The sequence below is a fragment of the Flavobacterium sp. CG_9.1 genome, from assembly GCF_015751645.1.
GTDB lineage: Bacteria > Bacteroidota > Bacteroidia > Flavobacteriales > Flavobacteriaceae > Flavobacterium > Flavobacterium xanthum.
This window is the reverse complement of record NZ_JADOVC010000009.1, coordinates 57,672-115,342: the sequence shown is the minus strand read 5'-3', so window position 1 is coordinate 115,342 and position 57,671 is coordinate 57,672. Positions and strand designations below refer to the sequence as shown.

Genomic DNA, 57,671 nt, shown 5'->3' with positions numbered 1-57,671 from the left:
AAAGGTCTGATGTACATCGCATTTCCTTTTCCTTTTTTTATCCAAGCCTCATCCAACTGTAGTAATTGATGTAGCCCATTCATGAATATTTCTTCAGGAACCTCTGGCATAGCCATTCTAACCGCTGATTTATTGAAACGATTGTAGTTTTCATCAGGTCTAAAAAGCCAAACAGCATCATCAGTATCCTTATAAGCTTTCATTCCTTCAAAAATCGCTTGTCCATAATGAAATACTCTGGTTGATGGGTCTAACAAAAAAGGAGCGTAGGGCTTAATGACTGGTTTTTGCCATTCCCCATTTGTAAAATCACATTCAAATAAATGATCCGTAAAAACGGAACCAAAGCTTAAGTTTTCAAAATTTACTTCCTTTATTTTTGAAGTAAGAGATTTTAAAATTTCAATTTTGTTAGTTTGAGTTGTACTCATAGTATTGTATTGTTTTTTGTTTTTTTATAAAGTTATAAGACAAAGCTTAAAAAGATAGAGTTTCCATCTCTTAGACTTTAATATTTGCAAAATTAAATAAAAATCAGCAAATTACTTATCAAAACTACATTAATTATAGCGTTTAACTAACATTTGTTTACGTTTTTGAAAATCAAAAAAAAACAAGCTTAATTCCAGTGATTATATAAAAAATTGCCGTTTTTAAGTGGTAAAGGCAATAGTTTTGATTAAATTTGAGCGGTTTTATATTATATAAAGCAGTATAACCTAGCATATAATTTTGAAAAGAGAAATAATTCAGACCCTTGACGGCTCTACAACGATCCATTTAACCGAATGGGACGAATGTTATCATTCAAAGCATGGCGCAATTCAAGAAGCGCAACATGTTTTTATTAAAAATGGCCTTTCCCTATTTCAAAATCAAAAAGTTGCTATACTCGAAATAGGATTTGGCACTGGTTTAAATGCTTTTATCACGCTTTTAGAAGCCAAAAAAATGCAGCAGACCATAGATTACGTAGGGGTAGAAGCCTATCCAATTTCTGCAGAAGAAGTCTTAAAGATGAATTACGTATCTGAGTTGAATGCAGATCAGGAAAGTACGCTTTTCGATACGATTCATGAAAGCAATTGGGGAGAAAAAGTACTTTTACATGATGGTTTTACACTAACCAAACGGAAGCAATTTTTTGAAGAAATTAATGATGACAATACGTACGATTTAATCTATTTTGATGCTTTTGGATATAGAGTCCAACCAGAATTGTGGAGTACAGAAATTTTTAGAAAAATGTTTAAAGCGCTTAAAAATAATGGAGTACTGGTTACTTATGCTGCAAGAGGTGTTGTTAAAAGAAGCATGATCGAAGTAGGATTTACTGTTGAAAAACTGGCGGGACCTCCTGGAAAAAGAGAAATGTTCCGTGCTCGCAAGGGCTAAGATACGTTTTAATTAGATTATTTTAATAGTTTGGTCTAGTTTTATAGCGTAAAATAAAAAACCAAAAACTACGTTAAATAATAATTATGTAATATCAAAAAATGTAATTTTACGTCAATATTAGAATCTTAATCTAACCAAATTCATCCTTGTCTTATGTCGAAAATAATGTACGATTATACAAAATCTGTTTTAGAAAGAGTAAGTTTTGATCCAATGCTTTTTTGCAAAGAGTTAGAAAAAGCCATCAAGATGTTATTGCCCTATGAAATGGAACAATTGCGTGAATGGTTATTAAATTTTACGATTGGAAAACCAGAATTAAAACAATGTTTATTAATAGTAAATTCATAAAAAAAAGGAACCGCTAACTAACGGTTCCTTTTTTTATTTTTTATGAATGGAACTGATGATTTGTACATTCTGGAAAACGATTGCTCCTTTTATGACGCCAGCAATTGTGCTGCGAAGCGCTTCAATAATCTGAATTTTTAATTCACTTTTAGGAAAAATTAAACTGACCTCTCGTGCCGGTTTAGGTTCTTTAAAATGGCGCAACTTAAGTTTGTCGCTATCTTTTAAGTCTAATGTATGCAGGTAGGGAAGTAATGTAGTTCCTAGTCCTTCATCGGCTAGTTTTATTAAGGTTTCAAAACTCCCACTTTCTATTTGAAAATGACCTGTTTCACTTCGAGGATTATTTTTGCATAAGTTTAGAATTCCATCACGAAAGCAATGTCCATCTTGCAGTAGTAAAATTTCGTCCAAGTTTAAGTCGGAAACTTCTATTTCTTCTTTTTGAAAATGGTGGTGGCTTTCTGGAATGTAAGCAACAAAAGGTTCGAAATAGAGTACAATTTCTTTAATTTTATCTTCCATCAAGGGCGTTGCAGCAATAGCCGCGTCAAGATGACCATTATTTAGTTTTGTTATAATTTCTTCCGTATTCAACTCTTCGATGATGAGTTTTACCTTAGGATATTTTTTGATGAAATTATTCAAAAACATAGGTAGCAGCGTGGGCATGATAGTGGGAATTATTCCTAGCCTGAATTCTCCACCAATAAAACCTTTCTGTTGCTCAACAATATCTTGTATGCGATCTGCTTCGTTGACTATATTTTTGGCTTGGTTTACAATTTTCTGACCAATATCAGTAAGTTGAATAGGTTTTTTTGTTCGATCAAATATCTGAATGCTTAATTCTTCTTCTATTTTTTGAATTTGCATGCTCAATGTAGGTTGAGTTACAAAACACTTTTCTGCAGCCAATGTAAAATTTTTATGTTCAGCCACGGCAAGAACATATTTTAGTTGAGTAATTGTCATAATTATAATAATTGCTGATGCAAATTTAGTAAAACTATAACTTTTTATTATGGTGTTTTTCATTAATCTTAGGCTAAATTTACAATTGTAAGAATTTAATATAAAAACTATGAAAATGAAAACAAACATTTTAGGATTACCAGTTAAAGAATCAGAATTGATAGTTAATGAATTGAATATTTTGTTATCTAATTTTCAGGTGTATTATCAAAATTTAAGAGGAATTCATTGGAATATAAGAGGGAAGCGTTTTTTTGATTTGCATGTGAAGTTTGAAGAATTATACACAGATTCTCAAATGAAAATTGATCTAATAGCAGAGAGAGTCTTAACTGTTGGAGGTACACCACTTCATACTTTTGAAGATTATATTAAAAATAATCAGTTGGTTGTTGGTAAAAATATTTCTAATGATGAAAAAGCGGTTCATTTGATTGTCGCCTCGTTATCTCATTTACTAAAAATTGAAAGAGAGATTCTTAATAAATCTGCAGCAATTAATGATGAAGGTACAAATGCCATGATGAGTGATTTTATCTCAGAGCAAGAGAAGACAATATGGATGATGCAGGCTTGGTTAGAAGAAAGCTTGTAAGTTAAATATTGATTTAAAAAAGGCAAAATGAACTATAAATTTTTCATTTTGCCTTTTTTTTTGTTAATTTATAGCAAAAATAGAATAACTGGCATCATTTTTACCAAACTAATTCTATTTTTGCGCCAATGAAGATACTATCTAAAATGTTTTTAATTCTGTTTATTGCTTTTTTAATCACGCCTGCAGTTATTACCGTGATTGAGAAAAGTGGGGATATATCTATTTTTTATACTGTTTCTGAAGAAGAGCATGTTCATAAAGAAATTAAGACTTTTTTTTATTTAGAAACCCCTGCTGAAATTAGTGCTTCATCCAAGATATCTTCTGGCGTTATCCTATCGGAGAATTTATCAAAACACGATAAAATTACCTCTTCCATATTTATTCCTCCTCCCAACGAAGTATAGTACAATTCTCGATTTTATTTTTTAAAATTAATTAGCACATTAGCATGTGGTTCATTTTGTATTCAATTTTTAGTTAGGTATTATGACAAAAAAAAATAATCTTTTTGCTAACCTTAAATCTGATTTTGCGTCTGGTTTAGTGGTTTTTTTAGTGGCGTTACCATTGTGTTTAGGTATTGCAATGGCTTCTGGAGCTCCGTTATTCTCTGGAATTATAGCTGGAGTTGTTGGTGGTATAGTGGTAGGGTATTTAAGTAAGTCGCACATAAGTGTTTCTGGACCTGCAGCGGGTCTTACCGCTATTGTACTTACTGCAATTACAGATTTAGGTGCTTTCGATATTTTTCTAACGGCTGTTTTTATAGCGGGCGCAATTCAACTAATATTGGGTTTTGTAAAGGCAGGAAGTATTTCTAATTATTTTCCAACTAATGTTATTGAAGGAATGTTAGCCGGTATTGGTATCATCATTGTTTTAAAGCAGCTGCCTCATGCTTTTGGATATGACAGTGATTTTGAAGGAGATTTGGCCTTTATGCAAAAGGATGGAAGTAATACATTTTCTTCGTTAGCTGGTATTGTTGATTATATTCAAATTGGTTCTATCGTTATTACATTAATTTCTCTGACAATATTGATTTCATGGGATAAAGTGCCATTTTTGAAAAAATTAAAGTTAGTACCAAGTGCTTTAATCGCAGTTACTATTGGTGTTATCTTAAATGAAATTTTTATAGGAACAGGAAGCACGTTAGCAATTGGAAAAGAACATTTGGTTTCTTTACCGGTTCCATCCTCTTTAGAAGAATTTAAATCGATCATCGTAACTCCTAATTTTTCTGGAATTGCAAATCCTAAGGTATGGGTGATTGCCTTAACGATTGCTATTGTTGCATCTATTGAAACTCTTTTAAGTATTGAGGCAGCAGACAGAATGGATGTGCAAAAGAGGTATACCGATACTAATGTAGAATTAAAAGCGCAAGGTATTGGAAACATGATCAGTTCACTTTTAGGCGGTTTGCCGTTAACTTCTGTAATTGTACGTACCTCTGCCAACAGTAATTCAGGCGCTAAGTCTAAAATGTCTGCCATTATTCATGGCTTATTATTACTAGTTAGTGTGCTTGCTATTCCAGTGATTCTTAATAAAATTCCGTTGGCCACCTTAGCAGCTATTTTGATCCTAGTTGGCTATAAATTAGCAAAACCGGCTACATTTAAACACTTTTGGGAAAAAGGGAAATACCAATTTGTGCCATTTATTGCCACTTTATTGGCGGTCGTATTTTTAGATTTGTTGAAAGGAGTTACCTTAGGAATTATCATTAGTATTATTTTTGTTTTAAAAGGAAATCTACAGCGAGCTTACTTATTTAGAAAAGAGGAATATGCTGATGGCGACGTTATTCATATTGATTTGGCACAAGAAGTTTCTTTTTTGAATAAAGCGGCTATCAAACAGACATTAAGTCAAATTCCAGAAAATTCTAAGGTGATCATTGATGCAAAAGATACGGTTTACATTGCTCATGACATTTTGGATTTAATCCATGAATTTAAAACGACGAGGGCAATGGATGATAATATAAAAGTGAAGCTAAGAGGGTTTAAAAAAGCATATCAGTTGGAAAATACGATTGACAGTCAAAATCATGTGACTATTGAACATTACTATGATGCTGCAAAAAGAGTAATGGTTACAAGAGAATTAGCAGATGATGAATTTCTTGAGGAAGAAAAAAACATTTAATTAAACAAAAAATGAGTTCCTTTACAATAGATTTGCAAGGAATAAACGGTTGTATAAATAAAATAATTTTTAAAAGTTATGGTTGATTTTTATAAAAAAATACTAGAGAATAATAAAAAATGGGTAGAAACCTCATTAATGAGCGACCCAAATTATTTCCAGGATTTAGCTAAAGGGCAGACACCACCTTTGTTATGGATCGGTTGCTCTGATAGTAGGGTTCCGGCAAATGAAATTATAGGAGCAAAACCCGGGGAAGTATTTGTACATAGAAACATTGCTAATATGGTTGTACATAGTGATATGAATATGTTGAGCGTTCTAGATTATGCAGTAAATGTATTGAAGGTGAAACATGTATTAGTATGTGGACATTATGGATGTGGTGGTGTGAAGGCTGCAATGGGAAATGATTCTATAGGAATTATTGACAACTGGATTCGTCATATTAAAGACGTATATCGATTACACAGTAATTATTTAGATTCTATTCAAGATGAAGCGACACGGTTTAATACTTTTGTAGAATTGAATGTAAAAGAGCAGGTTTTTGATTTAGCCAAGACCTCAATTGTTCAAGCGGCATGGAAAAATGGTCAAGAACTAACATTACACGGCTGGGCATACGGACTTAATTCTGGTTTCGTGACTGATTTAGAGGTTAATATCAGTTCGAATAAAGATTTAGATGCGGTGTACCAATTGAAATTTTAATAGTATCAAAGCCACTTTTAAGTGGCTTTTTTAGTATCAGAATTTGATTTTCCTTATTTTTTCATTTTACAACTCGAAATAGAAGGCAACCCGTTATTCTATGTGAATTGAACATTTAATTTTGACTCCACTATTTTGTGTGTTTAAAAAAAGTCTAGTGTCATACAATGATTTTTGAAGATTTTTAATTTTATTCTCACGACTTTTGATGTCTTCTTCTTGCTGTGAGTTGCAAACCTTACTTTCATGAAATTTAATTTTTACTTCAATCATTTTAACAATTAGCTCTAGGGCTTCATTTGTGCTAAATTCAACTTCAATAAGTGGGATTTCCATGTTTTTAAGCTTTAAAGATTATTGTCCTTGACCTAATGAATATCCGGCTTTTCCATCAAAGTCGTATAAATTTTCTGTTTTAATTACATCAATTTTAGCATCCAACGCAGTGGATAATAAAGTTATGATTTGGCTTTTCTCGATTAATTTTCCATGGGTTGGTTTAAATCTACAACGCCAGTGATCCGTGCAATAGGTTTCATTAAATCCGTCAGGCCAAACTTTAATTCCACGATTGGTAATCATAGTCAAATGTTTATCATCAGTACCAATAGTTTTAATTTTTTCGGCCAATTCGTTTGGATCTGTTCCATTCCAATGTATAAATAGGTCAACTCCAACTAATTCTTTGTTTTTAGCAGGTTTCTTTGCATATTTTGGTAGGTTTAAAACGGCATCTTTCGCATACGAAACGTGTTTTAATTTAGATGGATTTTTACCCAAATTGGCAATAACAGCTTGGGCAAATTCTTTTGTTCCTACTTTTTCTTTGCTTATTCCTTCTTTGTAAATATCATAAGTATGGATTCCGTCTTCTATGGTTTTTAACCAAGCATTTTGTATTTTTTCCGCAATTTCTGTTTGCCCAATGTGATTTAGCATCATTACAGCACCTTCTAATAATCCAGATGGATTTGCCAAGTTTTGATCAGCACGTCTTGGTGCTGAACCATGGATTGCTTCAAACATGGCACATTCTTCACCAATATTAGCCGAGCCAGCCAATCCAACAGAACCAGCAATTTGTGCAGCAATATCAGACAGAATATCACCATAAAGATTTAAGGTTACTATGACATCAAAGATCTCTGGCGTATCCGCCATTTTTGCAGCACCAATATCAACAATCCAATGTTCATTCTCAATTTCGGGATATTCTAAAGCAATTTCATCAAAGACCTGGTGAAACAGTCCGTCTGTTTGTTTCATGATGTTGTCTTTAGTAAAACAAGTTACCTTTTTTCGACCGTACACTTTAGCATACTCAAAAGCATAACGAACTATTTTTTCGCAACCAGGACGGCTTATAAGTTTTAAACATTGTACTACTTCATCGGTTTGTTGGTGCTCAATTCCAGCATATAAATCCTCTTCATTTTCGCGAATAATTACAATGTCCATTTTAGGATGTTTGGTCTCTACAAAGGGATGTAAACTCATACAGGGTCTCACGTTTGAATATAGTCCAAGAAACTTTCTAGTTGTTACATTTAAACTTTTGTAACCACCACCTTGTGGAGTGGTTATTGGAGCTTTTAAAAAAACTTTATTTCTACGAATAATATCCCAAGATTCACTCGCAATTCCAGAAGTATTTCCTGATAAATAAACTTTTTCTCCTACTTCTATTTCATCAATTTCTAATTCTGCTCCGGCTGCAATAATGATTTTAAGAGTTGCATCCATTATTTCTGGACCAATTCCATCTCCTTTAGCTACTGTAATTCGAGTCATTTGATTTATTTTAAGTGTTTTGATACTGCAAAGTTCGCACTATTTATACATAAATTTTTATTTATATTTGTAATGAAACACATAAAATATTTTTATATGTTGTATTCCTAGTTTGCTAGGTGTTTTTTTAAATTGAAGTTGCAGAAAACCAACACTAGTACTTCCTTTTATTCCTCCTCTTTTTGTCAATCCTTAAAATCTATTAGATAATTAGCTTAAAATTCTACTTGATGGGATTATTGAAGGAGATTTCTTTTACGAGAAATTGGAATAGAAACTTAAATGCGATTGTCAATACGCTTAAAGAAGATTTTAAAACCGCAGTGATTTTAGCCTAATTTGACTTGGTGAATTTGTCTTGAAGCTTCCGTAATAAATATGAAATTGGGAAGGTAGATCATTTTTTGAGCGGGACAATTTGTAAGTAGAAATAATTTAATTCCAAAATCTAAATGCATTTGACTTCCAATAAAGCGCTAAAATAATCGATTTTCACCGTTGTTGTGACTTTCAAGTTGATAAATGATTAGCTTTCAAGACGAACGATAAAGTGCCACTTATACAATCCTATTTTGTGTTAAAACGGGCTATTTTATCTAAAAAGCCACATGTGAAATAATAAATAAAAAACGTCAGCACAAGATTATTTGAAGTACACAAAAATGAATTCAATTCAATATATTTTTTGATGCGGGCTATTCATTATCCATATTCTCATTAAAGGCAGATGGTAATAAAGTAGGTATAAATTTAATTAGAATAGGCAGCAATAAACTCCCTCCCGGAAGTAAAAAAATAGCCAGTGATGGAACGGTTTTACAAATTTCTAATAATTGTTTTTTGACTTTTTTCTTTTCTTTCTCGTCTAAATCCCTGCGAGTGGAATAAGCTAGGAGCACCATTAATTCCTTACTTTGTAAAATTTCTTTAATCAATCTGTTTTTATTACGGCCAATAAGAGTAACTACACTTTGAGTGGTTTGGTCATAAAAATGCTTAACTGGATTTGAATAATTAAAATATGGAATTTCTTTTTTGTGCTTTGAAATGAATAGATGGGTACTGTTGACACTTTCGTTTACAAAATAATCGGGTATTTGCAAGATCTCAGCTAACGATTGCAAAAAATACAATTCATCATTTTCTATTTTACCATCACTCCACAAAGCCATTCCAGCAATATCTATTAAATAATATTTTTCCAATTCATTTGTGAAGTAATCTAATTGAAGTGTTTCTAAACTTTGAGCTGAAACTTTTGAGAATTTACTATAGCGAATAGAAGCTTCAAAGAGTTTGATTAATAAATCATCGTACTGTGATTTTTTGGATTTTATTTTTAAAGCCAATGTGACGATATTTACAATGGTCTCTTCAATTTTTTTTAGGTATTTTTCGGGAATCTCTCCATGGATTAAATATTGACGAAACGCAAGTGTGTCAATAAACAATAATGCATTAGTAACAAGATGAGAAAAATTTTTACTGATGATGCTGTCATTAGTTTGAACTCGAGCATCAATAATTTTTTCTAAAGTTAAAGCAGGTGAGTTTTTGGGTAATATTTTTTTAAATAAATTAGATCCTTGAGGATGCGTTTGATTGTAAAAAATAACAACATGTTTAATGAAATTAGCAGCAGTAATATCCTCATTGGTCAAACAAAAAACACCATATAAGGTATTCAAAAGTGCTACTTTTGAGATCTCATCTTTAAACCAGCCTTTGGTATCAATGGCTGTAATTGTTTCAAAGGAAATGATATGACCATAGATAAATCCCGTATCTCTAACTTTTTGATAAAAAGTGTCCGTAGTTTTTGAAACAGTATCTTTTGAAAATTTTTGTTCAATAAAAAATTTATCTATCCAACCTGATGCCGAAGGGTTAATCATTGCTCTAATTTGAAGATACAAAGCTATGTATTTTTATGGTCTTCTTGTTATAATAAAATTAAAAAACCGTCTCATAACTGTTATGAGACGGTTTCATTGATTTATTTCAAATATTATTTGATAATAGCAGAGCAGGCAACCCTTGCGCCAGCATTTCCAGCAGGTTGTGAAACATAATCATCAGCGCCTTGATGCACGATTAACCCTTTACCTATTATGTTTTTAGTTTCATCTGCAGATCCAATACCCCATTCACTAGTCCTAAAAGTGACGGTGCCATTTCCATTTTTATCAGCTGTAAAATTACCAATATCTCCTTTATGAGCTTCGCCTTCTCCTAATTTTCCGTGTTTTTTAAATGTTGGATTCCAGTGTCCACCGGCGGAACTTCCATCAGCAGCGGTACAATCTGATTTCTCATGAATGTGTATGGCATGAATGCCAGGAGTTAAGCCTGTTAATTTAGCAATCATCGTTACTGTTCCTTTATTTTCAACAAATGTGGCCGTTCCGGTTACATTGCTATTACTTTTTGGTTCGAAAGCAATCACCAATGTCTTATCATTATTTAAGGAAGTATTGGTTTTACAACCAATTAAAACTGCTAAACCAATTCCAAATAGTAAAACTAATTTTTTCATAATATGTTTTATTTCAAAGATAAGAAATTTTGGAGTGCAGAGTAGGAGATTCCCTTGTTAATAATGGAATGTTTTATTTTTTTTTAAAATGTACTTCTAATTGGTAAAGAATATCTTTATACTTTTGCAAGGAATGTATCATTCGAACAAAAGGCCTAGTTTTGTTACTGCATGTAGCGATAGAAACTTTGATATTGGAATTTATATTTTTAGGTAGTATTAAAAAAGAGTTAAAAAAATGAAGCACAAAGAAATAGCCATTATTAGCTGGAGTTTATTGAAAAGGACTTATAACGAATTTGATGATGATAATGGGATAAAGTTAAGCGCATCTTTGTCTTATTACACTATCTTTTCATTGCCTCCATTATTGATTATCATATTGTCTATTTTTAGTTTTTTGTTTGGAAGAGAAGCAGTTACTGGACGGTTTTTTGGCCAAATAAATGGTATGGTTGGCAATGAAGCGGCCATTCAAATTCAGGAAACGATCAAAAATATAGAGTTGTCAGACAGTGTTACATTTGCCACAATATTTGGAGGAATTATGTTGTTGATAGGAGCATCCGGTGTATTTGCCGAAATACAAAGTTCTATCAATTCTATTTGGGGGTTAAAGGCAAAACCCAATAAAGGCATTATGAAATTCATTAAAAACCGCTTAATGTCGTTTTCAATGATTGCGTCAGTTGGATTTTTGTTGCTCGTGAGTTTGATGGTCAATACTGTCATGGATGTTATAAACACACGTTTACTTGTTTATTTCCCTGACACCACGGTATATATCTTTTATGTTTTCAATATTGTAATCTTATTTGCAACAACCACGATCTTGTTTTCCATAATTTTCAAAACTTTACCAGATGGATATATCGTATGGAAGGATGCTTTAATAGGTGCCAGTTTTACTTCTTTTTTCTTTATGATAGGTAAATTTGCGATAGGCTTTTATCTAGGTAGCTCAACTGTAGCTACTGTTTATGGTGCTGCGGGATCGGTAATAATTATATTAATTTGGGTATATTATTCGGCTATAATTTTATATTTTGGAGCTGAATTCACTAAAGTGTATGCCAATGCACATGGCAATAAAATAGTACCAAATGCTTACGCTGTTGGAATTAAAGTGGAAGTGGTAGAAGTTGAAAAATAAAATAGGTAGTAATTTAGATGGGAATCTCTACTAAAATGGAGCCTTAATTGCGTATAAAATAATATAGAATTCTTTATACAGCCTCGCTTAAAGCAGTATTAATTTGATACTTTAAGTTTAATTTTTGGAAAGTAAGTCAGCTAAACTATTTCTTGATGTTTACATTAAAATCAGGAGTTTGAACTAATTGGAATGTTGCAGAAGCAAATTTAATTTCTCCATTTGTGGCATCAATTTCTTTTAGAATTTTAGAAAATAAAATGGTTTTTGTGGCTCTTCTTTTTTTATAACTGACAACATATCTTAACGTAAATTCAACCCAGTTATCATTGGCAATTAAAGAAACCATGGGCTCTGTTTGTGCATCTTCTAGGCTGTATTTATTTTGAAGAGTTTTCCATTTTTCGTGTGATTTTTCAGCTAAATCTCCTGCTACTTCAGTTCCTACTTTAAGGAAAATGGCTGTTGCTTTTTCATAATTACTACCATATTGAATGGGCAATTTAATTTCATCCCACAAAAAGGGGAAATCACCAGAATAATTAAATACGGGCTCTTTAAAAACAAAACTGTTGGCGATTAGTACAATTCGGCCGTTATATAGATCTCCATCAACCCATTGGCCAATTTCCATTATCGTAGTTCTTAGAACTCCAATATCCATAACATCCCCTTTGATACCTCCTAATTGAACGCGATCACCTGTAGTATAAAAATTACCAAAAAGAATAGCTAGCCAACCAGCAAATGATGCAATTACTTCCTGCAAGGCAAAGGCAATACCAGCTCCCGCAACTCCCAAAGCTACCGTAAGGTTACCAAGTTTTTCATTGAAAACGATCGTAATTAGCAGAATAGTTAAAAAATAACCAATGAAGCTGCTGAATTTTTTAGTACGGTATCGATTGTCTGCGTTTTTTATTTTCGAGAAAAAATTCCGCTGGAAGACTTTAATTATGGACCAAATAAATAGCACACCAATTAAAATTACTGCAATTTTTCCTATTGTAGGATTAAAAAGATAGCGCTGAATTTGCTCTTCCATTTATTCATTATTTAGATGTAGGACTCTCTGAGGAAATGGAATGGTGATATTATTTGAATTAAACATTTCAAATATTCTTATTCTGATTTCACTTTTAATGTTTTCTACTCTAAATACTTCGTCCGACCAGAAAATTACAGAGAAATTCAACGAAGAATCTCCAAATTCCGAAAAACGTACAAATGGGCTAGGGGTTTGGAGCACTCCCTCTTGTTTGTCAGTGGCTTCTTTTAGAATAGTCATAACCAGCTTTACATCCGATGAATAGTCGACGCCCACACTAATTTCAAATCGAGACGTAATTTTACTATGGGTCCAATTTATTAATTGGTTTTTTGTTAAATCAGAATTTGGCAGAATAATATATTTGTCATCTCTAGTCAATACGGTGGTCGTTCTGATATCAATTTCCTGTACCTGACATACTATCCCGTTTACTTCAATGATGTCATTTACTTTCACCGTTGAGTCAATTAGAATTATTATACCCGATATAAAATCGCTAAATAGATTTTGTAATCCCAAACCAAGACCCACAAGTAGGGCAGCAGAGCCTGCAATTAAAACCGATAAATTAAAACCAAATATTTGTAAACCAATAATAAAAGAGAAAATCATTATAAAGTATTTTATTAAGCTGTAAATAGAATATTTTTTTGAAAGCTCAATATGGTTTGCTTTATAAATTGTTTTTTTTATAACGAAGAGCAATATGAAAACTGCTACAATTAAAAGAGCAAAAGTGAAAATTGTACCTAATTTAAAATTAAAATCTCCAAATATAAGAAGGGTGTAGTTCAATATTTCTTTCATTGTTGATAAATTTTTTATTTGCGAAAAAAATCATATTTCTATCTGTTTTTTCTCTACATAATTAGTCGTACACCACCCAGTTCTGAAATCCTATAAGAAAAACGATCTCCGGGAGAACCGATAAACATAAAGTTTTTTGGAATATCCCATTTCTTTGACAATTCTTCTATTATTTCAGGACCAAAAGTGCCTTTAATTTCTATGAATTCAATATCGATGTCTGGATAAGCCCGATCGAGGACTTCTAAATCTTTGATCAATAAATCATTTGATTCGCCTTCTTTCTTAATATTTACAATTTTTAATTTTTTAGTTGTTTCATTGACTTCTACATATTGCATTACCTTGTTTAGAATGGCAACGTCATCTCCTTTTGTGAAAAAAACGAATTCCTGGGAATTAATTTTGACATTTAATTTCACTAAATAACGATTGCTAAATAAAACTATTTTCCGCAGTGGTTTAGAGAAATATTCCAAAGCATCAATTAATAATTGTATTAAAATAGTCCGATTGAGCATGATGGCTATAAAAAGTAAAGCGGGTAAAAGATATTTTATAAAGGTATAGAAGGATTCAATATTCATATAGAGATTACCTGCAAAAGCTATAGCTATAAAAGTAATGGCGATCACAACTGAAATTCCCCTAGCTCTTTCCGGACGAGGCAATTTTTTACGTTTGATTTTTAATAGCAAATTTCCGATCCCAAAGAGGCCCATTACAGCCAAAAAAGAAAAAGTATATACGCCAGCTAACGAAACTAGATCGCCTTTAGTAACAAATAATACAGAAACACACAATACTAAAAAACTAATAATTATTCTATAATTAGAGCCGCGTTTGTTTTGTTTTAAAAAATAATTAGGCAAAATCCGGTCCAATGTCATACGGTTTAATAATCCTGAAACTCCAACAAATGAAGTTAATACGGCACCGCAAAGAACTAAAACCGCATCAACGGAAATTAGATAAGCTAACCAAGAACCGCCAGTAGTTTGCCCTAAATAGGCAAGAAGTGACTCTCGGTGATCTCCAACCTCTGCAAGAGGAATAATGCAAATAAGCAATAGTGCCAATACTGGATTAAAAAAGCTAACAATCGCCCACATGTTTCGCAATGTTTTTGGAAAAATACCATGCTCTTGTTCCTCTACAAAATTAGCTGAGCTTTCAAATCCTGAAATACCAAGCATCGCAGCTGAAAACCCTAAAAATAAGGCAGTAACGACACCCCCAGAAGATACTGGGACTTCCCAATTGATATAAAAAGTTTGGAAACCGTTATTCGAAATGAACCAAAGTGAAGCTAATACCAGTGTGCTTAGTGTAATTAAATGTATTATAAAAATAATTACAGCTACAAAAGCAGATTCGCCAATACCTAAAATAGCCAAACCTGTGAAAGCTACTAAGACAACAATTGTGGCTATCGTTACGTCAAATCCCGTAAAAATCCCATGCAAATAATGCATGCCTTCTGAAGCTGAAATCACGGCAGTAGCCATATAAGACAAGACGGTTAATGTTGCTGCAACAGAGGCTATTCTTTTAGTTGAAGTATTTAATAAAACATTATATGCACCACCGTTCAGCGGAATGGCACCTACTACTTCCCCGTATATTTTTCTGAACAAAAAAAGTACGATGGCAACTATTAACAATGAAATCCATGCAAATTGTCCAGCATACATAATAGTTAATGCAGAAACATACAAACAGGAGGAGCTAATATCATTTCCGCAAATTGCGGTAGCTTGTAACTCGTTTAATTTCTTGTGTAATTCTTTTTTCATTTTTAACTTAACAATTTTATTGCTTTTTTACGGTGCTAATTTTTGACACAGAAAAGATGAATAGCGTTTTAATAAATAATTTGTGACTAAAATTACTAACTTTTTTACTAAACTGAAAGTAATGAAACCACCAGTTTAATGGATATAAAAATAAGTAAGCTAATGAATACTTCAGTAGAGTTAAAAACCGAGTAAAAAAACAAAATGGCTTTTTACCTATTCAATTTTTGTGAAAAGTACAATTAATTTTTAAATATTTAGAGCCAATATAAAGGCAAGTTGTAGAAAATCATGGTTAATATAACGTCCTGTCATTTTACAGGATATTTAAGTGCGATAATAAAAAGGACTTAACCAACAATTTTTATACTACTTAGAAAGATTTATAATGCCCAACCAAGTTTAGTTGCTTAATGATCCTGAATTTAAGCAGTAGAGCAATAAAAAAAACCGCACTGTTTATAACAGTTGCGGTTTTCTAGACAAATAAAAATCCTAAAAATGATCTTTAAATTAGAAGCAATATGCGTTTTCTACTACTAACTTAGTAGTGATAGCTTCTCTTAATCCAACAATATTTGGCATATTGGTATATTTAGTAAAACGTCTTAAGCCCATTAGCATCATGCGTTGTTCATCACCTTCAGCAAAAGAGATTACACTTTCTTTTCCTTTTTGTGTCACAATGTCCACTGCTTTATAAAGGTATAATTTGGCCATAGCAATTTGCTCTTGTACTTTAGCTTCTCCTTCTTTTTTGGCTAATTTTTCAGTTCTAAGAATGGTACTTTCAGCCATATAAATTTCAATTAAGATGTCAGAAGCTGCCATCAATAGTTGTTGATGAGCATCTAAATCTGGTCCATATTTTTGAACTGCTCCACCAGCAACCATCAAGAATACTTTTTTCAATTTGGCAATCATTTCTTTTTCTTCTGCAAACAATTCAGAGTAATCAGGTGTCTCGAAAGAAGGAATTCCCATTAATTCTTCCGTTACTTTCATTGCAGGACCTAATAAATCGACGTGACCTTTCATTGCTTTTTTGATCAACATTCCTACAGATAGCATTCTGTTGATTTCGTTAGTACCTTCATAAATACGAGCGATACGAGCATCTCTCCAAGCACTTTCCATTGGAGTGTCTTCAGAGAATCCCATTCCACCAAAGATTTGAATACCTTCATCCGCGCAATTTTGAACATCTTCAGAAACCGCTACTTTCAATATAGAACATTCAATAGCATATTCTTCAACTCCTTTTAATTCCGCTTCTTGATGTGAAATTCCTTCCGCTTCCCGTGCTGAAATTCGATCTTCTACATCTTTCGCTGCGCGGTAAGAAGCACTCTCACCTGCATAACAACTAGTTGCCATTTCGGCTAATTTAGAACGGATAGCACCAAACTGAGAAATCGCAGTGTTGAATTGGATTCTTTCATTCGCATACTGCACAGAACCAGAAATCACTCTTCGCTGCGCATCTAAACAAGCCGCGGCTAATTTAATACGCCCTACGTTCAATGCATTCATTGCTATTTTAAAACCATTTCCTCTTTCAGATAACATGTTTTCAACGGGAACTTTCGTTTCGTTGAAAAAAACTTGTCTTGTAGAGGAAGCACGAATTCCTAATTTATGCTCTTCTTCACCCATAGAAATTCCGTTATCATTTGAGTTTTCTAGGATAAAACCAGTAATGTTTTTATCATCACCAATACGGGCAAAAACGATAAATAAGGAGCAAAAACCAGCGTTTGAAATCCACATTTTTTGTCCAGTGATTTTGTAATGTGTCCCATCTTCAGATAAAACTGCTTTCGTTTTTCCAGAATTGGCATCAGATCCAGCACCCGGTTCTGTCAAGCAATAAGCACCAAACCATTCGCCTGAAGCTAATTTAGGAACGTATTTTTGTTTTTGTTCTTCGGTTCCGTATAAAGTAATTGGCATTGTTCCAATTCCTGTATGCGCTCCAAAAGCAGTAGAGAATGATCCCGTTGCCCCAGAAATATAATCACAAACCAGCATCGTTGATACAAATCCCATTCCCAATCCACCGTAAGCTTCAGGAACAGCAACTCCTAAAAGACCTAAGTCTCCTGCTTTTTTCATACATTCTTCTGTATACGCATAATCCTTTTTCTCAAAACGATCTTTGTTTGCCCATAATTCTTTGTCTACGAACTCTTTTACGGAGTCCCGCATCATTAATTGTTCTTCTGTAAAATCTTCTGGAGTGAAGATGTCTTCGCACTTTGTTTCTTTAACCAAAAACTGACCGCCACGGGTTACGTTTTTTTCAATTGTATCTGCCATTTTTTTGTTTTTTTATATGTTTTTTTATTCATGATCTTCATCCTCAAAAAACGAATGATAATGTTGGACTATAAAAGCTCGTAAACCCCAGCACTACCTTGTCCTGTTCCCACACACATCGTAACAATACCATATTTGTTTCCACGACGTTTCATTTCGTCGAATAATTGAACTGATAATTTAGCTCCAGTACATCCCAGTGGGTGTCCCATTGCAATTGCACCACCATTAACGTTAATAATGTCAGGGTTTAAATTAAGTTCTCTTATTACTGCTAACGATTGTGAGGCAAAAGCTTCGTTTAATTCAATTAAGTCAATATCATTTATAGTTAATCCTGCTTGTTTCAATACTTTTGGTATTGCTTTTACAGGTCCTATTCCCATTATTCTAGGTTCAACACCAGCTGAAGCAAAGTTCACTAATCGTGCAATAGGTTCAAGATTAAGTTCTTTTACCATCTCTTCACTCATAACAAGCACAAAAGCAGCACCATCACTCATTTGTGAGGAGTTACCAGCTGTTACACTTCCGCCAGCTTCAAAAACCGGTCGTAAACCAGCCAGCGCTTCCTTTGAAGTTCCTGCTCTAGGTCCTTCATCTTTATTAACAATATAGGATTTAGTTTCTTTTTTTCCGTTTTCGTTGATAAACGTTTGTTCAACGGTAATAGGAACAATTTGTTTGTCAAATTTACCTTCGGCTTGTGCTTTCAAAGCTTTCATGTGAGAATGATAAGCAAATTCATCTTGGTCTTCTCTAGATACCTTAAACTGTTGTGCAACGGCTTCGGCTGTTAAACCCATTCCCCAGTAGTAGTCTTCGTTTCCTGCTTTTGCAACAGCATAATCCGGCGTGGGCTTGTACCCTCCCATCGGAATAAAACTCATGCTTTCAGCACCACCAGCAATAATACAATGTGCCATTCCTGATTGGATTTTTGCAGTTGCCATTCCAATAGTTTCCAATCCTGATGCACAATACCGGTTGACCGTTACACCTGGAACATCTTCAATTTTTAATCCCATCAAAGAGATCAAACGTCCTACATTAAGACCTTGTTCTGCTTCTGGCATGGCATTTCCTACCATTACATCATCAATACGCGTTTTATCAAAGTCTGGCAATTCATTCATCATAAATTGAATCGTTTCTGCTGCTAACTCATCGGGTCTTTTAAATCTAAAAACTCCCTTTGGTGCTTTACCTACCGCAGTACGATAAGCTTTAACTATATATGCTGTTTTCATATTTTTTATTTTTAAGAGTAGAGAAATTTGCAGAATAGAAAATAAACTTTGAACGATGTGTTGAATCTATCTTCTATCCTCTTTATTCTATTTTCTAATTACGAAGTGGTTTTCCTTTGGTTAACATAAATTGGATTCTTTCCAATGTTTTTCTTTCCGTACAAAGTGATAAAAATGCTTCTCTTTCAAGGTCTAATAAGTATTGTTCAGACACTAATGTAGGTTCTGATAAATCTCCACCAGCCATTACATAAGCTAATTTATTTGCTATTTTCTTATCATGTTCAGAGATGTATTTACCAGCTTCCATTTGGTCCGTTCCTACTAAGAACATTCCAAGAGCTTGTTTCCCTAATACTTTTACATCAGTTCTACGAATAGGTTGAGTATAACCAGCTTCGGCCATTAGTAAAGCATGTTTCTTTGCTTCAGCAATTTGACGGTCTTTGTTCACCACAATAATATCCTTACCATGTTGTAATAGTCCAGTGTCAAAAGCTTCATAACCTGAAGTGGATACTTTGGCCATGGCAATAGTCAAGAAATATTCTTGTAATACATTCAGCTCGACATCATTTTTATGGAATAAATCCGATGCACGCATTGCCAATTCTTTCGAACCACCACCGCCGGGGATTACCCCTACGCCAAATTCAACTAATCCCATATACGTTTCTGCGGCAGCAACTACTTTATCCGCATGTAAACTCATTTCGCAACCACCACCAAAAGTCATTCCGTGCGGTGCAACTACCACTGGGATCCCAGAGTAGCGTACGCGCATCATCGTGTCTTGAAACATTTTGATCGCCATGTTCAATTCGTCATATTCTTGCTCAACGGCCATCATGAATATCATTCCGATATTGGCACCCACAGAGAAATTCGCTGCTTGATTTCCAATAACCAATCCTTGGTATTCTTTTTCAGATAAGTCGATTGCTTTATTGATTGCGGCCAAAACATCGCCACCAATCGTATTCATTTTGGATTGGAACTCTAAATTCAAGATTCCGTCTCCTAAATCTTGTATAATCGCTCCGCTATTACTCCATACTTTTTTGCTTTCGCGAATGTTATTCAGGATTATAAAAGCATCCTGACCTGGCACTTTGTTTTGTGACTTCGTAGGGATATTATAGAAAAATGTAGCTCCTTCTTTTACAGAATAAAAACTAGAACTTCCAGAAGCTAGCATCTCAGTTACCCAAGCTGCTGGTTCGAGACCTTCTGCTTTCATGATTTCGATTCCTTTTTCAACACCGATAGCATCCCAAATTTCGAAAGGACCATTTTCCCATCCAAAACCGGCTTTCATTGCATCATCTATTTTGTATACTTCATCTGATATTTCAGGAATTCTATTCGAAACATAAGCAAACATTCCAGCAAAACTTTTTCTATAAAATTCTCCTGCTTTGTCTTTCCCTTTTACCAAAACCTTGAAACGATCAATAGGTTTATCTATCGTTTTTGTCAGTTCCAAAGTAGCGAAAGACGCTTTTTTAGCCGGACGGTATTCTAATGTATCTAAGTCTAAAGATAAAATATCTTTGTCTACTTTTTTGTAAAAACCTTGACCTGTTTTACTTCCTAACCATTTGTTCTCCATCATTTTGTTAACAAAATCTGGTAATTTAAACAAATCGTGTTGCTCGTCAGTAGGACAGTTTTCGTAAATTCCGTTGGCAACGTGTACCAAAGTGTCTAATCCAACTACGTCAACCGTTCTGAAAGTAGCCGATTTTGGTCGACCAATAACTGGACCAGTCAATTTATCTACTTCTTCAATCGTTAATCCCATTTCTTTTACCAAATGGAACAAACTTTGAATCCCGTAAATCCCGATTCGGTTTCCAATAAAGGCAGGAGTATCTTTGGCAACAACCGAAGTTTTTCCCAAAAAGCGAGAACCATAATCTGTAAGGAAATCCAAAACTTCCGTTGCTGTTCGTGGGCCAGGAATGATTTCGAATAATTTCAAATAACGCGCAGGATTAAAAAAGTGGGTCCCACAGAAGTGTTTTTGAAAATCTTCGCTTCGTCCTTCACTCATAAAGTGAATTGGAATTCCAGACGTATTTGAAGTTATTAAGGTTCCCGGTTTTCTGAATTTTTCAATCTGTTCAAAAACCATTTTCTTGATGTCCAAACGTTCTACTACAACTTCAATAATCCAATCCACAGTAGCAATTTTTGCCATGTCGTCAGTGGTATTTCCAGTTGTGATTCTGCTTGCAAATTGCTGACTGTAAATAGGAGAGGGCTTCGATTTAAGGGAATTGGCTAAATGCTCATTCACTAATCGGTTTCTTACTATTTTACTTTCTAGAGTGAGTCCTTTTTTAGCTTCTGCTTCCGTAAGTTCTCTTGGAACAATGTCCAATAGTAAAACTTCAACTCCAATGTTGGCAAAATGGCACGCAATTCCAGAACCCATAATTCCGGATCCTATCACTGCAACTTTTTTAATTGTGCGTTTCATACTTAGTTTATATTTGTTTTTTTGTTAGAAAAAGATAGCCTGAATTTTAAGAAGTACTGACAATCTTAGAGATTTCATTTTCTATCTTTTCAGATTGATCCGTCAGTTCGTTGACGCTCGTTCGATTAAAAATATTTTTGTCTAGAATTAATTCATTTATGATGTCAGCCACCTCTATAAAATGCATTAGTTTTTCTTCTGGAATAGATTGTTTGACCGCATCATTGAATTTCAACACGGTATTTTTTGATAATTCTCTTTTTTCTTTACCAAATTCGGTTAAGTAAATCAATACACCACGGCCATCTTCAGGATTTTTTTTCCGGATTATTAGGCCTTTTTCCTCCATGGATTTCAAGGTTCTGGTTAGGCTAGTGGCCTCCATTCCCATTTTTGGACCCAATGACGTGGAAGGCGTTCCTTTTTCCTTATCCATGCTTAATAAAGCAAACCCTGTAGCCATGGTTGCCCCATATTTAGAAGCTTCCTCGTTGTACATTCTGGAAACTGCTTGCCACGTGGCACGCAAAATATAATCTATTGTTTTATCTTTCATAAGTAACTATATCGTTTTCAAATATAATAAAAAATACTATGCACGCATAATATATTCAATTATTTTTTTGTTAAAAAGTATTAAATATAAAAAATCTCCGCTGAAATACAGGAGATTATGCTCGTTTTTAAGAAGATTTATTTTATTTGGGCGTATCCCTGCGGGTCGGGCTGTCCGTTGTATCTTTTATGAAGCCCAAAAAATTGGGTTTCATAAAAGGATGCCACTTCCATCCCTTACGCAAATCGAGTTACGAGGAAATTAAAACTATTATGGTATAATACTATATTATGGATTTGCGCTAGAACGGCTGTGTCGGGGACCAATAGTTTGGTTAAATCAATTACTGAAATGAGGAGAGAGGGTCAGTGGTTACCAAAATAAAGGATAGGTTCATATTTCGATAGTGCAGACTGCACTATGAAAATCAAGTATGATATAATAGTCTTTTAGTAGCATTTACTATTTTGGAATAAAAGTAATTACAGCCGCTAATTGTTTTTTTTATTCACAAAAGGAAAGTCTTTGTTATACAGCTCTTTCTCGGAAGGACTCTTATAACTGTTATCCAAGCATTTAAATAAGAAAACCATGAAGGCTATTCATGGTTTTCAATTTAAAATAGTCTTTTAAGATTTCTTAAACTCCCCATTATCCACATCTTTCAAGAATTTAATAACTCCTGGGAAATAGGTTTTTGGATCATCGTATTGAGAAAGATGACTTCCGTTAGGGCAGAACAAGAAACGTCCGTTTTGGACTTCATTGGCAATCCATTTCATGTGTTCGGGATCCATGGTGTCGTATTTAGAACCAATACTCAACGTAGGTACAGTAAGTGTTTTTAATCTCGCTTTGACATCCCAATTTTTAAGAGTCGCATTTCCAGTAATGCCAAATTCACTATGGCCCTGCATATACACATATACATTTGGATTAATGTGCTTGAAACATCGGGTTATGGATTCAGTCCATTGCGCTTGTGGCATTCTCAAAACATGTTCGGTGTAATAGTATTCAAAGAGTAATTCGCTGTATTTTGGATTATCAAAATCATTGTTTTTCTCCATATCCTGTAATTGTTTTAGGATTTTAGGATCCATTTGTGGAGCTAGAACATTTTTGGCGTACGCATTATATTCTGGAGCACTCGCCATCATATTCGAGATAATCAAGCCTTTCAAATTTTTTTGGTATTTCAACGCGTATTCCATAGCTAGAATGCCGCCCCAAGATTGTCCCATTAGGTAAAAATTAGAACTGTCTAATCCTAATGTGATGCGTACTTGCTCAACTTCCTCTACAAAACGTGCGTTAGTCCACAAACTGTTGTCATCAGGTTGATCGCTGTAATATGAACCGAGTTGGTCGTAATAAATGTATTCAATGCTTTCGTTAGGAAAATAGCCGTCGAAAGCTTCGTATAATTCATGAGTCAATCCAGGACCGCCGTGTAAAAGCAGCACTTTTATTTTTGGATTATTACCCACAGTTTTCGTCCAAACCTTAAAAGTCCCTTTTGGTGTTTTTATCGGGATCATTTTAATTCCACCTGTGAGTTGGTCGTCCCGTTTGGAGAAATCTAAATAATTTGCTTTTATAGAATCGTCCTTTGGCTTTTGCTGACAATTAGACAGGAACAGCATGCTTATTGCGGCGAAAAGTAGGACTTTTAGTTTCATAACAGAACGATTTTATGTGTCCTAGTTGTATATTTTGTGGAACAAATCGATGTATTTCTCCATTACAATTTTTCGTTTCAATTTTAGTGTTGGAGTCAATTGTCCGCCTTCTATAGACCATAAATCTGGAGTCAGTTCAAAACGTTTTATTTTTTCCCAATTCCCAAACTTTTCATTCAACTTATCCACTTCAAGTTGGATGCGCTCAATTACTTTTTCGTTTACAATTATTTCTTCATTGCTTTTTCCAATATTGATTCCGTGAATAACAGCCCATTCTTTGATAAAATCAAAACTAGGTTGAATAAATGCAGCGGGCATTTTTTGTCCATCACCAATCACCATGATTTGTTCAATAAAACGAGATTGCTTCATTGTATTTTCAATTAGTTGTGGCGCAATATATTTTCCTCCAGAAGTTTTGAACATTTCTTTTTTGCGATCCGTGATTTTTAAAAAACCATCTTGGTCAAATATTCCGATGTCTCCCGTGTGAAAATAACCATCTGTAATGACTTCATTAGTTAATTTTTCATCTTTAAAATAGCCCATCATAACGTTTGGACCTTTACAAAGAATTTCACCATCTTCCGCTATTAAGACTTCTACATTATCAATAACTTTCCCAACTGTTCCTACTCTAAAACCATGATTTCTTAGATCGTTAACGGAGATTACGGGAGAAGTTTCGGTCAAACCATATCCTTCCATAACTGGGATTTCAGCCGCAGCAAAAATACGTGCTAATCTGGGTTGTAATGCCGCGCTTCCAGAAACCATTAAATCAAGGTTTCCACCCAAGCCTTCTTTCCATTTACTAAAAATCAGTTTTCGTGCAATTTTGAGTTGGAACTCATACCACAACCCATTTTTACCATACGGCTCATAGATTAAACCTAAGTCAATCGCCCAAAAGAAGAGTTTCTTCTTGATGCCAGTTAATTCACCTCCTTTAGCATAAATTTTATCGTACACTTTTTCCAAAAGCCTAGGAACTGCCGTGATAACTGTTGGTTTTACTTCTTTTAAATTATCGCTAATCTTGTCAATTGATTCTCCAAAGTATACTGAAACGCCATAATATTGGTATAAGTATAAAATCATTCTCTCAAAAATATGACAAATAGGAAGGAAACTCAAAGCTCGACTTCTCCCTGCTTCAAATGGAATTCTAGTCGCACTATTCAAAACATTTGATACAATATTTTTATGAGAAAGCATGACTCCTTTGGGCCTACCTGTAGTTCCAGAGGTATAGATAATCGTTGCTAAATCTTCGGTTTTTACATTATTTTTTCGCTCTTCAACAGTATCTTGATTTCCGGTATCAACGCCTAGAATCAATAAATCATTCCAGTTTTTACACCCTTCAATTTCATTGAATGAGTAGACATCTTTTAGAGAAGGCACTTTGTCCTTAATCAAATTTACTTTTCGAAGTACTTCCGCATCTGACACGAAGCAATAAACAGCTTCGGAATGATTAAGGATATACTCATAATCTTCTTCAGAAATTGTTGGATAAATAGGAACGTTTTGGGCTCCTATTTGCAAAACGCCAATATCCATAATATTCCATTCCGTTCTATTATTAGAGGAGATGATTGCAATTTTATCATCCTTTTGCACTCCCATTCTTAATAGTGCTCGCGATACCGCATTGGCTTTGGCAATATATTCTTGTGTAGATGTTTTTATCCATTCACCATTCTGCTTGCTTACTAAAGCATCTGGAATAGAATTGTACTTTTCTTGCTGATAATAAGGGAAATCAAAGAGGCGAGTGATATTTGTCATTATAAAAATATTGGATTTAGATGCAAATTAAAAAAAAAATAAGGATAAATTTAGTAAATCAGAATTTATATCGCAAAACTTTCATGGATTATTGAAAATCAACGAAATCGTTTTCTTAGTTTTAGGCGTAATGAGTTGATTTTAAATGTAAAAACGTTTCGTATTCTAAAATTAGTAAAACATCATAACTTGAACAGTAATAGTACTATAAATGGTTTAAAAATTTTGGACGACAAGAAAATACAAAGGCAATCCGATCGTGATATTTATTGGAAAAGTTACCGCCAAGGCCATAGGTAAAAAGAGTCCAGGGTTTGCTTTAGGAACAGTAATTTTCATTGCGGCGGGAACAGCAATATACGAGGCACTTGCGGCAAGTACTGCAAAAATAAAGCGATTGGTTATGTCCGTTGTCACAAACGAACTTAGTACGGCAAATAGGCAGCCATTGAATAAAGGAATCAGAATCGCAAAAAGGAAAGGGAACCATCCAAAGGAAAAGAATGATTTGAGTTTTCGACCACTCGTTATTCCCATATCTAATAGAAATATAGCCAGAAATCCTTTAAATAGATCATTAGTAAAGGGTTCAATTCCTTGGGCTTGTTTTTCGCTAGCCAGGAAACCAATTACCAAACTACCAAGGATAAGCAGCACACTTCCGTTTGTTAAAGAATGTTTGATGACGGTACTTTTTTCGATTGTAGTTGTTTTATCTTTATTAAAAAAAGATATTAAAACGAGCCCTATAATGATGGCAGGGGATTCCATTAAAGCCATAATGGCAACCATGTGACCATGAAGCGTTAGCTGCTGGGACTCCAAAAACGAAACTGCCGTGACAAAAGTTACCGCACTAACGGAGCCATAAGCTGCAGCAATAGCACCAGAATCAAAGACACTCAATTTTCGTTTAAGAATAAAAAAAGTGTATAGCGGGATTGTGGAGGAGATAAAAATTCCAAACAGCATGGACCAAACAATTTCGCTCGTGAATACTTCATGTGACAATTCTTGACCCCCTTTAAACCCTATGGAAAAAAGTAGGTAAAGAGAAATAAATTTAGAGGAATTGGGAGGTATTTCCAAATCGCTTTTTAAATATACTGCTATGATTCCGAGTACAAAAAAGAGTAATGCTGGATTTGTTAGATTTTCAATTAATAAATTAAGGTTCATATTTTTTGATTCGTTGGATTTTGTTACTACTTTTAATTTTTATGGGTTTAATTCTACTTAGATATTTAAAACGCTATCTGATTTTAGAAAATTTTAATCTCATTCCAGTTTTCGATTCATTAAAGGCTCCATTATTAAATACAATTGTTCCGTTGACTATTGTTTTTATAATTTTACTTTTAAATGCTTGATCTTCAAAAGGCGACCACTTGCATTTGTAAAGAATATTATTGGGAGTTACTGTCCAAGGTTTATTGATGTCTACTAGAACTAAATCAGCAAAATAGCCCTCGCGAATGTATCCTCTTTCTTTAATTTTATAAATAAGAGCAACATTGTGGCACATTTTTTCTACAATTTTTTCCAAGCTAATCTTTCCTTGATGAAACAATTCAAGCATTACAGGCAAAGCGTGTTGCACTAATGGTCCTCCAGACATAGCCTCAAAATAGGTGCCTGACTTTTCTTTGAGAGTATGAGGTGCATGATCGGTTGCAATGATGTCTAACCTATTTTCTAATAGCGATTGTAAAAGACCATTTTTGTCTTGTTCTGTTTTTATAGCGGGATTCCATTTTATTTTAGAACCTAATTTTTGATAATCTTGATCTGAAAACCAAAGATGATGAATGCAGGCCTCCGCTGTGATTCGCTTCTCACTTATTGGGGTTGTATTGTCAAAGAAATTGGCTTCTGCCAAAGTAGAAATATGAAAGAAGTGCAGCCTATTGTTGTGTTTTCGGGCAATTTGCAATACTCGTTTTGTAGCGGTCACACACGCTTCCTCGCTTCTTATTTTGGGATGACAATCAAAAGGAATGTCTGCACCATATTGTTTCCGGTACCATTCTGTATTTCTTTTGATGATCGCGTCATCTTCACTATGCAGGGCAATAAGTGTCTCTGATCTTGAAAAGAGTTTTTCTAAAAAATCGGGATAATTTGCCAAAATGCCTTCATCATTATTAAAATAAAGTCCATCATCAGTAATACCGCAGACATTTTCAGTGTTCGTTTTCAGGGCTTCTTCTAAATTGTCTTTATTAATTCCCATAAAAAAGGAATAGTTGACTAAGGAAGTCTGAGAAGCAATAGTGTATTTATCTTCAAGTAATTGTTGGGTTAAAGTATTTGGTATCGTGTTTGGCATTTCCATATAAGAGGTAATGCCGCCCGCTGCAGCTGCTTTAGATTCTGAGTAAATCGTTGCTTTGCTGGTAAGCCCCGGTTCTCTAAAATGAACTTGATCATCAATGATACCTGGCAAAAGATACAAACCTTCTGCTTCTATGATATGTGCTTCATTATCTGTAATGTTATTTGATATGGTTTCGATACGCTCTCCAACAATTAAAACATCAGTAATTTTCATTAGACCTTCATTGACTACGGTCGCATTTTTGATTAAAATCCTCATTGGTTATCTGTTTTTGGAAGCTCTTTCCAATCGATCATTAATTGTTCTTCCTAGGCCATTATCAGGGAAGCGTTCGGCAAGGATAATGTCGATTTGCATGCTGTCTAATTCATGTAGTGAAGCATATAATTTTGAAGTTGCTTCTTGTAAATTGCCAGAAGGAGAAAGAATAATTTGGCATGCAACGTCTTGCTCTTTTTCCGGTTGTTTAAATAGCAATAATCCAATTTTTTTATTTGGAAACAACTTAACCTTTTCTAAAACATTGGTTGTTAAAAATAAAGTCGATTTTGGAGCATAATGTCTTGACAACATACCAGGTGCTTCAGGAGCGTTTTCGTCTTTATTCAAAAGAGATACTGGTCCTACAATTTTTTCAATTTCTTCTTTTGAGATGGCTCCCAAACGATAAATAATTATTTGATCGTCATGAAAGCCAACAATGGTTGACTCTATTCCCGCTTTACATACACCGCCATCTAAAACCATCGGCAGTTTGTCTCCAAAATAGTTCTCAACATGCTCCGCTGAAGTTGGACTAATAGAACTAAATGGGTTTGCGCTAGGTGCTGCCAAAGGAAAATCGAGTTGGTGCAAAAGGGATAATGCTACAGGATGATTTGGGATTCTAACGGCAACTGTTGGTTTTCCAGCAGTTATGCGATCTGGGACCGAAGCATGCTTTTTTAGTAAAAGGGTTAGTGGTCCAGGCCAAAATAGTTTGGCCAAAATTTTAGCAGATTCCGGTATTTCTATGGCTACTTTATTTAAATCCTCTATTTGTTTAATGTGTACAATCAAAGGATTAAACGACGGTCTTTGCTTAGTGCGATAAATGGTATCAATTGCTTTCTCACTATAAATATTTCCTGCTAAACCGTAAACCGTTTCTGTGGGAAAACCAATGATATCCTCCTTTTTTAAAAGTTCTACAGCGAGTTCAATAGCATTACTAATCATAATTTGTTAAGGGTTGCAAAAATCACAATACATGGGATCTTCAGTTAATTTTTTATTTGGAAATTTGTCTTCTTTGGTAAAAGAGCATTTCTGACAGGTGTAAATGTAGCTTAAAGTTGATCGAGTGGGACCGTGGCATAAATTGCAGGGTAAACCTGGTTTAGCATCGGTAATTCCAAATCCTGGTGTAAGGCACTCTGGACAACAAGATTGTATTTTTGTGATGAGTTTTTTGGTAGCCTTCTCAATCACTTTCATTCGGGTTGGGTTATACATTGCCCGCATGTCCGTTTCAACGTAGGCCATGCCAAATTGCTGTATGAATTTTTTAAAAATGATGTTCAGGGTGTCCCAATCTGAAATTCCTTTTTCAACTTCAGTACAATCATCCTTTGTTTTTTTTACAATTAAACCATGAGAAGGAAAATTTACTTTTTCAGCAAATTCCCTTAATTGTAACTCATTTTTAATCTCAGCACCATTAAAGTTCGTTTCTAGACTCAATTCTCGGGCGATAATTTCTATATTATTTTTTTTATCAAGGAGTAGTACTATTTCATCATTGGCGTGAGCAAAAAAAAGGGAGGGATGAGGTCCAAAGGAACCTTCGCTAGCGATTACCATGTCGCAATCTGTGAGAGCTAAGGCCATTAAACATTTATTTTTAAGTGTTGTAATTGGATCGTCCTTGCGTTCTATTTCGCCGGTGAATGTTCCAAGTACATCCGAATCAAATTCTGGAATAACAAAACAGTGGACGCCTAGTTCTTTTTCAAAAAGGGGAGCTATTACTTTTTCTTTCTCGTGCTTAGTGGCAATGAGTAACTTTCTTTCTGCGAACATGTGTTATTCAATTGTAATCATGATATCAGTATCTATTTTTATTTTTAGATTTTCTTTATTAGCGTAACTTATAATCTGATCAATAGTTGTTTTTGCTTCCGTTAGTTCTATTACTCTTTTTAAACCCGCTTCGTCAGCTTTACCTGATCGTATATCAGAACTAAAGTTTTTAAGATTATGAAAATTAATTTTTGTGTTTATCAGATTGAATAAAACTTCTTTGGCTTCTTCACTTGTGAATGGCCCTTTAGTCAATTGAATTTTTTGTATTTTTTCCATTTGTGAAAATTGGTTTGATAGTGTTACAGGTTGGTAAGCGAATAAGGTTTAATAGTGCAATTAAAATTACTGCGTAAGATAATTCGCTTAATATTAAATCGTCAAGCTGAATTGTGCTCAGTATAGCTATAATTAAAATCGCAGTCCAGAGCATTAGCGTCAAAAAAGATCGTGTTAGTTTCATGTTTTATCGTGGGATTTATTTGTTGTTAAAGGATAGAATTGATAATAAAATTACAGGGCAATAATAATTTTTGATTGGGAAAATTGCGTAGATAGTAAGTCGTCAATTAGTATGGTGATTACTAAAGCTGAAATTAAAACAGCAGTCCAGAGGATTATTTTAAAAGTTGGTTTTGTTAGTCTCATTTTTTATGTGGAATTAGCAGTACTACTATTTTTATTTTATGATTTGTAATTTTTAAGATTGTTATGCTTTTTGAAGTGGAATTACTTCGCTTAACTTCTAATTTCTCAAAAAGTTAAGCGAATGTCATAAGCATCTATATGCATCTTTAATATCCTATTATTTGGTTACTAATTCAAAATATTAGAAAAGTAAATGGTATAGAGCAAATTCCAAGCGCACGACTGTGTGCGGCAATTCCTGTTTTATCATTTTCTTGTTTTTTCATTTCATAAATACTCGTACTTAAACTCTGTTTTGTTTACTAAAAGAGGTGGTACTTATATAACAGCAAATTTCAGTGTTTTTATTTATAAATTTTTATTTATATTTGCAATAGTAATCATTAAATAAATTTATGAATTATACTTTACATCAGCTTCAGATATTTTTAAAGGTTGTCAAAACGCAGAGTGTCACAAAAGCGTCCGAAGAGTTGCACCTAACTCAACCTGCGGTATCTATTCAACTCAAAAATTTTCAAGATCAATTTGACATTCCCTTAACCGAAGTGGTAGGTAGAAGATTGTATGTTACCGATTTTGGAAACGAAATTGCTGAGGTAGCAGAAAAAATAATAAATCAAGTCGAGGCCATTAATTTTAAAACGATGGCGTACAAGGGGCAATTAACTGGACGATTAAAAATTTCTATTGTTTCGACAGGTAAATATATTATGCCGTTCTTCCTAGCAGATTTTATTAAAGAACATTCCGGCATCGAATTGCAAATGGACGTAACCAATAAAAGTGGAGTAATTAGTAGTTTGGAAAAAAACGAAGTGGATTTTGCCCTAGTGTCCGTTTTACCTACGACCTTAAATATTGAAAAATTAGATTTGCTTCAAAATAAATTATATTTGGTCAGTGACTCTAAAACAGACTTTAAAGACGCTACAGATCTAAATGAGATATTCAAAGAAATTCCGCTAATTTACAGGGAAAAAGGGTCTGGCACGCGCCAAACAATGGAACGTTTTATCGAGCGAAATGCTGTTATTATTCAAAAAAAAATGGAACTTACTTCTAATGAAGCAGTCAAGCAAGCGGTGATCGCAGGATTAGGATGTTCTATTATGCCTTTAATTGGAATCAAAAATGAGTTATCCAATCAGGAACTGCAAATTATTCCTTTTAAAGGGTTGCCAATTAAAACAACCTGGAGTTTAATATGGCTGAAAGGAAAAAAACATGGTCCAGTTGCTGCTGCGCTCTTGGATTATATGCATAAAGAAAAGGATAATATAGTTAAAGAAAAATTCAATTGGTATGAGAATTATTAAGTGTTTTTACTAGTATAAAATAGCTTCGAATCCTTTTTTAAAACAAGACCTATTTCATTTTTGTGCACTAGTATGTCCGTCATTGGAATGATATCATTATAAATAGTAGGCGTGCATAGTATGTTTACTTATATTTGTTTCAATTAAAACTTAATGTAATGATAAAGCCCACGTTAACCTCTCTTTTAAACATCGATAGACCGCTGATAATGGCGCCTATGTTTTTGGTTTCGAATACTAAAATGGTAATTGAAGGCATGAAAGTAGGTGTGGCAGGTTGCATACCAGCCTTAAACTACAGAACTTTAGAGGAATTACGCGCTTCAATTCTGGAGCTTAGAGCTGCTAAAGTTCCCGGAGGAAGTTTTGGATATAATTTGATTGTCAATAAATCAAATATAAAATACAAAGATCAATTAGCTGTTTTATGCGCCGAGAAAGTAGATTTTATTATCACTTCTTTAGGATCACCCGAAGAAACTATTAATGCCGCCCATAAAGTAGGAATAAAAGTTTTTTGTGACGTTACCGATTTGGCTTTCGCCAAAAAAGTTGAAAGTTTAGGTGCCGATGCTCTGATTGCAGTCAATAATTTGGCTGGAGGACATAGAGGGGATCATTCGCCAGAAGATTTAATAAAAGAGTTGAATGTGAACACAACATTGCCCGTTATTTCTGCAGGTGGCGTGAGTACTAAAGCGGATTTAGATACAATGTTAGGTTATGGTGCCGTTGGCGTATCTGTGGGTAGTCCATTTATAGCCTCAATCGAATCAGGCGTTTCTGAAGAGTACAAACAAGCTTGCGTCGATTATGGTGCTAAAGATATTGTTCTAACTGAGAAAATATCTGGTACGCCTTGCACAGTGATCAAAACACCTTACGTTCAAAAAGTAGGAACGAAGCAATCTTGGATTGAAAGAACTTTGAGCAAGAATAAAAGTCTGAAAAAATGGGTAAAAATGATTCGTTATCTTTTGGGATCAAATGCCGTTAGCAAAGCAGCTACCGAAGTGACTTACAAAACAGTTTGGGTGGCTGGTCCTACCATTGAAAACACGATTGCAATCCGACCTGTTTCCGCGATTGTTGATACATTGACGGTCTGATTTAGTGCGGTTTTATGGTTGTCCATTTTGAATTACAGGACTGCTTCGGACTTTTTTCCAAATTTCCCGAAACACAATTGCTATACTGAACGCCTAGTGTTGCAAAATACAACAGATCCTTTTCAAAACATATATGCGTTTCCTGTTTTTCAATGTGAGATTGTTTATCTCGCATTAAATATTTAAATAGTATCCCACAAAAAAAGCGCTCTCGAAAGAGAGCGCTTTTGGTATTTTAATAAAAAATTATTTCTGATCAATCCATTTCTTAGCATTGACAAAAGCTTCATGCCAAGGTGAAACTTCGTCGTTTCTATCCTTTGGATAATGTGCCCAATTCCATTGAAAAGTAGAACGCTCAATGTGTGGCATCATCACTAAATGACGGCCTGTTACATCGCAAAGCATTGCTACATCATAGTGAGATCCATTCGGATTTGCTGGATAGCCTTCGTAAGCATATTTCGCTACTATATTGTACTGTTCTTCGCCTAATGGTAATTCAAATTTACCTTCACCATGCGAAACCCAAACGCCTAATGTCGATCCAGCTAAGCTAGATAACATCACTGATTTGTTTTCTTGTACTGTTACGGAGGTAAATATACTTTCGTGTTTGTTACTATCGTTGTGCAACATTTTTGGCATTTGCTCGTGTTCTGAATGGATTAATTCTAATTCCACAAACAATTGACAGCCGTTACAAATCCCCACAGATAAAGTGTCTTCTCTTTTGAAAAAGTTTTTCAAGGCAGTATTTGCTTTTTCATTGTACTTGAAGGCTCCAGCCCAACCTTTAGCTGAACCTAAAACATCAGAGTTAGAGAATCCTCCCACAGCTCCAATGAATTGAATGTCTTCTAAGTTTTCACGTCCTGAAATCAAATCAGTCATGTGAATGTCTTTGACATCAAAACCAGCCAAGTACATTGCATTTGCCATTTCACGCTCAGAATTACTTCCTTTTTCACGAATAATAGCTGCTTTAGGCTTCTCGACTGCGCTCGAAGTGACAGGTAACTTACCAGTAAAGTGTTTAGGGAATGTAAACTGTAATGGTTGGTTTTTATAGTTATCGAAACGCTCTTGAGCCATTCCGTTTTTAGATTGTTTTTGGTCTAATAAAAAGGAAGTTTTAAACCAAATATCTCTGTATTTTACTATATCCAATTGGTAAGATCCAAGATCCAGAGTAGCATTGGTTGTAGCATTTCCTAATTTGTAGAAAGCAACTCCATTAGCGTTTAATTTAGCTTCAATAGTAGAATCAGCTTTCGCTTGGAAAACGATTCCGATATTCTCAGCAAATAAATATTTAACACTATCTTTTTCTTCAAAAACAGAGCAATCTATTTTTGCACCTAAATTCACATCGGCAAAACACATTTCCAATAATGTAGTAATCAAACCACCACTTCCTACATCATGTCCTGCAAGAATTTGATTTTCTAAAATTAACTCTTGGATGGTGTTGAATGCATTTTTAAAGAAAGCCGAATCTTTGATTGTTGGTGTTTCATTTCCTATAGCGTTCAAGGTTTGTGCAAAGGAAGAACCTCCTAATTTGAAATCGTCTTGCGATAAATTGATATAATAAATAGAACCGCCGTCTTTTTGAAGAACGGGCTCTACTACTTTTCTAATATCGATACAGTTCCCACCTGCCGAAATAATTACCGTTCCCGGTGCAATTACTTCGTCATTTGGATATTTTTGTTTCATCGAAAGTGAATCTTTTCCCGTCGGAATATTGATTCCCAATTGTATTGCAAAGTCCGAACAACCCTCTACAGCTGCATACAAACGAGCATCTTCACCTTCATTTTTACAAGCCCACATCCAGTTAGCCGAAAGGGAAATACCGTCCAAGCCTCCTTTAATTGGTGCCCAAACAATATTTGATAATGATTCGGCAATTGCATTTCTACTTCCTGCAATAGGATCAATCAAGGCTGAAATAGGAGCGTGACCTATAGAAGTCGCGATGCCTTCAATTCCTTGATAATCTAAAGCCATTACACCACAATTGTTCAAAGGCAATTGTAAGGGTCCAGCTGTTTGTTGTTTGGCTACTTTACCACCTACGCAACGGTCCACTTTATTGGTCAACCAGTCTTTACAAGCTACGGCTTCCAGTTGTAAAACTTGCTCTAAATAGGTAGAAATATTTTTGACATCATATTCTAAAGCGGGATAATTGTAAGCAATTGTTTTATCATTCATTACCGTTTTTGGAGAACTTCCAAAGAAATCTTCCAAAGCATAATCCATCGGTTTAGCACCTGTTGATTTAGATTCAAACGTAAAACGATGGTCGCCTGTTACGTCACCTACTTGGTACATAGGAGAACGCTCTCTGTCCGCCACTCTTTGTAACAAAGCAATATCTTTTTGACCAATAACTAATCCCATTCTTTCTTGAGATTCGTTACCGATGATTTCTTTTGCCGAAAGGGTAGGGTCGCCTACAGGCAATTTATCTAAATCGATTAATCCACCGGTTTCTTCCACTAATTCCGACAGACAGTTTAAATGTCCACCAGCGCCGTGATCGTGAATGGAAACAATTGGGTTATGGTCACTTTCTACCAAACCACGAATGGCATTAGCAGCGCGTTTTTGCATTTCTGGGTTCGAACGCTGAATCGCATTCAACTCAATTCCGGAACCAAAAGCGCCAGTATCCGCAGAGGAAACCGCAGCACCACCCATTCCAATTCTATAATTTTCTCCACCTAGAATAACGATTTTATCGCCTTCTTGTGGTTTTTTCTTAATGGCTTGGTCTAATTTTCCGTATCCAATTCCTCCCGCTTGCATGATTACTTTATCGTATCCAATTTTGCGATTGTTTTCTTGATGTTCGAAAGTTAAAACAGAACCTGTAATAAGTGGTTGTCCAAATTTGTTTCCAAAATCAGAAGCTCCATTTGAAGCTTTGATCAAAATGTCCATTGGCGTTTGATACAGCCATTTTCTTTCTTCCATTCCTTGCTCCCAAGGTTTGCCTTGAAAAGCTTCTTGATCTTCTAATCGAGAATACGAAGTCATGTAAACTGCAGTTCCAGCTAATGGTAATGAACCTTGTCCACCTGCTAAACGATCGCGAATTTCTCCTCCGGAACCAGTTGCAGCGCCATTGAACGGCTCAACGGTGGTTGGAAAATTATGTGTTTCTGCTTTTAACGAAATAACCGAATCAAATTCTTTTATTTCATAAAAGTCAGCTTTATCAGCTGATTTTGGAGCAAATTGTTGCACTCTTGGCCCTTTTACAAAAGCCACATTATCTTTGTATGCCGAAACAATATCGTTTGGGTTTTCTTGAGATGTTTTTTTGATTAATTTGAAAAGAGATGTTTCCTTTTCTTCGCCATCAATCACAAATGTTCCGTTAAAAATTTTATGACGACAGTGTTCTGAATTGGCTTGTGAGAAACCGAAAATCTCAGAATCAGTTAGTTTTCTTTTTAATTTTATAGCTAAATTATCTAGGTATTCTACTTCCTCAAGACTTAATGCCAAGCCTTCTTTTTTGTTGTAGCTATCAATATCTTCAATATTCAGAATAGGTTCCGGTTGCACGCGGATAGTGAAAATTTCCTGATTTAATTCTGTATATTTTTGGGAAAGCATCGGGTCAAAATCCGCAAAATCTTCCGTCACTTTGTGAAATTCTTCGATTCGAATGATTCCAGTGATACCCATGTTTTGGGTTATTTCAACGGCATTGGTACTCCAAGGCGTTATCATTGTGGCCCGAGGACCAACAAAAAAATCCGTCAATACGGATTTTTCTATTTTATTGGAGTTGGCAAAAAGCCAGTTTAATTTTGAAATGTCTTGAGCCGATATCTCGTCTGCGCTCGATATGTTTTGCATGTGTACGGCAAAAACAGTTTTGCTTTGGTTTTCAAAGAAATGGATCATTGTTGTGTAGTTTGTTGTATTGCGGTGCAAATTTAAACAATTAAGATTAAATTTTGGCTATAAAAAAAGCGGCAAATTTGCCGCTTTTTGAATTAGTTGATTATTAATTTTTTTATGACTGAATCCGAATCGATAGTAACGCGAACTAAGTATGTTCCTTTCGCAATGTTCGGCACCGTAATTTCTGATTTGGTGCTGTTTTCTTCGCTGTAAATTTTCTGGCCAATGATAGAATAAATTTCAATAGAATACATTTTATTCGAATGATTGACAGAGAAAGTTCCATGCGATGGATTTGGATAAATAACAATTGCATCCATATCTAAAATAGTTTCTGGTTTCGACTCTTTTGCAACGATGCGACTTCCTAAATTGTTACACGTGTCTGAAGTGTAAGAATCCCATTGGGTTGTTTTATTGAAAGTAGTTGTAGGAGAAGTAACAGTAGCTTTTCTTCGAAGGGTTTGATCCGCTGCAAAGTTTGCCGTTCCGCCATTAAAAGTTCCAATGATGTCAATTAAGATACCATTTTTGAATAAACCTACAGCATCATTTCCATTAAAAGCCATCTCAGTTGCCGATGTAGAAATGTTTGCAGCGCTTATTGGATAACAACCGGACGCCATTAAACTGTTTACGATAGTAAATTTACTTACATTATTTAACGTTCCAGTTAATGCTAATCCTGCACTCCAAGCACCGGCTCCATTCGTTTGTTTTTTGATACTGTAAATTGATAAATTAATTGCAGCACCCGTTGCATTTGAAATCTCCAATGCTTTATTATTCGAAGAACCTTCAATATATTCTGAGAATAACAAATCAGTCGCAGTAGAACCGCTTGCAGTTGTTGTAACGTTCAGAGTGTTACTTGAAGCAGAAATATTTCCTGCTGCATCTTTAGCCTTTACAGTGAAAGCGTAAGTTGTTGAAGCTGTTAATCCAGTAATAGTAGTGGAAAGTCCAGTTACCGTTGCTTTTAAAGCGCTGTTCATATAAACATTATAGCCAGTTACAGCAGTGTTGTCCGTTGATCCTGACCAATTTAATGAAATGGAGTTCGTTGTTTTTGTAGTGGATACTAGGTTAGCTGGAGCAGTTGGAACTTGTGTATCACCTGTTGGGTTCCATATTGCTTGTACATATTCCGGATGGTCAATAAAAGGATTTCTATTTTTTTGGATTGCATATATAGCATTGTTGCGTGCTATTTCTCTCGCGCTAACTGGATCTTGATTGTGCCAAGAAATAAGTAAATTTAAAAATGCTGTAGTAAATACTTGGTTACTTGAGTTATTAAACATAGCATAAGAATATCCTGCAACAGTATTTTCATAACGGGTTGCAAAATAAAAGTACATCCGTGCAATATCCCCTTTGAATTCGCTAATTGGCTCAAAAATAGGTCCGGAATAACCAGAAGTTGTGCTTGCTCCAAGTTTACTTCCATTCAAAGAAGTCCAAGTTGCAGATGTTACCGGTCCGTGTGGATAATTAGAACGCTGCCCGTTTACTTTTCCATCTGTAGGGGTGATAAAATGCGCATCGGAAACCATTGGTGCAGCAGAATTAAATGTCGATTGTGGAATAATGTGTTCTCTGTTATAGCAATCGCCTTCTACGCTATAGGTGCCACATCTTTGAGTTGTTCCCGCAGAGTAATTGTAAGGATCTGTGGCGGTTGGTTTTTCAGAATACATGTCTAAAATTGTACCGTCATTTTCGTAGTAATAATCCCTGTCTGATGTTTGGTAAATTGTGTATAAACCTGCGTAACCGTTATCATTGTGGCCTTTTATAATGTTGTATAACTGTGTTTTTAAGGTGTAGCCAGTTCCAGTCGAAGTGGCGTAATAGCCAGTTGGTACTTGCGCGATACCAGCTGTTACAACAAGAAGTAATAATGTAGAGTAGATTTTTTTCATAGGGTAATTTTATTTGGTTAATTTGGGGTTACTTTCAGGCAATAAAGCTTTATTTTTAATTTTTATTTTACTGAAGTTGCGCAAATTTATAACTTTTATTGTGTTTTTGTTAAGGAATTATGAATTTTATTATGATTTTCTTAACATAAATAGCAGCGTTGAAATAAAATATATTTTACTAATATTTTTTGGAAAATGGCAATTTAAATGGCAATTTAAATTACGGTCTAAAGTCGGATTAGTTTTCTAAGCCTATTATTGACAAGAGATTAAGAAGTTAAAATTCGGTATTTTGGGTCTAAAAAAAGCGGCAATAAATGCCGCTTCCCCCATATTATTTGTTTTATTAATTAATTCACAATTAGTTTTTTAGTACTAGATTGCGTGTTGCTTGTGATCTTAATCACGTATACTCCTTTTTGTAGATTGTTTACGGTAACAGCCGAGCTGTTAGTAAAATCTTTTTCAAAAACTTTTTGACCTAAAACTGAAAATACTTGAACGTTGTAGTTTTCATTTGGATTTTCGAAATTTATTTTGAAGTTACCGTTTGATGGATTTGGATAGATTGTAAAAGCACTAGCCTCAAAATCATCGTTGGATAAAGTAGCTAAGGAATGACTTCCAATCCCATTACAAGTATCTTTGGCATAAAGATCCCATTCTGTTGCTTTATTGAAAGTTGTGTTTGGTGCAACAATACTTGGTTTTCTTCTTAGCGTTTCATCAGCAGCAAAATTTGATGCTCCTCCGCTAAATGTTCCAATAATATCGATTAGGATCCCATTTTTAAACAAGCCCATTGGGTCATTACCGTTAAAAGCTTCTTGAGCAGATGATAAGTTGGCACCAGAGGCTGTATAACAACTAACGGCAATTTGTGGATCAACTAAAACGAATACAGCTCCTGAGTTAAGCGTTCCAGTCAAACTTAATCCAGCGCTCCATGCTCCAGCACCATTAGATTGTTTTCTAATGGAGTACCCTGTCAAGTCAACTGCAGCTCCAGTGAAATTGGCAATTTCTAATGCTTTGTTAAAACTGCTTCCTTCAACATATTCTGAAAAGAATAGCTCTGTAGCTACGGATCCTCCTGCTGGGGTAGCAGTAGTTGTTCCTGTTACTGTTGCACTCCCTACAGATGAGTTTCTCTCATCGTCTCTCGTAATGATATAAAAGTTGTAAGTAGTAGAAGCTAATAAACCAGAAACAGTTGCGGTTAATCCAGTTTCAGTGGATTTAAAAGTGCCGTTTACATATATATCATACCCTTTAACAGCTATATTGTCTGAGGCTGCAGACCAAGTTAATCTTGCTGAATTTGAAGTAATGTCAGTCACTGCTAAATTTGTAGCAGCAGTAGGAGCTTCTGTATCTGTAGGTTCTGTAGTCCAAACAGCTGTTACATAACTTGGATTGTCAATATAAGGATTTCTGTTGTTTTGACGTGCATAAATGGCGTTGTTACGCGTAATTTCTCTAACACTTACTGGATCTTGATTGTGCCAAGCCAACAATTGATTTAGAAATGCTGTGGTAAATACTTTATTAGTTGAGTTATTGAACATTGGGTAATTGTATCCGGCAACTGTATTTTCATAACGAGTGGCAAAATAGAAATACATTCTGGCAATATCCCCTTTGAATTCATCAATGGGTTCAAAAACAAGACCTGAATAACCAGCAGTTGTACTGGCTCCAAGTTTACTTCCGTTAAGAGTAGTTTGAGTTGCAGTTGCTACTACAGAATGGGGATAATTGGATCGGATTCCGTTCACTTCTCCGTCAGTAGGAGTAATAAAATGCGCATCCGAAACCATTGGTGATGCTTCGCTAAATATAGATTGTGGAATAATGTGTTCTCGATTGTAACAATCTCCCTCTTTAGCGTAACCACTAGATCCGCATCGCTGTTCAGTTGCAATGCTGTACGTGTATGGATCTGTTCCCGCTGGATTCTCGGAATACATGTCTAAAACCGAACCATCTTTTTCAAAGAAATTATCAATATCTGACGTTTCATAGGTAATATATAATCCTGCGTACGTTTGTACCGTATGGTCTTTTATAATATTGTACAATTGAGTTTTCAACGTATAACCTGTTCCTCTGGCATTTGCATAGTAGCCATCTGGCGCTTGTGCAAAACCAGCTGTAAAAATAAATAATAAAAGTAAAGAGTAGATTTGTTTCATAGTTTAATTCTTGGTTTAATTTGGTTTTAAAATGAATTTTTATGTTATAATCGGAATTTGGTCAAAACTACTATTTATATCACAGATTCATGTTACTAGATGTTTAATTAAATGAAGTGTTTTTTTATATGCAGTTAATAATTACTGTTTTCTATTTAGGAAAGGCTTTGCTTTGATACGCTCCTAAATCAGGGGGTAGCGTTCTAGTAGTTCCTAAAATATCTAAGGGAATCAAATAAACCGAATTCCCTTTTGCGAAAGCGGAAGAAGTTGCATCAATGTTCAATTTATGCTGTGGAACACTCAAAAATTTAGGGTCTTTATTCAAAATTATACCATTATAATGTGCTGTGTCAGTAGTAAATTGATAATTGGGATTGGTGGTAAATGGGTTGGACACGTTGTCAAATTTGATGAGACAATGGTTGAATTGGTATTCAAAAGTAGCTTCACTTTTTTTATTCAAAATCATCTCATTTGAATAGGAGCCATAAATGATACAATTATTAAAAGCAGTAGCAGTCAGATCTCGCGTTTCAGGAATTGCTCCCGTAATATTGTTGCTAATAAAAACGGCCACTTGTTGTGAACTATTCCAATTATTGTTGAAAGTACAATGAGAGAATTTATAATTTCCTCCATACGTGCAAGCTAAACTCGCTTGTCCAGCATTGTTAATGACTACGTTTTCGGCATTGATATTTGCGGTCTGCGCCAAAATTCCATAGTTTGCTGAGTTGTAAATTTGTGTATTTTTGATTGATACTGTGGTGCCATCATTATTTTGAATCAACAAGCCAATGGTCGCATTTTTTATGGTGAGGTTTTTTATTGTGTTATTGGTGCTGCCGTCAGTAAGCCAAATCGTTCCCCATTGTCCTGGTACGTTTGAAAAATTAGGTTCTAAACGATCGCCTTCAAAAATAACTTCGTTTTCGAGCTTGTCCATTGTAGAAAGTGCTCCATTGACTTGTATCGAAGCTTTATTGGCTACAATAAGTCCAGAATTAGCATGAAAATGCACTCTAGTTCCGGCTTCAAAAGTGGCTGTTTTATTCGAAGGAATGGCTGCATACCCATAAATCACATACGGTTTGTCATTTTTGAATTCCAATTCATTTCCATTCACAGGATCATTTTCGTCCAGATAAAACCCATCTATTTTTTCGTTACCAATAGGAAGTGTTTCCGTCGTTCCATCGGCAAAACGGTTGGGGTATAAGAAAACGGCATCTTGAATCAGTGTTACTAGTTCTACATTTTGTAGGTTTTCGCCACTGTCAAACTGAATTTGATCCGTATATAAAAAATCAGTTGGATTTGCATCTGCAATATTAGCGGTAGTTTCTATAAAAATATACAAACTGTCTTTGGCTAAAAGGTCTACGTTGTTAAAAATTTTCCCTTCTGTTCCCTGCATTCCGTCAACGGACATACGGTATTTAGAATTCAATCCTTTGCCTAAACTAATACTTGGGATAGTAATGTCATTCTTACTTTTATTGTACACTTTGAGTCGGTACGTGCTAGAACCAATATTCGAGAATACGGTGTCCAGGTAAATTGTGTCTTTGGAAAACTCTAAATCACCGGTGCTGGCTACGGTCTCAAAATCAGAGCGACAGGAACATACCGCAAGTACAATTGCAATTAAAAACAATATTATTCTAGGACGCATCTCGTTATATTTTTTGTAAAAATAGGAAAAATCTATTTTCGAAATTAGAATAACAATTGTATTTACTGTTTTGTGACTTATCTTTTAATTAATTTTACATTTTAAAAGCCAATAACATGACATTCGACAAAGAAAAAATACTGCAGTATTGCAATCACGTTTCTAAAAATACTTTAATGCAAACACTAGGTATTGAATATACTGACGCAGGAGAAGATTTTTTAGTAGCTACAATGCCCGTTAATCCTTCTGTACATCAGCCAATGGGATTATTGCACGGTGGAGCATCGGTGGCTTTAGCAGAAAGTGTAGGCAGTGCCGCTTCTATGCTTTATGTAAATTCTGAACTAAGCGAGGTGCGCGGAATTGAAATTTCAGCCAATCATTTGAAAGCTAAACGAGACGGAATTGTAACGGCAACCGCTAAGATTGTCCATAAAGGAAGAAGTATTCACCTTTGGGAAATACGAATTACAGATGAAAAGAATGCTTTAATTTCGCTTTGCAAATTAACCAATATGATTTTGCCAAAAAGAAAAAGCGGAGATAAATAGTAGCATTTTATTTGTGACTAAAGCCAAAAAGAAATGTAAGGAAAAGTACTAAAATGGTTTTGACAAAAATCTGGCAGATGATAAAACCCTTATTTTCAATAGAATTTATATTTTAAAATAGTAGAAATGATTGATTTTTTTATAAAAGTAAAACAGCAAAAAGCTCAAAATTTGCCTTTTGTATTGTATCGGAAACCAAATAATATCAAATTAATTGGTTTTTTTCAAAATAACGATCACTTATATTTTGCCGAGAATTTTGAGGAGACGGGATTTGTTTTCGCTCCTTTTCAAGGAAGCCAAATGATATTGATTCCCAGAAATCAATCGGTAAAATGGGAAACACTGGTACCTTCTTCTGATCAAAATAATGCCTTGGATTTCATAGATTCAAAAGATATTCAAGCCAAAGAACATTTTGAAGGGCTGGTGCAAAAGGGAATTGACGCTATTGCAAAAGGGACTTTGAAAAAAGTAGTAGTGTCTCGGGAAGAAATTGTCAATGTGTCAAATTTTGATTTAGTTTCAATTTTCGAAAAATTAATTCAAAATTATCCCACTGCTTTTTGCTATTGCTGGTTTCATCCCAAAATAGGTTTATGGATGGGCGCTTCACCGGAGCGATTACTGAAGGCCAATTCAGATACTTTTTATACAATGTCATTAGCAGGTACGCAAAAAATCCAGCCTTCAAAAGAAGTAGTTTGGGAAAAAAAGGAAATAGAAGAGCAGCAGTTTGTTACTGATTTTATTTTGAATAATTTAAAGGATTTGACATCAGAAGTAGCTGTATCTAGTCCGTACACTGCACAAGCTGGAACTTTAGCACACATTAAAACAGACATTGAAGGCGTAATTAATGAGCATTCAAGCTTGAAAGAAGTTGTTTCTGTTTTGCATCCAACGCCTGCCGTATGTGGATTACCTAAGGAAGTCGCTAAAAATTTTATTTTAGAAAATGAAGGTTATGACCGAGAATATTATACCGGTTTTTTAGGTGAATTAAACAAAGAAGGATTCAGTACTGGAGAAATAAAATCAGATTTGTATGTGAATTTGCGATGCATGCAAATCAAAGAGGATTCGAAACGCGCAATCACTCATGCGCATTTGTATGTAGGCTGTGGTATTACAAAAGATAGCATTCCAGAAAATGAATGGAAGGAAAGCGTGAATAAATCTGCTACAATGAAACAAGTGTTGTAGTAGATTCCATTTAGATAATTAGTAAGGTTCTATATTAAAAAAAACAAATAAAATGAAATTAGATATATTGGCTTTTGGTGCGCATCCTGATGATGTGGAATTGGGTTGTGCAGGAACCATTTTAAAAGAAATCTCGTTGGGGAAAACGGTGGGAATAATTGATTTAACCCGTGGCGAATTAGGAACTCGCGGATCTGCTGCCATAAGAGATCAGGAAGCTAATGCTGCTGCAAAAATTTTGGGAGTTTCTGTACGTGAAAATTTAGAAATGCGAGATGGGTTTTTTGTCAATGATGAAAAGCATCAATTGGAAATCATAAAAATGATTCGGAAATACCAGCCTGAAATTGTTTTGTGTAATGCAATTGATGACCGACATATTGATCATGCTAAAGGAAGCAAGCTAGTTTCAGATGCTTGTTTTTTATCTGGATTGATGAAAATAGAAACCACAGTAGCGGGAGAGAAGCAGACTGCCTGGAGACCTAAAATTGTATATCATTACATTCAATGGAAAAATATAGAGCCTGATTTTGTGGTTGACATTACGGGTTTTACAGATAAAAAGATTGCAGCAATCTTGGCTTACAGTTCTCAGTTTTATGATGCCAATTCGAACGAGCCAGAGTCTCCAATTACGAGTAAAAACTTCTTGGAAAGCCTGAATTACCGTTCTAGAGATTTGGGACGGCTTTCTGGAGTAGAACATGCAGAAGGTTTTACAGTAGAAAGATATTTGGCAGTCAATAGCTTAGGAGATTTGATCTAAAATAGATGTAAATTTTTAAAAAAATTATTTGCAAAAGTAAACTTATGTTGTATATTTGCCACCGCTAAGCAGTATGGTGGTTGTAGCTCAGTTGGTTAGAGCATCGGTTTGTGGTACCGAGGGTCGCGGGTTCGAGCCCCGTCTCCCACCCAAAAAGGTAAAAGCCTCTCAGAAATGAGAGGCTTTTTTTGTGGATTAAAGTTTCGTGAGATTGTAGCTCATTCACTATCGGTTTGAACCTAGTAAAAGAGAATAAAATCATGTTAACATCAATTAAATTATTTTGAATTGTATGATTCATTAGATTAATAGAATAGCTATTTCAGTCTATATTGACCCGTTAGGTTTTATATTCTTTGTATTAAAGCAATCGTATTTTCTTTTGTTTATCTTTGAGCGCTCTAGACAATCAAATCAATTGATAATAAGCTTTCAAAATTTAAAATATTATTTATATAATTCAATGGAAAACGAGAAAATAAATGCTAAAATTCTTAAAAAGAAATACATTCCAACAGCTGAGTTTTATAGCCAAATAATTGATAGTTTACAAGATTATTCGATTTTCACTCTCGATAATGAATTTATAATAAATAGCTGGAGTTCTGGAGCTGCAAAAATTTTCGGTTATGAATCGGATGAAATTATAGGAGAAAGTTTTGATATAATTTTCACGGAAGAAGATATAAAAGATGGTATTCCGCAAACCGAAATTCAAGCTGCGCTATCAGAGGGGAGAGCTACAGATAATAGATGGCATATTTGTAAGGACAAAGAAGTGTTTTATGCTTACGGTTTGGTTTTTCCACTCATTGGTGTGGACGGCGAAAGGTTGGGATTTGTTAAAATTCTGCGCGATCTGACGGAACGAAAAAAATCAGAAGATGCCATCAAGAAGTATGTTAAAGAACTGGAAGATCTAAATGCACACAAAGAAAATGTACTTGCAATTGTATCCCACGACTTAAGAAGTCCATTATCTGGAATTATAGGAACGGCAGAATATTTGAAAACAAATTTTGACCGATTAGAATCCAAGAAAGCAAAAGAAATGCTCGATTTAGTTCATAAAACTGCAGTCGATGAGTTAAATATGCTAGACAATTTAGTTGAATGGGCTAGAATAAAGTATGCATCTGAAGTGTTTTCTCCAACAAAAATTACCCCTTTTACTTATGTACAAAAGGTTTTTGATTCTTTACGAGAATCAGCCTCTTTGAATTCTATCACTCTTTGCAATAAAATCGAAGCAGATACTAGTGTTTTTGCAGATGGAAAAATGATACTTTCTGTTTTTCAAAATATAATTTCTAATGCCATCAAGCATTCTTTACCTGGAGGGGAAATTACCGTTTTGGCGAAAATTGAAACAGAAAAAGTAATAATTCAGATAAAGGATTCCGGAATTGGAATGTCTAAAGAGGTAGTAGAAAAACTTTTTACGCCTCAAATGAGTACACTTTCAAAAGCAAGAAAAGATAACAAAGGTGCTGGAATAGGCTTGTTATTGGTCAAGGGATTTCTAGAAAAGAATGATGGCGAAATATGGGTTGAAAGTGTGGAGGGAATTGGTTCTTCTTTTTATTTTTCGCTGCCGTTGGAGGAATCCTTATTTAAGATTAACAGTTCAGACAAAATTGAATTTGACGAAAGAGTCTAATCCATACGTGACAAAAAAAAAGCTTTGAAGTGATTCAAAGCTTTTTTTTATGGGTCTTTTGTTTGCATAAGGGATAGTAAAGGAAATCCTTTATTGTCTCGTTTTTTAACGAGACAATAAAGATTGTAATGGATAGCCCGACCACGCTGTAACGCCAGTGAAAGCGAGGATATGCCCAAATATTCATTCTATTTTTTATCTACAACTGGTCTGTTTTCTCTGTTTGCCAGTTCCCAAGCGGTAACAAAGGCAAACTGCGCTCTTTTGGCTAATGCATCATATTCAATTTTGTCTGGACTGTCCGTTGGTTTATGATAGTCCGCATGTACGCCATTGAAAAGAAAAACAGAAGGAACTCCGTTTTTAGCAAAATTGTAGTGGTCAGATCGCTCATAGAAATGGTTTGGATCTTTTGGGTCGTTGTATTTGTAATCTAAATTCAATTGAGTATATTTTGCGTTTGCAATGGTACAAATGTTGTCTAAATCGGATGACAATCGGTTGGCTCCAATAACATAAACATAATTATTGCTGGTTGCATGGGCTTCATCGCGTCGGCCTATCATATCTATATTGATGTCGGTTATTGTGCTTGCTAGGGGAAATAATGGATTTTCAGAGTAATATCTGGAACCGTGCAAGCCGTGTTCTTCGCCGGTAACATGAAGAAAAAGGATAGAGCGTTTTGGGCCATGCCCTGCTTTTTTAGCAATTTGGAATGCTTGCGCAATTTCAAGTAAAGCAACAGTTCCTGATCCATCATCATCAGCACCATTATAAATTTCTCCATTTTTTGTTCCCACGTGATCGTAGTGCGCTGAAATTACAAGCACTTCATTCGATTTTTCAGATCCTTCAATGTAGGCCCAAACGTTTTCGGAGTCTGCTAAATTTTCGTTGCGTTTTGCATTCAGAAAAGCAGCAGGGATTTTTTGGTAAAAGTCTGAAGCGCCAGTTGGGAAGCTTATGTCGTTTTTCTTGTATTGATCGATGAGGTAAACACCTGCTTTTTTCTGTCCTGCAGATCCAGTTTCACGGCCTTCCATTTCATCGGAAGCCACGATATAAAGATGTGTTTTTAATTCGTCAGCAGTAATTGTATTCATGTATTTTGTTGGTTCCACCTGAGCGAAACTGCTTTTTTGTGAGGCACAACTTAAGGTTAAAATGGTGAACAGACTTAATAAAGAGATTTTTTTCATTTTTTTAATGTAAATTGATAAAGGTGTAAAGGGCAAAAAGTGTTAAAATTATAATTATAAGAACTATATTAATAAAGAATAATACACTGCTTTTTAGAAACGAAATAAATCTTGTTTCACCATAAAAGCAGTGATGTGCAGGGTAAAAATAGTAAACCATCCATCCAATTCCGATAAAATTAATAATTATTTGTAGAAATGAAGCAAAATTGGATTTCTGAAAAAAGGATAGTCCTTCGTTAATCAGGAACAATAGTAATAGGATTAATAATAAGAAAGAGAAATAATGTAAGGTAAAAATGCCGTGATCAAAATAAAACCATTGTTTTTTATTTTGGAATAACAAAAGAAAAAGAGCAAAAAGCGGCATGTAAATGAAAAGAACTTTGGGTAAGTTGTGCGTGAAAGAACTAATGAATTTTTTAATAATTTCTGCTTGAGTGTTTTCTTCTTTGACAGTTTGAATTTTTTTAATAATCCAATAGTTGAAATCAGAAAGTTTTTCTTCTTCAGTGGCATTTTGTTGGATTGAGTCTAATTGTGCTACGGAGTCATATCCCACATTAAATAATTGATCTTCATCGTTTGATGCAGTTTGGGTGTTTTTAATTGAATCATTTTTGGAAATAATATTTTGAAAAGATTTATTTCTAGTGGTAATACTAGGCTCTTTTTGTATATTTTTCTCTGCTGTATTACTATTGTTTGGAAAAAGGGCTATTATTAAAAAGGTAATAAAGCTGATAAAAATGTAAAGTCGAACGGGAGCTAAATAAGAAAGTCGTTTTCCAGAAAGGTATTCTTTAGTCAACGCAGCAGGTTTGAATAAAAGATTTTTTATAGTGCGCCAAAAAGCATTATCATAATGTGTTAAATCCTCAAAAAAATGGATAAAGAGGTGGTGAAACGTCTTTCTGGTATCGGTATTTTCTTGTCCACAATTAGGACAGAATTTATTTTCTACCACATATCTGCAATTAAGGCAGGTTTTGTCGTTTCGGATTTTACTTTTTGACATAAAAAAACAGTATAAATTCTATGATTTTGTTAAATTTCAAGATATAAAACTAATAAAAATCTACAACTTATACTGTTTTTGAAAAAAAATCTGCGTTAAATTATTTCAAAACTTCTTTTAAGAAGGAATTCATGCGTTCCCATGATCGTTTAGCGGCCTGTTCATTGTAAGCAGCGCCTTTGGAATTATCGTTTCCTGCTTCTGGATCTGTAAAGGCATGAACAGAATTAGCATAATAAATCATTTCCCAATCTGCTTTTGTATCACGCATTTCTTGTTGAAAAGCAGCAACTTCTGTAGCTGGAACGTAGGTGTCATCGGCACCATGTAAAACTAAAACCTTTGCAGTTATTGGATTGTTAATGCGGGAAGCATCACGTCCTAAACCGCCATGAAAAGAAACTACTCCTTGGATTTTCATTCCAGCTCTCGCTGCTTCAAGCACGCCTGTTCCTCCAAAGCAATATCCTATTACAACAATGTTATTAGGATTAGCTCCTGCTTTTACTAATTGGTCTAAAGCGAGTTGGATGCGTCTGTGATAATCAGCAACATTGTTTTTGTAAAAACCAGCTTGTTTTCCTGCTTCCTGTGTAGTTGTTGGATAATTTCCTTCACCATAAATATCAGCGACGAAGGCATAATATCCCATTTTAGAAAGCTTTGCTGCGGATTCTTTTGCATGCGTATCGATCCCTTTCCAGGCGGGAAGAATTAGAATACCAGGGTTCGTTTTGTTTCCTTTCTTTGGAGCAACTGACAATCCATTTAATTTTTGATTTCCATCCGTATATTTTACTGCTTTAAGTTGGGCAAATGCACCATTGGAGAACAATAATAATCCTAAAAGAATAAAAAGAGTATTTTTCATAATTGTTATTTTTAATGATACAAATTTCTTAATTAAGCAGTTATGAAAGTAAGACTTTAATTTTTTTATCTTATCACTGTATTTTGAATTCTTATAGTGAAGAACAGAATGTTTATTCGCCAGGATGATAGCTTCGCTCGGCATTTTTTTGTACCTCGTCTTTATAAAACAATACTTCTTTGAATTGTCCTTTTCGATACCGATCTGCTTGGTCGTAAAAATGTTTTGATTTTGGATCACCGCTATTTCCGCCTGCAAGTAATGATTTGGCTTTTACTTTTGGTCCAAATTCTACCGCGCATACAAAACTATTGCCGTTAAATCCATAGCGTTTTTTGGTGTCTTGGTAGGAACTTTTATAAGCAGGTAAGCTCCCCCAAATTGCAGGGCCATAAGCAATGGGTAGGCTTTCTAAAGCATCATTATAAATCAGATTAATTTCTCCCGAACTTCTCTGGAACCGATTCATTTCTCCCCAAGGAATCTGCCAGCTTCCAAATTTTATTTTCAATTCGTCGACAACCATTTTTAGTTGAGGAATCAATTGTTCAGGAAGTGCATTTTTTGCAAAATTACGGGTATTTTCTACTTGGTCCATTTCACCTTCGTCAATGTATACTTTTTGAATAATCTTATCCAATTTATAACCCCATTCAATGGCTAATGTGGTTGCAACAGAATTTTCTTTGGCATAATAATCCCAATTTTTTAACTGGCTGATCGGTTCAATTAATTCATTATATAGTGCATCTTCTGTACTAATATTTTTTTCAAAACTGGAGATTAACGAGGGGATTAGAACTTCGAATGCCGTTAGTTTAGTATCGTATCCGTCAGCAATTACTTTATCTAATGTATATTTAGTTCCTTTGCTTAATAATCGCACCGCATTTAATCCTCTAAAGCTTTCTCCGTCAGGCGCCATATAAGGAAGATAATTTTCTTTTTTTGGACTATGGTCTCCAGCTGCAGTGTAAGGGGTAGAGTTGCAGTTTTGTAACCAGCCGTTTATAGGATTATAAGAATGAACGGTTTCTGAAACGTCATGGAGTCCCTTCCATTGTGTTGCTGTTGTCGTGCCGTCCATCACTTTTGACCAGTTTAAATTTTTATCGCGAATGGGAATAAAATTGCCATGCCAGTAGGCAATGTTTCCCTCTTTGTCAGCATAAACGGTGTTGTTAGATGTATTGGCTTTTAAATCCATTGCCTTTTTGTAGTCTTCAAAACTTTTCGCTTTGGTACGCACCCAACTTTGTTCTAGACTTTTCATGGAGCGGTTATTTGATTTTAAGCTAATCCATTTCCCATCTCTTTTGGCCATAATTGTACCGTTATTGGTAGCATAAGTTTTGAATGTTTTTGGAATTAGTTTTCCGTTTTCTAGATATTTGATAGTGATCCATTTTTCGATTACGGGTAACAATTTTTTATCGTATTCGTAAAACAGTTTGTTGTTTTTAGTTGTGATTTTTTCTGCGTACATATCGGCTACATCTACATTTGATGAGGTGTGCATCCAGCCACAATTTTCATTAAATCCTTGGTAAATAAAGAATTGTCCCCACGTTACAGCTCCATAAGCGTTTAATCCTTCTTCGCTGCTCATCTGGATTTCTGGTCTGAAATAAAAAGTAGTATGCGGATTAATGTATAAAATAGCATTTCCCGAAGCTGTTTTTGAAGGTGCAATTGCAAATCCGTTTGATCCGGTTTGTACGTCTTTTTCACGTTCGATATAAGCGACTTTATCTGTATTTCCAGAATAAAATGCTTTTAATTCTCCAGTTGTAAGATTAGCGGTACTAATGGCACCAATACTACCATCCGTCCAAAGAAGCGGAAACCATGGTTCAAAATGAGTCAATAAAGCGGGTTTTACTTCGGGATGATTGTTTAGGTAAAAGTTAATGCCATCAGCATAACTATTTAATAATTTTTTCAACCAAGGAGCGGCTTGTATATAATCGGCTTTGGCTTCTTCGGTATCAATTAAAAGTTTAATTTCTAAGTCATTATACAGAACAGCTTGTCCTTTAATTTCGGAAAGGCGTCCAAGTTTTTCGATGTAATTCATTTCTACGCGTTTGAAATCATCTTCACATTGCGCGTATAACATTCCAAAAACAGCATCGGCATCAGTTTTACCGTACACATGAGCAATTCCCCAATTATCTCTAATAATGGTCACTTGTTGAGACCGATTTTTAAGTCTCGCTACTTCTTTAGTACTTGCGTTTTGTGAAAACATTGGAATACTAAAACAAAAAACTAAAACAAGTAATGGTAAATGATTCTTGAAATATTTCATTTTATCGGATTTTAAATTTTTGACCTTGAATATAAACAGCCATTTCTAGGCGTTTGATGCTGACCAAATTGGCCTTTTTGGACTTGGTTATTCCTTTCGGTTTTTTGAACACAATTACTTCGCTATCGCCAGCAATTTCGATTTCTTTATTACGAACAATTAGCGCAGTGCTTTCATCAATACCAATTCCTATGTGTTCTGGAAATTCAACTAAAGCAGTAAGTAAGCGATTGTATCGGCTCCTTTTTAGAAAATGCTGGTCGATAATTACGTTTTTGATTAGACCTAAACCTAAGGAAGTTTCTAGATTTCCGTGCCTGATGTTATCAAAAGTAGCGGAGTATTTAGGTTCTAATTTTTGGTTGCCCGTAATCATGTGCTCGCACATAACCGCAGCTCCAGCGCTGGTTCCCGCTATTGTACTTCCATTTTCATAAGCTCGGTGAATGGCGGTATATGTTGGCGTATTTTTGACCACATCCATAAAACGAGTTTGATCTCCTCCACTAATGAAAATTAGTTTTGCGTTTTGTAAAGAATCGTTCAGCACTTTATTATTGGTTGATGTTGCATCAAAATTCAGCATGATAATTGGATTTGATGTCAGTTTTTGAAATTGTTCCTTAAAATAAATGTAGGCACTATCCGGTTCTTCACTTGACATGGGCAAAACAACCACATAATCTTTTTTCTTCAACTCAGAAATGCTGATTAATTGTGTCATAAGCGCATCTGATCGGTGTCCGCCTCCAATGATGAATAGTTTTCCTTTTGTATTTTGTGCCTGAATGGTGAAGCTGCACAAAAAAGCAAATAAGCTAATTCGAACTTTAAGCGATAGAAAAGAATGTAAATGTTTTTTCATCAGTATTTTATTTGTTTAATCGAAAGTTAAATAGATTCTTTGCTATAACGATACATTTCTTTTAAAAGCGCAACCCAATTCAATTATGGAATCGGTTTTGGCAATGCCAGGAATAGTGTCTATTTTTTCATAAAGCACACTGCGCATGTGTTCGTGGTCTTTGGCAATGATTTTTACATAAAGAGTAAATGAGCCCGTGATATAATAACATTCTGTTATTTCTGGAATTTTTTTCAATTCCTCAATAATTCGATTTGAATCTTGATCCTTATTTAAGGTGATTCCGGTGAAAGAACCCCAATCATAGCCCACTTTTTTTTCATTGATTACTGGTTTTATACCAGTAATAATTCCTTGTTCAGTTAATCTATTGATCCGTTGGTGCACCATGGTATTTGATATTTTTAAATGAGTCGCAATGGCTGAATAGGCCATTCTTCCATCTTTTTCTAGTTCTTTGATGATTTTGATATCGAATTCGTCTAATATATCCATGTTATTGTTACTATTAATGATGAAGGTTTTGTAGAAGTATAAATGTACTTAATTTTATTTATTTCGAAAATAGTTGTAAATCGAAATGCTTGTTTAAAATAATGACTTATTTTAATGTAAATTAAAGAAATATTTTCAAATAATATCTTTTTAAAAGTCAAAACATTTATTTTTATTGCTAAATTAAAAAAAAGTAGTAGTTTTGTGCATTACTATTTTAAAATAAAAACATCATGACACATACAGAACAAAACCTTTCTTCAAAATCGGAAGCGTTGATAGCAAAAGAGAATCAATATGGAGCTCATAATTACCATCCTTTACCAGTAGTTTTAGAGCGAGGTGAAGGGGTTCATGTCTGGGATGTGGACGGGAAAAAATATTATGATTTTTTATCGGCATACTCTGCTGTGAATCAAGGACATTGTCATCCAAAAATTGTAGGTGCTATGGTAAAACAAGCACAAACACTAACGTTGACTTCTCGTGCTTTTCATAACGATCAATTAGGACCGTTTGAAGAATATGTAACTAAGTACTTTAATTTTGATAAGGTATTGCCAATGAACACGGGTGCAGAAGCAGTGGAAACGGCATTGAAATTATGCAGAAAATGGGCGTATGAGGTAAAAGGAATTTCTGAAAATCAAGCGCAAATCATTGTATGTGAAAATAATTTTCACGGAAGAACAACAACCATTATTTCCTTTTCAAATGATGAAAGTGCCCGTAAAAACTTTGGCCCTTTTACTGCTGGATTTATCAAAATACCTTATGATGATGTTGAGGCTTTGGAGAACGTACTGCAATCTTCCAAAAATATCGCAGGATTTTTAGTAGAACCAATTCAAGGAGAAGCGGGAGTTTATGTTCCTGCCGAAGGATACTTAGCTAAAGCTAAAGCGCTTTGTGAACAACATAATGTATTATTTATTGCCGATGAAGTACAAACCGGAATTGCTCGTACTGGAAGGTTATTAGCAACTTGTGGGAATTGTGATTGTAAAAAAGGTTGTGAAGCAAGACCAGAAGTAAAACCAGATATTCTTATTTTAGGAAAAGCCATTTCAGGTGGTGTGTATCCGGTTTCAGCAGTTTTAGCTAATGATCACATTATGAATGTAATTAAACCAGGACAACACGGTTCCACCTTTGGAGGAAATCCCGTTGCAGCCGCAGTTGCTATTGCTGCACTTGAAGTGGTAAAAGAAGAAAATTTAGCACAAAATGCCGCCCACTTAGGGGAAGTTTTAAGAACTGGACTTAACGAGATTGCTTCGAGAAATCCTATAATCACATTGGTTCGTGGTAAAGGATTATTAAATGCTATTGTGATCAATAGTGGTGAGGAATCCGATTTAGCTTGGGATATTTGCATGAAATTTAGAGATTATGGTCTATTGGCTAAGCCAACTCACGGAAATAAAATTCGATTTGCCCCACCTTTAGTGATTACTGAATCGCAGATACAGGAATGTTTGGCTATTATCGAAAGAGCCTTAAACGATTTTAGATAATTTATAGATTATGGGAAAAACGATAAAATTAATAAAAAATAGATCGGATATAGGTGCTGGTACACGAGGATCCGATTTAGGGATTGATGCTATCGAAATTGCAGCAATCAATCAAGACAGCGATTATTTTAATCAATTTGAGTTTGAAGATGTAAGGACACACAACGAATCGATTTACGATAAAAATAGGAGCTCCTCCGCTAAAAGAATTGAGCATGTTGTAGAGCAATGCACCAGAGTTTGCAATGCAGTAAAGAAAAACTTAGAAGGGAATTACTTTCCAATAGTTTTATCAGGAGATCATTCCTCGGCATTAGGAACTTTAAGCGGAATCAAAGCAGCATATCCAGAGCAAAATATCGGTGTGTTTTGGATTGATGCTCATGCTGATTTGCATTCGCCTTATACTTCGCCTTCTGGAAATATTCATGGAATGCCTTTGTCTGCGGCTCTTGCTGATGATAATTTGAGTTGTCAGAATAATGATGTGGCTCCAGAAACGCAGCAACATTGGGAGGACATGAAAAATATAGGGTACAAAGGACCTAAAGTTTTGGCTGAAAATCTAATCTATTTTGGTGTTCGTGATACTGAGGAAGAAGAGGATAAGCAAATTGAAAAACTGCATATCAAAAATTATAGAGTCGACGAAGTACGGTTTAGAGGATTACAAAAATGTGTTTCGGAGGCATTGATTAAAGTCGCGCATTGTGAAGTTTTATATATCTCTTTTGATGTGGATTCCATGGATTGCGATATGATTTCATACGGGACAGGAACGCCAGTTCCTAAAGGATTCGATCAGTACGAAATTATTGCAATGATTAATCAAATTATTCAAACCAAAAAGGTCGTTTGTATCGAATTTGTGGAAATAAATCCGCTGTTAGATACTAAAGGAAATAAAATGGCTGAAACTGCTTTTGAAGTATTAGAGGCTATTACGTCCGAACTTAGTGTGCCAATCGAATAATTTTAAGAGCTGTTAAACATAAAAGCCCGAAATCTAAAAATGATTTCGGGCTTTTTAATTTTCATGATTTCTGGAAGTTAAGCCAGAAGAATTGTGTTTTAATCCTAATAGGCCTAAACTGTATTAACTTCCGTAACCAGGATTTTGAGTAATTTTACTATTGGTATCCATTTCTCTTAAAGGAATTGGAAATACTAAAGTATTGTCATTGTAAGGAATTAATTTTGAACCATCAGCAAATACATCAATGGAACGTTTTGTTCTTTTTAAATCATGAATTGCAAATCCTTCCATTGCTAATTCCAACTCGCGTTCTCTTAAGATAGAAGCTAAGTTCACGGTTAAGAAATTTGCAGCGTTTGCACGTGTTCTAAGTAAATTGATATCCGTCAATGGCGTGTTGCCAAGGAACGTGCCTTCTCTAAAATTTGCCTCAGCTCTAATCAAGTACATCTCTGCGAGACGCATTAATTGCACGTCGCCAAACTGGTTTGTATACTTTGAAGTCAATCGTCTTCCGTTGTCTGGATTGATGTAATTGAAATTACGTCTTTCATCAGCAGGATCAGTAAATTTATTCAGATAATTAGATCTAATTTCGATATCACCACCACGACCACCATTATTTTCAGAAGCATATAAATTAGTTACTTCATTTTCTCCCGTTTGTTTTGTGATTTGGATTGCAAAAATATCCTCACTTTGATTGACATCATGATTGAAAGCATTGGCATATTTAGTGGATAGCGTACGACCACTATTTTCAATTACCTCATGAGCAGCATCTCTAGCAGCAGGATAATTTCCTTGTTGTAAATACACTCTGGCCAATAAAGCTTTGGCAGCATACTTGTCAGCATAAAAACTATTTTCTTCTGGAAGATCATTATAAGCAAGGTTTAAGCCTGTAATGATTAGTGCGTAAACTTCACTTACAGTGCTTCTTTCTTTTGCTAAATCAGTAGTAAAATCATAGATGGCGTTTGGTCTGATGACAACACCTAGTTGACTATTGGCTTGGCCTGCTTCATAAGGTTTTGCGTAAAAACGAACCAGATCAAAATAAGCTAACGATTTCAAAAAAGTTGCTTCAGCAACCATGGTTGCTCGTTTAGCAGGATCCTGTACTTTATCTATGTTCTCTATAACGGTATTGGCAGCATTAATGATTTGGTAATTTCTAGTGTAAATTTGCTGAACAAAACCATTGTTAACTAACATTGTTTTGGAATACATTTGTCTGCATTCTGCAAAAGTTCCTCTCCATCTAAAGTCGGTTGTTGCAGTGATTCCAGTCTGCGCTAATAAATCTGCTGAAGTCAAAATTCGACCGCCATAAACATCACCATCTGCAGCTGTAGCATAGGCACCTGTTAAGATATTCATAATGCCGGATTCAGTACTTAATGTTACCGTTGCATCCTCATTTTGTCTTGGATCAATTTCTAATTCACTATCACAACTTGCAAAAAAAGTAGCGAAAAGAATAATTAAGATTAATTTATTTGATTTCATTTTTTTATTTTTAAAAATTAATGTTCACTCCCAATGCAATTGTTCTCGCAGGTGGTGTAGAATAAAATTCTTCTCCAATACCTGTATCATCTC

Annotated in this window: 47 protein-coding genes and 1 tRNA gene (2 of these 48 cut by a window edge); 16 read left to right on the top strand and 32 right to left on the bottom strand. The window is 34.8% G+C overall.

Annotated features, from left to right (window positions below):
• Positions 1-431, bottom strand: the beginning of a protein-coding gene (locus IWX83_RS06985) for a branched-chain amino acid aminotransferase (RefSeq protein WP_196828611.1). It extends 637 nt beyond the left edge of the window; 431 of the gene's 1,068 nt are visible here — the first part of the coding sequence; the start codon lies at positions 429-431; its stop codon lies beyond the left edge, outside the window.
• A gap of 301 nt (positions 432-732) precedes the next feature.
• Here IWX83_RS06985 and mnmD point away from each other — a divergent pair, with 301 nt between their 5' ends.
• Positions 733-1,395, top strand: a complete 663-nt coding sequence (mnmD, locus tag IWX83_RS06980; protein ID WP_196828609.1) for a tRNA (5-methylaminomethyl-2-thiouridine)(34)-methyltransferase MnmD — start codon at positions 733-735, stop codon at positions 1,393-1,395.
• Positions 1,396-1,551: 156 nt separating this feature from the next.
• On the top strand, positions 1,552-1,749 hold the full coding sequence (locus IWX83_RS06975) for a hypothetical protein (protein WP_066078440.1): 198 nt from the start codon (positions 1,552-1,554) through the stop codon (positions 1,747-1,749).
• Positions 1,750-1,782: 33 nt separating this feature from the next.
• Here the strand turns inward: IWX83_RS06975 and IWX83_RS06970 are convergent, their stop codons facing one another.
• A complete protein-coding gene (locus tag IWX83_RS06970) occupies positions 1,783-2,724 on the bottom strand; it encodes a hydrogen peroxide-inducible genes activator (RefSeq protein WP_073354999.1) in 942 nt (313 codons plus the stop codon).
• Positions 2,725-2,839: 115 nt separating this feature from the next.
• Between IWX83_RS06970 and IWX83_RS06965 the strand changes: the two genes are divergently transcribed.
• The 4 genes from IWX83_RS06965 to can all read left to right on the top strand — a co-directional run bounded on the left by IWX83_RS06965 (position 2,840) and on the right by can (position 6,196).
• Positions 2,840-3,319 carry a Dps family protein gene (locus IWX83_RS06965; protein WP_073355016.1) on the top strand — a complete coding sequence of 160 codons (480 nt, stop codon included), beginning with the start codon at positions 2,840-2,842 and terminating at the stop codon, positions 3,317-3,319.
• Between the two features lie 128 nt (positions 3,320-3,447).
• Entirely contained in the window at positions 3,448-3,729 is a 282-nt protein-coding gene (locus tag IWX83_RS06960) for a hypothetical protein (protein WP_196828607.1), read from the top strand.
• A gap of 82 nt (positions 3,730-3,811) precedes the next feature.
• The gene (locus tag IWX83_RS06955) at positions 3,812-5,482 is read left to right on the top strand and encodes a SulP family inorganic anion transporter (RefSeq protein WP_196828605.1); all 1,671 of its coding nucleotides are present in this window, start codon (positions 3,812-3,814) and stop codon (positions 5,480-5,482) included.
• Between the two features lie 78 nt (positions 5,483-5,560).
• Positions 5,561-6,196 carry a carbonate dehydratase gene (can, locus tag IWX83_RS06950; protein WP_073355004.1) on the top strand — a complete coding sequence of 212 codons (636 nt, stop codon included), beginning with the start codon at positions 5,561-5,563 and terminating at the stop codon, positions 6,194-6,196.
• Between the two features lie 93 nt (positions 6,197-6,289).
• Here the strand turns inward: can and IWX83_RS06945 are convergent, their stop codons facing one another.
• The 4 genes from IWX83_RS06945 to IWX83_RS06930 all read right to left on the bottom strand — a co-directional run bounded on the left by IWX83_RS06945 (position 6,290) and on the right by IWX83_RS06930 (position 10,523).
• Positions 6,290-6,532: a hypothetical protein gene (locus tag IWX83_RS06945; protein WP_073355005.1), complete on the bottom strand. Its 243-nt coding sequence runs from the start codon at positions 6,530-6,532 to the stop codon at positions 6,290-6,292.
• A gap of 18 nt (positions 6,533-6,550) precedes the next feature.
• Positions 6,551-7,987, bottom strand: coding sequence for an NADP-dependent isocitrate dehydrogenase (locus tag IWX83_RS06940; protein ID WP_196828603.1), 1,437 nt, complete (start codon positions 7,985-7,987; stop codon positions 6,551-6,553).
• 695 nt (positions 7,988-8,682) lie between these two features.
• Positions 8,683-9,882, bottom strand: coding sequence for an LETM1-related biofilm-associated protein (locus tag IWX83_RS06935; RefSeq protein WP_196828601.1), 1,200 nt, complete (start codon positions 9,880-9,882; stop codon positions 8,683-8,685).
• A gap of 113 nt (positions 9,883-9,995) precedes the next feature.
• Positions 9,996-10,523, bottom strand: a complete 528-nt coding sequence (locus IWX83_RS06930) for a superoxide dismutase family protein (protein ID WP_073355010.1) — start codon at positions 10,521-10,523, stop codon at positions 9,996-9,998.
• 238 nt (positions 10,524-10,761) lie between these two features.
• On the opposite strand from IWX83_RS06930, the gene IWX83_RS06925 reads away from it, so the two are divergent.
• Positions 10,762-11,676 (top strand): YihY/virulence factor BrkB family protein, encoded by a 915-nt coding sequence (locus tag IWX83_RS06925; RefSeq protein ID WP_196828599.1) that lies wholly within the window; start codon positions 10,762-10,764, stop codon positions 11,674-11,676.
• Between the two features lie 145 nt (positions 11,677-11,821).
• Here IWX83_RS06925 and IWX83_RS06920 read toward each other — a convergent pair whose 3' ends face one another.
• The 14 genes from IWX83_RS06920 to IWX83_RS06855 all read right to left on the bottom strand — a co-directional run bounded on the left by IWX83_RS06920 (position 11,822) and on the right by IWX83_RS06855 (position 30,097).
• Positions 11,822-12,721 (bottom strand): mechanosensitive ion channel family protein, encoded by a 900-nt coding sequence (locus tag IWX83_RS06920; RefSeq protein ID WP_196828597.1) that lies wholly within the window; start codon positions 12,719-12,721, stop codon positions 11,822-11,824.
• Positions 12,722-13,534 (bottom strand): mechanosensitive ion channel family protein, encoded by an 813-nt coding sequence (locus tag IWX83_RS06915; RefSeq protein ID WP_196828595.1) that lies wholly within the window; start codon positions 13,532-13,534, stop codon positions 12,722-12,724.
• Positions 13,535-13,587: 53 nt separating this feature from the next.
• On the bottom strand, positions 13,588-15,330 hold the full coding sequence (locus IWX83_RS06910) for an APC family permease (RefSeq protein WP_196828593.1): 1,743 nt from the start codon (positions 15,328-15,330) through the stop codon (positions 13,588-13,590).
• 513 nt (positions 15,331-15,843) lie between these two features.
• Complete coding sequence (locus IWX83_RS06905; RefSeq protein ID WP_196828591.1) at positions 15,844-17,649, bottom strand: acyl-CoA dehydrogenase family protein; 1,806 nt, start codon at positions 17,647-17,649, stop codon at positions 15,844-15,846.
• A gap of 68 nt (positions 17,650-17,717) precedes the next feature.
• Positions 17,718-18,899: an acetyl-CoA C-acyltransferase gene (locus IWX83_RS06900; protein ID WP_066078483.1), complete on the bottom strand. Its 1,182-nt coding sequence runs from the start codon at positions 18,897-18,899 to the stop codon at positions 17,718-17,720.
• 94 nt (positions 18,900-18,993) lie between these two features.
• Positions 18,994-21,384, bottom strand: coding sequence for a 3-hydroxyacyl-CoA dehydrogenase/enoyl-CoA hydratase family protein (locus tag IWX83_RS06895; RefSeq protein WP_196828589.1), 2,391 nt, complete (start codon positions 21,382-21,384; stop codon positions 18,994-18,996).
• 46 nt (positions 21,385-21,430) lie between these two features.
• On the bottom strand, positions 21,431-21,940 hold the full coding sequence (locus IWX83_RS06890; protein WP_073353370.1) for a MarR family winged helix-turn-helix transcriptional regulator: 510 nt from the start codon (positions 21,938-21,940) through the stop codon (positions 21,431-21,433).
• A gap of 629 nt (positions 21,941-22,569) precedes the next feature.
• Positions 22,570-23,622 (bottom strand): proline iminopeptidase-family hydrolase, encoded by a 1,053-nt coding sequence (locus tag IWX83_RS06885; protein ID WP_196828587.1) that lies wholly within the window; start codon positions 23,620-23,622, stop codon positions 22,570-22,572.
• 21 nt (positions 23,623-23,643) lie between these two features.
• The gene (locus IWX83_RS06880) at positions 23,644-25,419 is read right to left on the bottom strand and encodes a long-chain fatty acid--CoA ligase (protein WP_073353373.1); all 1,776 of its coding nucleotides are present in this window, start codon (positions 25,417-25,419) and stop codon (positions 23,644-23,646) included.
• A gap of 216 nt (positions 25,420-25,635) precedes the next feature.
• Positions 25,636-26,598: a sodium-dependent bicarbonate transport family permease gene (locus IWX83_RS06875; RefSeq protein ID WP_196828585.1), complete on the bottom strand. Its 963-nt coding sequence runs from the start codon at positions 26,596-26,598 to the stop codon at positions 25,636-25,638.
• Between the two features lie 73 nt (positions 26,599-26,671).
• Positions 26,672-28,015 (bottom strand): dihydroorotase, encoded by a 1,344-nt coding sequence (locus IWX83_RS06870; RefSeq protein WP_196828583.1) that lies wholly within the window; start codon positions 28,013-28,015, stop codon positions 26,672-26,674.
• A 3-nt stretch (positions 28,016-28,018) separates the two neighbouring features.
• Positions 28,019-28,975, bottom strand: a complete 957-nt coding sequence (locus IWX83_RS06865; protein ID WP_196828581.1) for an L-threonylcarbamoyladenylate synthase — start codon at positions 28,973-28,975, stop codon at positions 28,019-28,021.
• 6 nt (positions 28,976-28,981) lie between these two features.
• Positions 28,982-29,818, bottom strand: a complete 837-nt coding sequence (locus IWX83_RS06860; RefSeq protein WP_196828579.1) for a DUF6671 family protein — start codon at positions 29,816-29,818, stop codon at positions 28,982-28,984.
• 3 nt (positions 29,819-29,821) lie between these two features.
• A complete protein-coding gene (locus IWX83_RS06855; RefSeq protein ID WP_196828577.1) occupies positions 29,822-30,097 on the bottom strand; it encodes a hypothetical protein in 276 nt (91 codons plus the stop codon).
• Positions 30,098-30,861: 764 nt separating this feature from the next.
• Between IWX83_RS06855 and IWX83_RS06850 the strand changes: the two genes are divergently transcribed.
• Both IWX83_RS06850 and IWX83_RS06845 read left to right on the top strand, forming a co-directional pair.
• On the top strand, positions 30,862-31,785 hold the full coding sequence (locus IWX83_RS06850) for a LysR family transcriptional regulator (protein WP_196828575.1): 924 nt from the start codon (positions 30,862-30,864) through the stop codon (positions 31,783-31,785).
• Between the two features lie 158 nt (positions 31,786-31,943).
• On the top strand, positions 31,944-32,894 hold the full coding sequence (locus IWX83_RS06845; RefSeq protein WP_073353387.1) for a nitronate monooxygenase family protein: 951 nt from the start codon (positions 31,944-31,946) through the stop codon (positions 32,892-32,894).
• A 246-nt stretch (positions 32,895-33,140) separates the two neighbouring features.
• Here IWX83_RS06845 and purL read toward each other — a convergent pair whose 3' ends face one another.
• The 4 genes from purL to IWX83_RS06825 form a co-directional block, all read right to left on the bottom strand.
• On the bottom strand, positions 33,141-36,824 hold the full coding sequence (purL, locus tag IWX83_RS06840) for a phosphoribosylformylglycinamidine synthase (RefSeq protein ID WP_196828573.1): 3,684 nt from the start codon (positions 36,822-36,824) through the stop codon (positions 33,141-33,143).
• Positions 36,825-36,916: 92 nt separating this feature from the next.
• Complete coding sequence (locus tag IWX83_RS06835) at positions 36,917-38,749, bottom strand: endonuclease (protein WP_196828571.1); 1,833 nt, start codon at positions 38,747-38,749, stop codon at positions 36,917-36,919.
• 350 nt (positions 38,750-39,099) lie between these two features.
• Positions 39,100-40,944, bottom strand: a complete 1,845-nt coding sequence (locus IWX83_RS06830; RefSeq protein ID WP_196828569.1) for an endonuclease — start codon at positions 40,942-40,944, stop codon at positions 39,100-39,102.
• Between the two features lie 151 nt (positions 40,945-41,095).
• The gene (locus tag IWX83_RS06825; RefSeq protein WP_196828567.1) at positions 41,096-42,622 is read right to left on the bottom strand and encodes a right-handed parallel beta-helix repeat-containing protein; all 1,527 of its coding nucleotides are present in this window, start codon (positions 42,620-42,622) and stop codon (positions 41,096-41,098) included.
• A 116-nt stretch (positions 42,623-42,738) separates the two neighbouring features.
• On the opposite strand from IWX83_RS06825, the gene IWX83_RS06820 reads away from it, so the two are divergent.
• From IWX83_RS06820 to IWX83_RS06800, 5 genes are all read left to right on the top strand, one after another.
• Complete coding sequence (locus IWX83_RS06820; protein WP_196828565.1) at positions 42,739-43,176, top strand: PaaI family thioesterase; 438 nt, start codon at positions 42,739-42,741, stop codon at positions 43,174-43,176.
• A 126-nt stretch (positions 43,177-43,302) separates the two neighbouring features.
• On the top strand, positions 43,303-44,382 hold the full coding sequence (locus tag IWX83_RS06815; RefSeq protein ID WP_196828563.1) for an isochorismate synthase: 1,080 nt from the start codon (positions 43,303-43,305) through the stop codon (positions 44,380-44,382).
• Between the two features lie 52 nt (positions 44,383-44,434).
• On the top strand, positions 44,435-45,151 hold the full coding sequence (bshB1, locus tag IWX83_RS06810) for a bacillithiol biosynthesis deacetylase BshB1 (protein WP_196828561.1): 717 nt from the start codon (positions 44,435-44,437) through the stop codon (positions 45,149-45,151).
• 75 nt (positions 45,152-45,226) lie between these two features.
• Positions 45,227-45,302 (top strand) — tRNA-His (locus IWX83_RS06805).
• 312 nt (positions 45,303-45,614) lie between these two features.
• Positions 45,615-46,811 carry a PAS domain-containing sensor histidine kinase gene (locus tag IWX83_RS06800; RefSeq protein WP_196828559.1) on the top strand — a complete coding sequence of 399 codons (1,197 nt, stop codon included), beginning with the start codon at positions 45,615-45,617 and terminating at the stop codon, positions 46,809-46,811.
• Between the two features lie 188 nt (positions 46,812-46,999).
• On the opposite strand, the gene IWX83_RS06795 is transcribed toward IWX83_RS06800, so the two are convergent.
• From IWX83_RS06795 to IWX83_RS06770, 6 genes are all read right to left on the bottom strand, one after another.
• On the bottom strand, positions 47,000-48,013 hold the full coding sequence (locus IWX83_RS06795; RefSeq protein ID WP_073353400.1) for a M28 family metallopeptidase: 1,014 nt from the start codon (positions 48,011-48,013) through the stop codon (positions 47,000-47,002).
• Between the two features lie 4 nt (positions 48,014-48,017).
• Complete coding sequence (locus IWX83_RS06790; RefSeq protein ID WP_196828557.1) at positions 48,018-49,031, bottom strand: DUF3667 domain-containing protein; 1,014 nt, start codon at positions 49,029-49,031, stop codon at positions 48,018-48,020.
• Positions 49,032-49,131: 100 nt separating this feature from the next.
• Positions 49,132-49,902 carry a dienelactone hydrolase family protein gene (locus IWX83_RS06785; RefSeq protein ID WP_196828555.1) on the bottom strand — a complete coding sequence of 257 codons (771 nt, stop codon included), beginning with the start codon at positions 49,900-49,902 and terminating at the stop codon, positions 49,132-49,134.
• Positions 49,903-50,014: 112 nt separating this feature from the next.
• A complete protein-coding gene (locus IWX83_RS06780; protein WP_196828553.1) occupies positions 50,015-52,213 on the bottom strand; it encodes a penicillin acylase family protein in 2,199 nt (732 codons plus the stop codon).
• A 1-nt stretch (position 52,214) separates the two neighbouring features.
• Positions 52,215-53,078, bottom strand: coding sequence for a cyanophycinase (locus IWX83_RS06775; protein ID WP_196828551.1), 864 nt, complete (start codon positions 53,076-53,078; stop codon positions 52,215-52,217).
• A 42-nt stretch (positions 53,079-53,120) separates the two neighbouring features.
• Positions 53,121-53,573 (bottom strand): Lrp/AsnC family transcriptional regulator, encoded by a 453-nt coding sequence (locus IWX83_RS06770; RefSeq protein ID WP_091257761.1) that lies wholly within the window; start codon positions 53,571-53,573, stop codon positions 53,121-53,123.
• A 233-nt stretch (positions 53,574-53,806) separates the two neighbouring features.
• On the opposite strand from IWX83_RS06770, the gene rocD reads away from it, so the two are divergent.
• Together rocD and IWX83_RS06760 are read left to right on the top strand one after the other, a co-directional pair.
• Positions 53,807-55,090, top strand: coding sequence for an ornithine--oxo-acid transaminase (rocD, locus tag IWX83_RS06765; protein WP_196828549.1), 1,284 nt, complete (start codon positions 53,807-53,809; stop codon positions 55,088-55,090).
• Positions 55,091-55,100: 10 nt separating this feature from the next.
• Positions 55,101-56,063, top strand: coding sequence for an arginase (locus IWX83_RS06760; protein ID WP_196828547.1), 963 nt, complete (start codon positions 55,101-55,103; stop codon positions 56,061-56,063).
• A 123-nt stretch (positions 56,064-56,186) separates the two neighbouring features.
• Here the strand turns inward: IWX83_RS06760 and IWX83_RS06755 are convergent, their stop codons facing one another.
• Positions 56,187-57,578, bottom strand: a complete 1,392-nt coding sequence (locus tag IWX83_RS06755; RefSeq protein WP_196828545.1) for a RagB/SusD family nutrient uptake outer membrane protein — start codon at positions 57,576-57,578, stop codon at positions 56,187-56,189.
• Between the two features lie 10 nt (positions 57,579-57,588).
• Positions 57,589-57,671: the 3' portion of a TonB-dependent receptor gene (locus tag IWX83_RS06750; protein ID WP_196828544.1), read on the bottom strand. The gene runs 2,905 nt beyond the window's last position; the window shows 83 of its 2,988 coding nt (coding positions 2,906-2,988); its start codon lies off the right edge, out of view — the gene reads right to left on this strand; the stop codon is at positions 57,589-57,591.

Excerpts from the sequence above, each read along its gene's own strand:
- IWX83_RS06975 (WP_066078440.1), top strand. The coding sequence starts at position 1,552 with ATGTCGAAAATAATGTACGATTATACAAAATCTGTTTTAGAAAGAGTA.
- IWX83_RS06970 (WP_073354999.1), bottom strand. The coding sequence starts at position 2,724 with ATGACAATTACTCAACTAAAATATGTTCTTGCCGTGGCTGAACATAAA.
- IWX83_RS06965 (WP_073355016.1), top strand. The coding sequence starts at position 2,840 with ATGAAAACAAACATTTTAGGATTACCAGTTAAAGAATCAGAATTGATA.
- IWX83_RS06960 (WP_196828607.1), top strand. The coding sequence starts at position 3,448 with ATGAAGATACTATCTAAAATGTTTTTAATTCTGTTTATTGCTTTTTTA.
- IWX83_RS06955 (WP_196828605.1), top strand. The coding sequence starts at position 3,812 with ATGACAAAAAAAAATAATCTTTTTGCTAACCTTAAATCTGATTTTGCG.
- can (WP_073355004.1), top strand. The coding sequence starts at position 5,561 with ATGGTTGATTTTTATAAAAAAATACTAGAGAATAATAAAAAATGGGTA.
- IWX83_RS06945 (WP_073355005.1), bottom strand. The coding sequence starts at position 6,532 with ATGGAAATCCCACTTATTGAAGTTGAATTTAGCACAAATGAAGCCCTA.
- IWX83_RS06940 (WP_196828603.1), bottom strand. The coding sequence starts at position 7,987 with ATGACTCGAATTACAGTAGCTAAAGGAGATGGAATTGGTCCAGAAATA.
- IWX83_RS06935 (WP_196828601.1), bottom strand. The coding sequence starts at position 9,882 with ATGATTAACCCTTCGGCATCAGGTTGGATAGATAAATTTTTTATTGAA.
- IWX83_RS06930 (WP_073355010.1), bottom strand. The coding sequence starts at position 10,523 with ATGAAAAAATTAGTTTTACTATTTGGAATTGGTTTAGCAGTTTTAATT.
- IWX83_RS06925 (WP_196828599.1), top strand. The coding sequence starts at position 10,762 with ATGAAGCACAAAGAAATAGCCATTATTAGCTGGAGTTTATTGAAAAGG.
- IWX83_RS06920 (WP_196828597.1), bottom strand. The coding sequence starts at position 12,721 with ATGGAAGAGCAAATTCAGCGCTATCTTTTTAATCCTACAATAGGAAAA.
- IWX83_RS06915 (WP_196828595.1), bottom strand. The coding sequence starts at position 13,534 with ATGAAAGAAATATTGAACTACACCCTTCTTATATTTGGAGATTTTAAT.
- IWX83_RS06910 (WP_196828593.1), bottom strand. The coding sequence starts at position 15,330 with ATGAAAAAAGAATTACACAAGAAATTAAACGAGTTACAAGCTACCGCA.
- IWX83_RS06905 (WP_196828591.1), bottom strand. The coding sequence starts at position 17,649 with ATGGCAGATACAATTGAAAAAAACGTAACCCGTGGCGGTCAGTTTTTG.
- IWX83_RS06900 (WP_066078483.1), bottom strand. The coding sequence starts at position 18,899 with ATGAAAACAGCATATATAGTTAAAGCTTATCGTACTGCGGTAGGTAAA.
- IWX83_RS06895 (WP_196828589.1), bottom strand. The coding sequence starts at position 21,384 with ATGAAACGCACAATTAAAAAAGTTGCAGTGATAGGATCCGGAATTATG.
- IWX83_RS06890 (WP_073353370.1), bottom strand. The coding sequence starts at position 21,940 with ATGAAAGATAAAACAATAGATTATATTTTGCGTGCCACGTGGCAAGCA.
- IWX83_RS06885 (WP_196828587.1), bottom strand. The coding sequence starts at position 23,622 with ATGAAACTAAAAGTCCTACTTTTCGCCGCAATAAGCATGCTGTTCCTG.
- IWX83_RS06880 (WP_073353373.1), bottom strand. The coding sequence starts at position 25,419 with ATGACAAATATCACTCGCCTCTTTGATTTCCCTTATTATCAGCAAGAA.
- IWX83_RS06875 (WP_196828585.1), bottom strand. The coding sequence starts at position 26,598 with ATGAACCTTAATTTATTAATTGAAAATCTAACAAATCCAGCATTACTC.
- IWX83_RS06870 (WP_196828583.1), bottom strand. The coding sequence starts at position 28,015 with ATGAGGATTTTAATCAAAAATGCGACCGTAGTCAATGAAGGTCTAATG.
- IWX83_RS06865 (WP_196828581.1), bottom strand. The coding sequence starts at position 28,975 with ATGATTAGTAATGCTATTGAACTCGCTGTAGAACTTTTAAAAAAGGAG.
- IWX83_RS06860 (WP_196828579.1), bottom strand. The coding sequence starts at position 29,818 with ATGTTCGCAGAAAGAAAGTTACTCATTGCCACTAAGCACGAGAAAGAA.
- IWX83_RS06855 (WP_196828577.1), bottom strand. The coding sequence starts at position 30,097 with ATGGAAAAAATACAAAAAATTCAATTGACTAAAGGGCCATTCACAAGT.
- IWX83_RS06850 (WP_196828575.1), top strand. The coding sequence starts at position 30,862 with ATGAATTATACTTTACATCAGCTTCAGATATTTTTAAAGGTTGTCAAA.
- IWX83_RS06845 (WP_073353387.1), top strand. The coding sequence starts at position 31,944 with ATGATAAAGCCCACGTTAACCTCTCTTTTAAACATCGATAGACCGCTG.
- purL (WP_196828573.1), bottom strand. The coding sequence starts at position 36,824 with ATGATCCATTTCTTTGAAAACCAAAGCAAAACTGTTTTTGCCGTACAC.
- IWX83_RS06835 (WP_196828571.1), bottom strand. The coding sequence starts at position 38,749 with ATGAAAAAAATCTACTCTACATTATTACTTCTTGTTGTAACAGCTGGT.
- IWX83_RS06830 (WP_196828569.1), bottom strand. The coding sequence starts at position 40,944 with ATGAAACAAATCTACTCTTTACTTTTATTATTTATTTTTACAGCTGGT.
- IWX83_RS06825 (WP_196828567.1), bottom strand. The coding sequence starts at position 42,622 with ATGCGTCCTAGAATAATATTGTTTTTAATTGCAATTGTACTTGCGGTA.
- IWX83_RS06820 (WP_196828565.1), top strand. The coding sequence starts at position 42,739 with ATGACATTCGACAAAGAAAAAATACTGCAGTATTGCAATCACGTTTCT.
- IWX83_RS06815 (WP_196828563.1), top strand. The coding sequence starts at position 43,303 with ATGATTGATTTTTTTATAAAAGTAAAACAGCAAAAAGCTCAAAATTTG.
- bshB1 (WP_196828561.1), top strand. The coding sequence starts at position 44,435 with ATGAAATTAGATATATTGGCTTTTGGTGCGCATCCTGATGATGTGGAA.
- IWX83_RS06800 (WP_196828559.1), top strand. The coding sequence starts at position 45,615 with ATGGAAAACGAGAAAATAAATGCTAAAATTCTTAAAAAGAAATACATT.
- IWX83_RS06795 (WP_073353400.1), bottom strand. The coding sequence starts at position 48,013 with ATGAAAAAAATCTCTTTATTAAGTCTGTTCACCATTTTAACCTTAAGT.
- IWX83_RS06790 (WP_196828557.1), bottom strand. The coding sequence starts at position 49,031 with ATGTCAAAAAGTAAAATCCGAAACGACAAAACCTGCCTTAATTGCAGA.
- IWX83_RS06785 (WP_196828555.1), bottom strand. The coding sequence starts at position 49,902 with ATGAAAAATACTCTTTTTATTCTTTTAGGATTATTATTGTTCTCCAAT.
- IWX83_RS06780 (WP_196828553.1), bottom strand. The coding sequence starts at position 52,213 with ATGAAATATTTCAAGAATCATTTACCATTACTTGTTTTAGTTTTTTGT.
- IWX83_RS06775 (WP_196828551.1), bottom strand. The coding sequence starts at position 53,078 with ATGAAAAAACATTTACATTCTTTTCTATCGCTTAAAGTTCGAATTAGC.
- IWX83_RS06770 (WP_091257761.1), bottom strand. The coding sequence starts at position 53,573 with ATGGATATATTAGACGAATTCGATATCAAAATCATCAAAGAACTAGAA.
- rocD (WP_196828549.1), top strand. The coding sequence starts at position 53,807 with ATGACACATACAGAACAAAACCTTTCTTCAAAATCGGAAGCGTTGATA.
- IWX83_RS06760 (WP_196828547.1), top strand. The coding sequence starts at position 55,101 with ATGGGAAAAACGATAAAATTAATAAAAAATAGATCGGATATAGGTGCT.
- IWX83_RS06755 (WP_196828545.1), bottom strand. The coding sequence starts at position 57,578 with ATGAAATCAAATAAATTAATCTTAATTATTCTTTTCGCTACTTTTTTT.